This window comes from Mitsuaria sp. CC2, assembly GCF_048957715.1.
In the GTDB taxonomy this organism is placed as follows: domain Bacteria; phylum Pseudomonadota; class Gammaproteobacteria; order Burkholderiales; family Burkholderiaceae_C; genus Roseateles.
Genome location: NZ_JARVXN010000035.1, coordinates 55,398 through 110,346 on the forward strand (window position 1 = coordinate 55,398; position 54,949 = coordinate 110,346).

Consider the following 54,949-nt stretch of genomic DNA (forward strand, 5'->3'; position numbering starts at 1 on the left):
CCAGGGGCCGACGAGGGCGGGCTCCGCCTCGCCGATCAGCGTCATCGCGACGGCCCAACCCTCGTCGTCCTCGTTCTTGATGACCTGCGCGGTCCAGCGCTCGTCCTGCCACGTGCGCGGCTCTTGGATGATGGGGCGTTCTTCGTCGGGGAAATTCGTGCTCATGGCGATGAAGGTACCACGCGGGCCGGAGCGCTGAAGCGTGCCGGGGCGCGCTTCGCGTCGACCGCCGCGGCGCGGCCATGGCCCGGCGCGACCGGCGACAATCCATTCATGACCGAGTCCGCCCCGCCGCCGCAAGAGCAACCGCGCAACCCGTTGCACGGCCTGACGCTGGAAACCATCGTGACCGAGCTGGCCGCCGAGTACGGCTGGGACGGCCTCGACGAGCGCATCCCGCTGCGCTGCTTCGCCTTCGAGCCGAGCGTCAAGTCCAGCCTGAAGTTCCTGCGCAAGACGCCGTGGGCGCGCGAGAAGGTCGAAGGGCTCTACCTGTTCATGCTGCGGGAGCGGCGACGCCAGACGCGCCCCTGACCGACGAGGACTCCCGCGCATCGCCGTCAAGTACGGCCAGACGAGGCAAAGCGCCGACAGGGCCAGCGACCTGTCGGCGTTTTCCATTGAGCCGACCCTGCACCGACCCTGGACCCACCGCTGCACGCTGGCGGCTCATCGACTGCCGATGCAGTTCACGCCGCCGCGCTGCAGGTTCGTCGCCGGGCGCTGGAGGGCAGGGCGGTCGATGACGACACTGCATTCATCGACACAGCAACCCCTTCCGGAGATCGACATGAACGCCACCCACCGCCTCGCCATCACGTCCGCCACCGGCACCACCGTCAAGGCCGTCGCCTTCGGTGCCGTGGCCGCGCTGGCCCTGGGCCTGGGGATCGCTCATGCGCAGGGCCAGCGCGATCTGCGCGCCTCGATCGTGACGCTGGATCCGGTGGTCGTCACCGTGAAGCGCCAGCAACTGCCGACCGTCTACGTCACCGGCCGCCGCGACGCGTCGGCCGACGATCGCCAGCTCGCCCTGGCCGAATGAACCCCGACGGTTGCACGGTGTCGGTGGAGCGATCCACGGACTGACGTCCTCGGTTCGCTTCCCAGCAAGACGCCCGGCTCGTGCCGGGCGTGCCTCCCTCACATCCCACTCGCACGCGTCGGAAGCCAATCCCGATGACGCGATCGCGCTGGATCGACATCCTCCGAAGACGGATAGAACAGATCGGCGCCGCCGTCGTACGGCGCGTAGATGCTGCCGCGGTGCAGGTTGGCGAAAAGCAGCGGCCAGGTGCGGTCGTTCGCGCGATCGGCAATCAATCGATCGAATGCCCCAGGGTGCCAGGTCACGGGCTGCGCCAAGAAAGCCATCTGGTCGCCATCGTCACTTTCCTCCGCGGTCAGTACGAGTTCCGGCATCCCGCCCACTGTTTGGAGCCATGTCTGCTTGCGCGCCAATCGTGCCGCCTCCGGTCCTCCCGACCAGCACGCGAAGAACAACAAGCACAGGGCGCCTTCGCCCAGAAGCTCGCTGGCTACCGCGTTCTGGCGCCGCAGCACCTCGGCGAGTTGTGCGTCGTCATCGGGATAGCGCTTGGATTCCGGCAGGCTGTGGATACGCAGCCAGCGATCCGCCAGGGAGGACTGCCGGCACAGGTGGCCCGCCGGCAGCGCATCACCAAAGCGATTGAGCCAGGCCTGGGCGATCGGATGAAGAGGGCGCTTGCCGGCGGGGCCGCGAGATCGCTGGAGGCTGGTACGGAAAAGGGCTGACGGCATCCGGCGAGTGTAGGGAAGGCCATGACGGCCAGGGCAAGCTGAGCTTCATGGCCTTCGGGGCGGCGTATCCGCAAGGCCCGCATCTCCGCGAGCAATGCTCCTGGCGGCACCCTCGACGCCCTCCGGCATGCTCCGCAGGTGGACGTCCATCTGCGGATACGGAATGTCGATGCCGGCCTGGCGGAGCGCCGCGAGCACGCGGGCCAGCAGTTCGCCGCGAAGGGCCATCCATCCGCCGATGTCCTGCGTCCAGACGCGGACCACGAAGTTGAGCGAGCTGTCCGCGTAGCTGGTCATCAGCACCACGGGCGGCGGAGTCACGGACACGCCGGGCGTCTCGCGCGCCGCCGCGCCCAGCACCGCCAGCACCTGCGCCGGGTCCGAGCCGTAAGCGACATTCACCGCGATCTCGATGCGACGGCTGCGGTCGAACATGGTCCAGTTGGTCAGGTTCCCGCTCAGCAGCAGGCCGTTGGGCACCACCACGTCGGCGCCGTCGAAGGTGCGCAGGATGGTGGCGCGCAGACCGATCTCGCGCACGGTGCCCGACGTGCCCGCGGCGTCGACCATGTCCCCCGGCTGGATCGGACGCTCGAACATCAGCACCAGGCCGGAGACGAAGTTGTTGACGACGCCTTGCAGTCCGAATCCGATGCCCACGCCCAGCGCACCGAACACCAGGGCGAGCTGGCTGACCTTGAAGCCCGCGGCGGACAAGGCCACCAGCAGGCCGAGCAGCAGGACGCCGTAATAGCTCAACGAGGCGATGCTGTTGCCGACACCCCGTGGCAAGGCCGCATGGTGGGGCAGCTCGTCGCGCAGCAGTCGACGGACCGCGCGAGCCACCCACAGGGCCAGCCAGGTGGACAGGAAGAACACCAGGACGTCGCCCAGGTGGATCGAGACCTCGCCCACGTCGACGCCGAGATCGAGCACGTTGGCGCCCACGGCCCGCAGGGGCCGGAGCACGCGGAAACGGTCCATGCTGTAGACGAGCCAGCCCAGCCACGCGGCGAGCACCAGCAGCCGGGTGGCCATCACCTCCAGCGCGGGTGCGTGCTGCCGGACGAGCTTTCTCTGCGCCACCTCGGGTTGTCGCGCGAGTGCGTGCAGGATCCCGCGCACCGCCGCCACGCCCGCGTAGAGCAGCAGGGCCATGTAGCCGCTGTCGATCACGCCGCTGGTCAAGGTTTCCGCCAGGGAGATGTTCCCGCCGATGTTGGACGCAATGGAGACCGTGAGCACGGCCAGCACGGCCCAGCTGATCCGGCGGACCGCCGTCCGGAGACGGCTCTCTCCGGTGGCACGGTCAGCAGGCGCGCGGCGGAGCAGCCACACCGTGAGTCCCATGGCCAGGAGGCTCACGCCCAGCGTGTAGAGCCGGTACAGGCCGACGTCGGCCGGCACGGCCACGCCCAGGCGGTCGACGATGTAGAGCGCCACCGCGACGTAGGGCCAGACGCCCAGCGCGCGCACTGTGCCGGACGGCAACAGGCGCAGCACGGGGATCAGCGCCAGCACCAGGGCGAGTTCCTGGACGAGCAGGGGAGCGTCAGGCTCCAGCACCAGCACCCCCAGCATCGCCAGCAGCAACCACGACGACACGGGGCGACGCAGGGCGTGCGGCACGTGGCTCGGCTCGCTGTCATCGGGCGCGCGTCGGCTGCGCACGGCCAGCCACAGGATGAGCGGCAGCAGCAGGATCTGGATCATGCGCAGCGCCTGCTGGTTCCCGCCGTCCGCCGCGTGATAGTCCAACGCGAACTGGCGCTCGATCTCGAAGCCGCGTTCCATCGCGGCGAGCGCTCCGGCCGTGCCGGTGCTGGGCCAGAACTCGCTCCACAGCGGCGGCACGTCCGTCCGCAACAGCTGGCGGTCGATCTCATCGATGGCCGCGTCGACCTCGTCGTGACCCGCGTTGATGCGGGCCTTCAACTCGCTCGCGCGCTGCGTCAGGTCGAACTGCTTCGCCAGCACGATGCCCAGGGATGCTTCGGACGCATCGAACTGCGCGAGCATCGTGTCCACGCGTGCCGAGAGCGTGGGGGGAAGTCCGTCGAGCAGGCCCGCCGCGCGCGTGGCCGACCACGCGGCGCGACGCTGGGCCAACTGGACCGCGGTGTCCGCGTACGGTGCCAGCGCCCGGGTGGAGCGCTCTTCCCATCGCGCGAAGCGGCGTTCGTCGAAGTCCCAATGTCGCGCCAGGCTCTCCAGGCGCATGACCGTCAGCGTGCGCAAGGCGCTGCCCGCCGCGGCATTGAGCTTGGCGTTGACCGGGCGCGAGATGTCGTCGAGCTCGCTGGCGAGCCGTTCGGACGGGTCCGGCGCCTGGAGCAGCCGTTTGGCCCGATCGACGCGTTGCAGATCCTCGTCGGCGCGCGTCAGGATGTCGGGCGCGGCGACGGGGCTGACCGTGACGGTCCCCGACGCTGTGGCGGGAGGCGGCTCCGGACTGGCCGCCGCGAGCGTCAGCAGTGGGGCCAGCAATCCTGCGACCAGGAGCCGTGGGACGCGTCGAAGGAAGGGGGTGGGCAATCCGCGCATTTGGCAGGGGATTGTGCATGCGCGCCCCGTGTCCCGGCCGATGTCCTCAAGGCGCGTCGGCCCGCGCGCCGCCGTTCATGAACAGCCGGCTTGCCTTCAGCCGCGGCTGGACTGCGGCAGCTTGCTGTCGGGGGAGGGCTGTCGCCCGGAGCGGCGCGACGGGAATTCTTCCGGGTGATGGTCGTTGAGGCGATCGCTGGGTGGCACATCGCTGCCTTCGGGCAATTCTTTTGGCGGCTCGATCTCTTCAACATCGGACGACTGCCGGGTCGGCTTCGCCTTGTCGTTGCCGGTACGAACGGCACCGGAGTTCGACGCGTTCTCTTCCTCGTCATCAGGGACATCGGCGCCGGTCGATTCACCCACGGGGCGGTTGTCCCCGACCGGGTCGTCGTCTTCGTTCTCGGGACGCGACGTTTTCGGGGCTTGCGTGCCGCCAGGCGAGGTACTGCTGTTCATGGTGAGACCTTCGTTGTGCCGAGAGACCGGCTCAACGACTGAAGGCAAGTTAGAGGCCATGACCTGTCCGCCCCGACGTAAAGACAGCATCGCTTGGCGTCACGCGCCAGCGGTGTGGTCCCGCGGCGAAGAGTCCGGACCCGCGCGACGAGGCCGCCCGGTAATCCGGGCCGATAACGAGGAAACGCGGAGAGAACCTGTTGGTCCCGAGGCCGGGTCTGGCGCGGGGCCGTTCAGTGATCGTCCTTCGTGCGGTAGGTGTCGCCGCGCTCGGTGGCGGCCTTGTCGTCGGTCCTCGACTGGGCCTCGTGGCCGCTCTGCCACGCGTCCTTGCGCTCCTTCCACAGGTCGGAGCATTCGCCGGTGCTGGTCGGCAGGTTGGACGTCTCGTCCATCGGATTCCCGGAAGACCCGTCGCCGCGGGCCGCGGCCTTGGCGCCTTGCCGCTGCAGCTCCGCCCGCTCCGCGGTGGGCAGACCGTGTTCGACGCCGGGTTGTGGTCGCTTGTCCGCGTGGGGTTTGGTACTGCGCTTCATCGTCCACTCCAGCCTTGATCGTGAGCCCCATTAGGCGCTTGTCGCGAAGCGCAGGGGGCAATGTGGAATTCTTCAACCCGTGAATCGGTATGACACCAGCGACGCGCTGTCGCTGTCCGCCACCAGCGCCGTGTCCGCGTGTCGGCGACAGGCGTCAGCCGACGAGCGTTCTCATCGCCGAGACCGATGACCCAGCAAGACCAGGAGGGGCAGTCTGATGAGCACATCGAAGGTGTCAAGGTCCCGCATCGCCGCCATTCTGGCGTCGTTCTCGAGCGTGCCGCCGCGCTGCGTGTACTGGCGTCGAGCTTCTTCGATCTCGCTCGACCTCGGCGTTGCCGGGCAAGCGCATTCGCTGCAGCGTTCGCACGCGGGCGCGTTCGAGCGGCCGCAGGACAGGCAGGACCAAGCGTAGGAGGGCATGTGGGGATGTTAGATCGACGCTAGGTGAAGCTGCAGATGAAATACGGTCCGGTCAGGTGCTCGCATCCCACCAGATCGCCGTCGAAGCTGGTCCGATCGCGATCGACCGAAGGATCCTGCCAGGCAGGTGCGTGGATCACGCCGTACCAGTTGTCCAGCATTCCGCCCATGGGAAAGGCCAGATCCGCGTCGCGCCCTGGCTCATGGATACACCGTTTCGTAGCCACACATGACGGCACCTCTCCGTGCGCGGCTTCGCGGACCGCTTGCTCGAAGTAGGCGCGTTCGGTCCAGAACCAAGCCTGCTTGGCGACGACGTTCACGCCGCCGGACATCCAGGCCGCCCACACCGCGAGGGTGACAACACATGCTCGGCGGCAGCGCACGCGATGCTCGCCTCGCCATGCTCCGATGGCGGTGCTGATGAGCGCCACGAGCCCGCTGATGAAGACCATCAGCGTGAGGGGCATGCCGAGAAATGGATTGATCTCGAGCTCGTAGAACGACAGGGCGAAAACGCCGACGATGAAGAGCGCCACTGTGACGAACGAGAGGCACCTGCGGGCGTTTTCAGCAAGACTCATTGGCTGCGCTGGATGAGACATCCGCGCAGCGTAGAGGCCGATGGTGTGGTCAGCGTGAAGTGGTCGACCGAAGCATCCTTCAACCCGTGAACCGATACGACACCAGCGACTCGCTGTCGCTGTCCGCCACCAGCGCCTTGCCCGCAGGCGGGAACGCGCGCTGGACGCAGTGCTCGCGCGGGCAGACGCGGCAGCCGGGGCCGATGGGGATGGCCTGCTTGGACACCGTGCTCTCGTCGAAGTTCAAGCCCTCGGCGTAGACCAGCTCCCGCGCATGCGAGATGTCGCAGCCGAGCCCGATCGCGAAGAGCTTGCGCCGCGCCAAGTAGCCGCCGCCGCCGTGCCGCTCGATGGTCCGCGCGATGCCGAAGAAGCGGCTGCCGTCCGGCATCTCCGCGATCTGCGTGAGGAAACGACCGGGCTGCGCGAAGGCCTCGTGCACGTGCCACAGCGGGCAGGCGCCGCCGTGTCGCGCGAAGTGGAAGCTCGTCGCGCTCTGCCGCTTGGAGATGTTGCCCGCCTGGTCCACGCGCACGAAGTAGAACGGCACGCCGCGGTTGCCGTTGCGCTGCAGCGTCGAGAGGCGATGGCAGATCGTCTCCACGCTGACCTGGAATCGCTGTTGAAGCAGCTCGACGTCGTAGCGCGCGTTGCGCGCCGCGGTGAGGAACTCGCCATACGGCAGCAGCGTCGCGCCGGCGAAGTAGTGGGCGAAGCCCTGCCGGGCCAGCGCGCGCGTCGCTTCGTCGACGAAGGCGCCCGCGCCGAGTTCCGCCTCGATGGCATCGGCCTCGGCGATCAACGCGTACTGCGTGGCGAGCTGGAACGCCTGCTGCGCATCGCTGAGGAAACGCGGCATGCGCAGCAGCCGTCGACGCGCGTCGTAGTGACGCAGGAAGGCGTCGGACATCTCTTCCCGCGTCTGCGGGTCGTCGGCCACTTCGGTCTTGATCCCGTGGCGTTGCAGCAGCAGCTCGCGCAGCGGCTGCGCGCGATGGCCAGGGACCAGGCCGAGCGATTCCGCCAGCTGCTCGCCGCGCAGGTCCAGATCGTCGAGATGGTTGTTGCGGCGATTCAGGTGATCGCGGACGGCCTCGTGCGGCAGCGGCTCGCTGCGGAACGAGGGCGGCGCGCCCGCCGCCTCGCGACCCTGCTCGCCGTAGAAGCGGTCGATCATCTGCGAGTGCTCGTCCTGCAGCCGCAGGTAGCGCTGATGCAGCGCGACGTAGGACTCCGCCAGTTCCGGGGCCTGTTCCACCAGCCGCGCGACCTGTGCCGGCGCCATCGCCGTCGTGGTCAGCGAGCGGTCGCGCAGCGCCGCGTCCAGGTCCGCGAGCAGTTGCTGGTCCTGCTCCTCCGAGAACTGCCCGATGCCGCCGCCGAAAACCTCCGCGAGCTTGATCAGCACGCTCGCCGTGACCGGCCGCTGGTTGGTCTCGATCTGCGACACGTAGCTGAGCGACAGCGCCAGGCGGCTCGCCAGCTCGGCCTGATTCCACTGCAGCTGCTCGCGCAGGCGGCGGATCCGCGGCCCGATGAACAGCTTTCGGGACGAACTCGACGGGGTACCGGTGGGGCTGGCCATGCGTTTCACAGCATTCGCTGATTTCACAGAATTCGTGTGGAGTGTTTTGCCTGGTCACCGCATCACAAGAGGAAGAGCTGGCGTCTTGCAAAGTGTGTGGATAGATTCTCTGTGAAATTCAACCCACCGTCGAGTGCGCCGCAGAACGGCTCGCCACGATGGCATCGAACGCTTGGAGACCGTGCATGAGCCGCGAAGACTTGCCCCGTATTCCGTTGTTGATCAACGGCGAATTCGTCCAGTCGCGCAGCACCGAGTGGCGCGACGTGATCAACCCAGCGACGCAGCAACGTCTGGCCCGCGTGCCGATGGCCACGCCCGATGAAGTCGAGGCCGCCATCGCCGCCGCGCACGACGCCTTCAAGACCTGGCGCAAGGTGCCCATCGGGCAGCGCGCGCGCATCTTCCTGAAGTACCAGCAGCTGATCCGCGACAACATCAAGTCGTTGGCCGCGACGCTGACCGCCGAGCAGGGCAAGACCCTCGCCGATGCCGAGGGCGACGTGTTCCGCGGCCTGGAGGTCGTCGAGCACGCGGCCAACATCGGCTCGCTGCAGATGGGCGAACGCGCCCACAACGTCGCCGGCGGCGTCGACACCTACACCCTGCTGCAGCCGCTGGGCGTGTGCGCCGGCATCACGCCGTTCAACTTCCCCGCGATGATCCCGCTATGGATGTTCCCCATGGCCATCGCCTGCGGCAACACCTTCGTGCTGAAGCCGTCCGAGCAGGACCCGATGGTGACAATGCGGCTCGTGGAACTGGCGCTCGAAGCCGGCATCCCGAAGGGCGTGCTCAACGTCGTGCACGGCGGCGAGGAGGTCGTCAACGCGCTGTGCGATCACGCCGACATCCGCGCCATCTCCTTCGTCGGATCGACGCGCGTGGGGACGCTGGTCCACGACCGCGCGGTGAAGGCAGGCAAGCGCGTGCAATGCATGATGGGGGCGAAGAACCACGCCGTCGTGCTGCCCGACGCGCACAAGGAGCAGACGCTCAACGCGCTCGCCGGCGCCGCGTTCGGCGCGGCGGGGCAGCGCTGCATGGCGGTGTCGGTCGCGGTGCTCGTCGGTGCCGCGCGGGAATGGCTGCCGGACCTGATCGCCAAGGCGAAGGGCCTGAGCGTGGGCGCCGGCGATTCGGCCACGACCGACGTCGGCCCGCTGATCTCCTGCGCCGCGCGTGACCGCGTGGAGAGCCTGATCGCCCGCGGCATCGAGGACGGCGCGACGCTGGCGCTCGACGGCCGGCTGCCGCCGCTCAGCGGCCAGTTGAAGGAAGGCAATTTCGTCGGGCCGACGATCTTCAGCGGCGTGAAGCCCGGCATGACGATCTACGACCAGGAGGTCTTCGGTCCGGTGCTGTGCGTCGCCGAAGCCGCGACGCTCGACGAGGCGATCGCGATGATCAATGCGAATCCGAACGGCAACGGGACCGCGCTGTTCACGCAGTCGGGCGCGGCCGCGCGCCGCTTCGAGGATGAGATCGACATCGGCCAGGTCGGCATCAACGTGCCCATCCCGGTGCCGGTGCCGCTGTTCTCGTTCACCGGCTCGCGCGCGTCCAAGCTCGGCGACCTCGGACCGTACGGCAAGCAGGTCGTCCTTTTCTACACGCAGACCAAGACCGTCACCGCGCGCTGGTTCGACGACGCCGCCACCGGCGGCGTCAACACGACGATCAGCCTCCAGTGAGCCGGTGAGCCGCTGATGGACTTCGAACTCGACGAGCAGCAGCGCGCCTTCCAGCAGGCGGCGCGCGACTTCGCCCGCGACGGGATGGCGCCGCACGCGGCGGCATGGGACGCGCAGTCGTTCTTCCCGCGCGAGACCTTGCGCCATGCGGGCGAACTGGGCTTCTGCGGGCTGTATGCGCCGGCGGAGCGCGGCGGGCTGGGCCTGCCCCGGCTGGACGCGACCATCGTGCTGGAAGAGCTGGCCGCCGCCTGCCCGTCGACCACCGCGTTCCTGAGCATCCACAACATGGCGGCGTGGATGGTGAGCACGTATGCGACGCCGGAGACCGCGCATCGATTCGGACCCGCGTTGTGCAGCGGGACGCAGCTCGCGTCGTACTGCCTGACCGAGCCCGGCGCGGGATCGGATGCCGCCTCGCTGCGCACGACCGCGCGCCGCGACGGCGACGGCTACGTGATCGACGGCAGCAAGGCCTTCATCTCCGGCGCGGGCGCGACCGACCTGCTGGTCGTCATGGCGCGCACCGGCGGCGCGGGCCCGGACGGAATCTCCGCGTTCCTGGTCGAGGGCGACTCGCCCGGCATCCAGTACGGCCGCAAGGAAGAGAAGATGGGCTGGAACAGCCAGCCCACCCGAGCCGTCGCCTTCGACGGCGTACGCGTGCCGGCGGCGCATCGGCTCGGCGAGGAGGGGCAGGGCTTCCGCATCGCGATGCAGGGGCTGGACGGCGGGCGCATCAACATCGCGACCTGCTCGGTCGGCGCGGCGCAGGGCGCGCTGGCCGCGGCGCAGCGCTACATGCACGAGCGGCACCAGTTCGGCCGCGCGCTCGCGGACATGCAGGTGCTGCAGTTCAAGCTCGCGGACATGGCGACGGAGCTGGTGGCGGCGCGGCAGATGGTGCGGCTGGCGGCGGCCAAGCTCGATGCGAAGTCGCCCGACGCGCAGGTGTACTGCGCGATGGCCAAGCGGTTGGCCACCGACATCGGCTTCAGCGTCTGCAACGAGGCGCTGCAGATCCACGGCGGCTACGGCTACATCCGCGAGTACCCGCTGGAACGCTTCCTGCGCGACGCGCGCGTGCATCAGATCCTCGAAGGCACCAACGAAATCATGCGCGTCATCGTCGCGAGACGGATGTTGCAGGACCAGGCGCCCGAAACCATTCGTTGACGTCGTCCTCCGACGTCTTCCATTCATCACTCTCATGCCAACACCCATGACTGACACCCACGACACGGCCGCGTCCTACGCCGGCCTGCGCCTGGAGCGCCGCGGCCACACGGCCGTCGTCACGCTGACGAATCCTCCCGCCCACACGTGGACCGCCGACAGCCTCGCGGCCTTGACGCGGCTGGTCGGCGATCTCAACCGCGATCGCGAGATCTACGCGCTGGTCATCACCGGCGACGGCGAGAAGTTCTTCAGCGCCGGCGCCGATCTGAAGCTGTTCGCCGACGGCGACAAGGGCGTCGCCGCGACGATGGCACGCCGCTTCGGCGAGGCCTTCGAAGCGCTCGCCGGATTCCGCGGCGTCAGCATCGCCGCGATCAACGGCTACGCGATGGGCGGCGGACTGGAATGCGCTCTCGCCTGCGACCTGCGCATCGCGGAGTCGCACGCGGTCATGGCGCTGCCCGAAGCGACCGTCGGCCTGCTGCCCTGCGCCGGCGGCACGCAATGGCTGAGCTGGACCATCGGCGAAAGCTGGGCCAAGCGCATGGTCCTGCTCGGCGAGCGCGTCGATGCCGAAACGGCCCTGCGCATCGGACTCGCCGACGAGCTGATGCCCAAGGGCGGCGCGCTGGCGAAGGCGCTGCAGTGGGCTGAGCGCGTGCAGGCGCAAAGCCCCACCAGCGTGACCGCGTGCAAGCGTCTCATCCAGGGCGCGCGCGCTGCGCCGCCGCAATCGCTGCTGGCGGCAGAACGCGAGGCCTTCATCGGCCTCTTCGAGACCGAAGACCAGCGCGAAGGCGTGCAGGCCTTCCTCGGCAAACGCAGCCCGCAGTGGCGCAACGCCTGAGGAGGTCCGATGACAGTCATCCAGAACACCACGCCGCAGTCGATCCGCGAGACGGGCCGAGATTCGCCGGTGAGCAGCGGCGACCACATCGACGCACCCGTGCTGTTCCGCACCGTGGTGACCGCCTCGGGCCACCGCTTCGGCCACGCCACGCTGAACGCGCCGGCCAGCCTGAATGCGCTGACCTTGACCATGGTCGATCTGCTCCAGTCGCAGCTGAGCGCCTGGGCCGACGATCCGCAGGTCGCGGGCGTGGTGCTCGACGGCAGCAGCGAGAAAGCCTTCTGCGCGGGCGGCGACGTGGTCGGTCTCTACCGCGCGATGCGCGCGGCCGGCCCTGGCAAGGTGCCGCACGAAGCCGCCGAATTCTTCGAGCGCGAGTATCGCCTCGACCACACCCTCCATCGGTTCCCCAAGCCGCTGCTCGTCTGGGGCCACGGCATCGTCATGGGCGGCGGCATCGGCCTGATGGCGGGCGCGTCGCACCGCGTCGTCACGCCGCGCAGCAGGCTGGCGATGCCGGAGATCACGCTGGGCCTCTACCCGGATGTCGGTGGGAGCTGGTTCCTCTCGCGGCTGCCGGGCCGGACGGGGCTGTTCCTCGCGCTCACCGGAGCGCCGCTGAATGCGGCGGACGCGCTCTGGGCCGGGCTGGCCGATCGCGCCGCGCGCGCCGAGGACCGCGGCGCCTTGCTCGAAGCCATCGCGCATGCGCGCTGGGACGGCGAACGCTCGGCCGATGCCGAGCGGCTCGACGACCTGCTGCGCGCATTGCCGTCCGCCGACCTCGCACCGAGTCAACTCGCGCCGCATCGCGATCGCATCGACGCCTTGATCGGACCGCACGACACGCTGGCGACGATGGCGCCTCGCCTGCGCTCGCTGGCCTGCGAGGGAGATGCGTGGCTGTCGACGGCGGGGGCGACGTTCCAGAAGGGCTCGCCGACGTCGGCTGCGCTCGCCATCGCCCTGCAGCGCCGCCTGCGACAGGCGTCGCTCGCCGAGGTGTTCCGCATGGAGTACCAGGCCTCCGTCGGCTGCTGCGTGTTCCCCGATTTCGCCGAGGGCGTGCGCGCGCTGCTGATCGACAAGGACAGGACGCCGCGCTGGCAGGGCGCCGCGCAGGACGAAGGCGGCGACGCGCATCTGGACGCGCTGCTCGCGCCGCGCTTCGCCGGCGCGCATCCGCTGGCCGATCTGCGCTGACCACGCCGGACATGCAACGACACGGAGACAAGACCATGAGCAACGCGACGAACGCAAGCGCGACGAACGCAAGCGCGACGAACGGAAATGCAATGGACGGAAATGCAACGGACGGAAACGCGACGGACGGGCACGCATCGGCCGCTGAACGCATCGCCTTCATCGGCCTCGGCCACATGGGCGGACCGATGGCGGCCAACCTCGTGAGGAACGGCTACGCGGTGGCTGCGTTCGATCTGAGCGAGGCGGCCCTCGCCGCCGCGCGCTCGGCGGGCGTCACCGTGGTGCCGTCCGCCGCGGCGGCCGTGGAGGGCGCTTCGGTGGTGATCGCCATGCTCCCCGCCAGCCGGCACGTCGAGTCGCTGTTCCTCGGCGAGGACGGCCTGCTTGCGCGCATCGCCGCCGGGGCGCTGGTGATCGACTGCAGCACCATCGCCCCGGCGAGCGCGCAGCGCGTCGCTGAAGCGGCGCAGGCGCGCGGGCTCGCGATGATCGATGCGCCGGTGTCCGGCGGCACGGCCGGCGCGGCCGCGGGGACCTTGACCTTCATCGTCGGCGGCGAGGCGGCCGCGCTGGAACGCGCCCGCCCCGTGCTCTCGGCGATGGGCAGGAACATCTTCCACATGGGCACCTCCGGCTCCGGCCAGGTCGCCAAGCTGTGCAACAACATGGCGCTCGGCGTGATCATGGCCGTCACCGGCGAGGCGCTGGCGCTCGGCGTGTCGCACGGACTCGATCCGCAGGCGCTGTCCGCGATGATGGCCGTCAGTACCGGCCGCAGCTGGGCCACCGAGGTCTGCAACCCCTGGCCTGGCGTGAAGCCGGAAGCGCCCGCGTCGCGCGGCTACACCGGCGGCTTCGGCAGCGACCTGATGCTCAAGGACCTCGGTCTGGCGGTCGAGGCCGCGCTGCAGGTCGGCGCGGCCGTGCCCCTCGGCGAGCTCGCGCGCAACCTCTACGCGCTCAACAGCCGCGCCGGCAGGGGCGGCCTGGACTTCTCGAGCGTGCAGCAATTGCTGATGAATCCCTGAGCGCGGGAGCCGCGTGAATCCGACGGTGTTCCGTCAGGCCGGGCGCGTCACCTGGCCTTGAGCGCGTCGGCGTTCGGCGACCGCGTCGAGACCGATGCCTGCGATGCCTGCGATGCGCTTGACGCCTCGAAGGCGCCGGAGGCGATCCGCATCAGGCTCGCCAGGTCCACCGGCTTCGTGAGGTGCGCGTCGAAGCCGGCCGCCTTCGCGCGCCGCTGGTCGTCTTCCTGACCCCAACCCGTCAACGCCACGATGTGCACGTCGTGGCCGATCTCCTCGCGCACGTGCCGGCACGCCTGGTAGCCGTCGATGCCCGGCAGGCCGATGTCGAGCAGCACCAGGCCGGGCGCGAAGGTCCGCACCTCGTCCACGATGCGCGTCGCGTCGTAGGCCACCCGGACCTCGCCGCCGCACATCGTCAGCAGCATGGCGACGCCGTCGGCGGCATCCTGGTTGTCGTCGACCACCAGCACCCGCAGGCCCGCCAGATCCGCGTCGCCGCCGCCGTCGTCACGGGCGGGCGCCGTCGCGACCGCGGAGGGCGTGCCCACCGGCAATCGGATGAGGAATTCGCTGCCGAGGCCGGCGCCGGGGCTGCTGGCCTCGATCGAGCCGCCGTGCAGCGCCATCAGGCTGCGCGAGAGCGCCAGGCCGATCCCCATGCCGCCATGCCGGGAGCTGTCGGATCGCACCTGCGTGAACAGGTCGAAGATGTTGGGCAGCATCTCCGCGGCGATGCCGACGCCGGAGTCGGCGATGCGCAGCCGCAGTTCCAGGCCTTGTCCGGAAGCGTCCGCCTCCACCCGCGAGCGGATCGTGATGCGGCCGCCGACCGCAGTGAATTTCACCGCGTTGTGAAGCACGTTCGAGATGACCTGCGACAGGCGCGTCGGATCGACGTCGAGCCGCCGCTCCGGATCGTCGAGCTCGACCAGCAGCTCGATCCCGCCCGTGGCGATCGGGCCGCGGTGCGCCTCGAGCGCGCTCTCCACCAGCGACTGCAGGCTGACCCATTCGCGCTTCAGCTGCACCTTGCCGGAGCTGATCCGCGACACGTCCAGCAGGTCGTCGATCAGATGGACCACCTGCGCGATCTGCCGCTCCATCATGGGCCGGACGCGCTCGATCAGCCTGACGTCGCCGGCGGCGCGCTTGATGACCTCGATGCCGCTGCGGATGGGCGCCAGCGGATTGCGCAGCTCGTGGGCCAGCACGGCGATGAACTCGTCCTTGCGCCGCGCTTCCTCGCGCAGGGCGCGTTCGCTGGTCATCAGCGCCTCCTGCACCTGGTGACGCTCGATCAGGTCGGCGGCCTGCCGGCCCAGCAGGTCGAGGAAACGGAGCTCGCGTTCGCTGAGATCCCGCGGCTCGGCCCAGTGCGTGGAGAGCATGCCGATCGGTCGGCCCGACCGGCTGAGCAGCGGCGTGGACTGCGCGCAGCGCACGCCGGCGTCCAGGTGCAGCCGGTTGGAACCGTCCGGATCGGGCGCGTCGGGATCGTCGAAGCGGAGGAACGACCGCCGCCCGCTCGACAGGGCGACGCTGCAGGGGGAGCCCGACGACGCCTCGACGGCGGAGAAGTGCGCCACCATCTCGGGGCTGAAGCCGCTGGTGGCGAGGAAGGTCAGGGTCTGGGAGGCGGGGTCCAGCAGCTGGAGGGTGCCCGCGTCGCCGTCCAGGATCTCGATCGCGGCGTCGAGGATCTCGCCGTAGAGGGCGGAGCCGCCGTCGCTGCCGATGAGCCGCGCGGCCACGTCGCGCAGCCGGCGGGTGTCGTTGAGCTCGCGGGTGATCACGCGTTCCACCTGGTCGCGCTCGCTCAGCAGCGCGGTGATGCGCTGGTTCTCCCATTCCAGCAGCTCGCGGGTGTCGGCGGCGGCGGCCAGCGCCGCCATCCGCTGCTCATCCAGATCCTGGGCGTCGAGCTGCGTGCCGATGAGCTTGGCGAAAAGCTCCAGCGTCTGCTGCAGCGCCGGGTCGCCGAGCTTCGCCGGCCGCGGATCGATCGCGCACAGCGTGCCGAAGAACATCCCGTCGGCGCGGAAGATCGGGATGGAGACGTAGCTCTCGAAGCCGTACTGCTTGGGCGTGGGATGGTCCCGGAACACCTCGTGGGCGCTTGCGCTGCCGAAGATCACGGGGCGGCCGTGCTGGCGGATCTCGTTGCAGATCGTCGAGACGAGCTCGAGCTCGTCGCCGGGCTTGAGCCCGAAGGCGATCTCGTCGCGGACGGCGCAGGCGGTCCAGCTCGTGTCGGTCACCCGGGCGACGGCGGTGAAACGCATCCCGGTGAGACGCGCCGTGGCGTCCAGGATGGTCGGCACGACGGCGATCCGGCCGATCGCGTCGATGTGCTGCTGTTGCGGACCCATAGGGAGCGAATGGTAGCGCTGACGCCGACACCATTCCCGCCGCCGGCGGCGATGGTCACCGATCAGCGCGTCGCCGACAGGTGGTCGACGAAGGCCTTCACCTTCGGCGGCACCCGTGCCCCGGCGGCCGCGGCGCGAGTCCCGTGCGCAGGAGCCGGGCGAAGCGCCTTCCGATGCCGATGGCGGCGCAGGGGAGGCGAAGCGCGAACCCATCTGGACGACGGAACGCCAGGGCGTCGACACCTTCATCCTCTACGCCCGCCGCGCCGGGCAGGCGGAAGACCGGCGCACCGGATTGGTTTTCCAGCGACGGGGCTTCGCCTCGTGGGTGCTGACGGAGATCCGGTTGCCGGAGCTCTGATGCCGAAGTTCTGATGTCAACGGGGACTTCCGCTCCTCAGACACCGCTTCGGATCGGCTGACGTCTCGCGCGCGAAGTCTGGACGTCGTGCCCAACCGCGGCCACCTGTTGCGCGGCGTGGGCGCGACCGTGGTCGGGACGGAACACTGCTTCTCCGGCGGCTTGGCAGACCCGCTGACGCGCCACGTGAAGAGCGATCAGCTCATCCGCGCGCAGTTGGCGCGGCAGGACGACGCGGTCCGCTGAAGACTCGGTCGAATCATATTTATCAGTTGAAGCGCTGACCGCAGCCGTCCCGGCTGCCGGATCGGAAATCCAAAAAAAATGGCCCGGCCACTCTCGTGGTCGGGCGCAATCGACTGATCGTCGACCCCGCTCAGGGAGGAAAAGCGGGGACGTGGACATCGCTGCAAAGCGGCATCAACGTGATACGAATTATGCATTTTTATCACTTCGAGTAAAGCAGGTGAAAGCAGCAAGGCGGTGTAGGCAAACGACCTACAGGCGCCGACCCCGGCGGGCGCGGCACGAGATCGCCGGTCACCACGGGACAGGGCGGCGAGGCAGGAGCGTCAAGCGGTTCAGGGACAGATACTCACGCCATGCACACCTACGACCCGAGCGCCCCCAACCTTCCGCACAACCCGTTCAACGCCATCGTCGGACCTCGCCCCATCGGATGGATGTCGACGAAGAGCCAGGCCGGCGTCGTGAATCTGGCGCCGTACAGCTTCTTCACGGCGTTGAACTACACGCCGCCCATCATCGGGTTCTCCAGCATCGGCCGGAAGGACTCGCTGAGGAACGTCGAGGAGACCGGCGAGTTCGTCTGGAATCTCGCCACGCGCGAGCTCGCGGAAGCCATGAACGCGACCTGTGCGCGGGTCCCTCACGGCGTCAACGAATTCGAGCTCGCGAAGCTGACCGAGGTCGCGTCCGTCAGGGTGGCGCCGCCACGCGTCGGCGAGAGCCCCGTCGCCTTCGAATGCAAGGTGTCCCAGATCGTCCGGTTGACGTCCAAGGACGATGAGCCCGTCGACACCTGGATGATCCTGGGTCAGGTCTTGCTCATGCACATCTCGCCGGCCTTGTTGAAGGACGGCGTGTTCGACACCGCCGCCGCCGGGTTGATCCTGCGGGGCGGCGGCGCCGGCGACTACTTCGAGCTGGGTCACAGGTTCTTCATGGCCCGGCCGGACTGAGCGGCGCATCGCCGCCGCAGTCTCCGACGGAAGGGCCGGCCTCCCGGCCGGCCTCCTCGCTTCCGTCCGCGCTCAGGGCAGGGCGTTGAGCGACGCCCTCACGCCGGTCGAGAAGCCCTTGCCGTCATGGCTGTCCCAGTTGATCGACCACGTCATCACGCCGCGGAAGGTCGGATAGGCCTGCGCCGGCTTGATCGCGCCGCATTGCGACAGCTTCGTCAGGCAGTTGAGCGCCGCCGTGATCGTCGCCACGCTGGCCTGGCCGCTGTTGGCCGACGACGGGCCCGACGGCAGTCCGAACGCCACCTGGTCCGGCCGCAGCCCGCGGAACACGAAGGGCCCGGTGCCGTTGTTGGTCGTGAAGCCCTCGATCAGCATCCGGCTGGTGGCCACCAGCATGTCGACGCTGCCCTCGGCCAGGCCTTGCGTCGCGTACGGCGTGTAGACGGCGCCGTTGTTGTAGTACTGGACGTGCAGCACGTTCAGCTCGTCGCGCAGGCCGTCGATGATGGGCAGATAGGCGCCCCAGATGCCGCTGTAGGCGACGAAACCGCCCTGCACGTACGGATGCTCCGGCGCCATCGACAGGTAGAAGCCGCTGCCGATGCGCTGCTTGAGCTGCTTCACCGCGCTGACCAGGTTGGCCTGCACCGGCGCGCCCGAGGTGACGCCGGCGCCGCTCTCCAGGTCGATGTCGATGCCGTCGAAGCCGTAGCGCTTCATGATGGCCTCGACGCTGTTGACGAAGTTGGTCACCTGCGACGCGTTGTTCAGCGTCACCGTACCGTTCTGGCCGCCGAAGGACAGCACGACCTTCTTGCCCTTGGACCGCGCGGCCGCGACGTCCGCGATGAAGCGGGCCTCGCCGCCGGCGCTCGGATCCAGGTTGAAGGCGATGCTGCCGTTGCCGGCGTCATCCGCGAAGGCGACGACGATCACGTCGTAGTCGGCGGAGACCTGGCTGATCGGGAAGGTCGGGCCGGCCGGGTTGGTGAAGTTGTGCCAGTAGCCGATCAACTGGTGCTTGCCGGGCGCCGGTGCCGGACCGGGCGACGGGGCCGGCGTGGGCGCGGGGCCGGGGGCCGGTGATGGTGTCGGTGCGGGCGCGGGCGTCGGTGTCGGCGCAGGAGACGGCGCGGGCGGCGTCGTGCCGCCGTAGACCGTCCACGGCTTGCCGGTGCCGACGGGGCCGCTCTGCGTGGCCGGGTTGTCACCCTGCGTCCACCAGTTGGCGCGGTAGATCACGCCCTGGTAGCTGACGATCGCGCCGCCCGAGTAGGCGGTGGCGGCATTCCAGGCGCCCTGCGGCGCGGGGGCCGGGGACGGTGCCGGCGTGGGGGCCGGTGCGGGACTGGGCGACGGGCTCGGCGTGGGCGCTGGCGACGGTGCGGGCGAGGGCGCCGGGCCGTTGGCGGGGCCGACCAGCGTCCACAGGGACGCGTTGGTCGGGTTCCAGCCGGTGCTGGCGTAGTCGGTCTGGTTGACGGTCGCGCGGTAGAGCTGGCCGTTGTAGCTCACGACCGTGCCGGCCGTGTAGTAGACGTCGGGCTTCCAGGCCGCGGCGGTCTGCGCGACCGCCTGGAAGGTGAGCGCGGCGGCGCCGAGGGCGACGATCAGTCGCAGCGGCGCGGACGTCGCGGAAGTGGGGCGTCGAACGGAAAGGGTCATGGCAGGGTTCCCAGATGTGAGGCCGTAGCGGGTCCCGTGCCCGCACCAAAGCCGCCGAGGGTCCATGCGTGGGATCCTCCGGCGGGCCGCGGGGTCAATGGATCTGAATTGGTATTAATCCAGTCTGAAATTGTTACCACCGCTTGGATACCACTTTCCGAAATCTGGTCGATGCGGCGCAGCGGGAAAACCCGCATCGTGGTGACAAGGCGTGTGGCCGGAAGCCTGGACACCGGGGCCTGGACCGACCTCGTCACAAATAGGGCATCCGCGAGCCAAGCCGCCCGCTCCTATCCTGTCGATGCGGCCCTGTCTCAGCCGTCGTGCAAGGGGGCGGCCGCGAGCCGCGCCGACAACCGGAGAACCGCAATGGACTACGTGGATGGATTCGTGATCGCCGTGCCGACCGCCAAGCGCGAGGCCTATCGCCAGCTGGCGCAGGACGCCTCGGCGGTGTTCAAGGACCACGGCGCGCTCAGCGTCGTCGAGTGCTGAAGCGACGACGTGCCCGAGGGCAAGGTGACCTCGTTCCCGATGGCCGTGCAGCGCAAGCCGGACGAGACGGTGGTCTTCTCGTGGATCGTCTGGCCGTCGCGCCAGGTGCGCGACGAAGGGATGAAGAAGGCGATGGAAGACCCGCGCATGAACCACGATCCGAAGAACATGCCCTTCGACGGTCAGCGCATGATCTTCGGCGGCTTCGAGGTCATCGTCGACGCCTGAGCGTCGGCCGCCCGGCCGATCATTTCCTCGCCGCGGCCTCTGCGGCCGCCGCGCGCAGCTTGTCCTTCTTGCTTGGCCGGCGGCCCTTGACGCCGCCGGTCGCGGCCTCGGGCGAGGCCGTCTCGGTCGGCTCGAAGCCGGCGATCCGCTCGCGCTCGACCCGCCGCCCCTGGCGCTTCTCGATCAGGCGGAAGTGCGACTCCGTGGCCGCGCTGATGAAGCTCACCGCGAGCCCGCTCGCGCCGGCGCGCGCGGTGCGGCCGATGCGGTGCGTGTAGTCGTCCGCGGCGCGCGGCAGGTCATAGTTCACCACCACCGGCAGCCGCGCGATGTCGATGCCGCGCGCGCCCAGGTCGGTGGCGACCAGCACCCGGATCCGGCCCGCCTTGAAGTCCGCCAGCGTGCGCGTGCGCGCGCCCTGGCTGGCGTCGCCGTGGAAGGCCGCGGCCTCCAGGCCGTTGCGACGCAGCTTGTCGGCCACGTGATCGCAGGCGTAGCGCGTCGCCACGAAGACCAGCACGCGCGACCACTCGCCCTGCTCGATCATGTGACGCAGCAGCGGCGTGCGCTTCGCGGCGTCGACCTCGACCGCGTGCTCCTCGATCTGGCCCTCGGTCGCCGGCTCGCCGGTGACGTCGATGCGCACCGGATCGTGCAGCAGTTGCGCGGTCAGGGATTGCACCGCCTCCGGGAAGGTGGCGGAGAACAGCAGGTTCTGCCGGCGGCGCGGCAGCAGCGCCAGCACCCGCGTCACCTCGTCGGCGAAGCCGCCGTCGAGCAGGCGATCGGCCTCGTCCAGCACCAGACAGTCGATGGCGGAGAGCTTCAGCGCGTTGTGCTCGACGATGTCGAGCAGCCGGCCCGGCGTCGCGACGACCACGTCCGCGCCGCCGCGCAGGGCCATCATCTGCGGGTTGATCGACACGCCGCCGTAGAGGACCGAGACCTTCAGCGGGTCGTTGAGGAAACGGCCGACCTGGATCATGGCCTCGCCCACCTGGGCGGCCAGCTCACGGGTCGGCACGAGCACCAGCACGTGCGTGCGGCGCAGCGCCGGCCGGATGGCGGCGTCGATGCGCTGCAGCAGCGGGAAGACGTAAGCGGCCGTCTTGCCGGAACCGGTCGCGGCCGAGCCCAGCACGTCGCGTCCCGCCAGCACGGGCGGGATGGCGGCGGCCTGGATGGGCGTGGGCACGTCGTAGCCGAGTTCATCGGCGGCACGGAGGATCCGGGTCGACAGGCCCAGCGCCGCGAAGCCGTCCGCGGCGCTCATAGCAGGCGCACCTTCACCGACTTGCCCTTGACCTTGCCGGCGTTGAGCTTGCGCAGCGCCTGCTCGGCGATGCCGCGCTCGACGGCGACGTAGGTCGAGAACTCGTTGACGTTGATCTTGCCGATCTGCGCGCCCTCGAAGCCGAGGTCCTTGGTCAGCGCGCCCATCACGTCGCCCGGTCGGATCTTCTCCTTGCGGCCGCCGAGGATCTGCAGCGTGGCCATCGGCGGATGCAGCGGCTCGGCGCCGGGTTCGGTGGTGAGCTCGGTCAGCGGATGCCACGGCGTCACCGTGCCCTGCATCTGGTCGATGCGGCCGACGCGGCCCATCTCGTCGAGACTGGCGAGGCTGAACGCCCAGCCTTCCTCGTCCGCGCGGCCGGTCCGGCCGACGCGGTGCACGTGCACTTCGGGGTCAGGCGTGATGTCGACGTTGATCACGGCTTCCAGCTGCGCGATGTCCAGCCCGCGCGCCGCGACGTCGGTCGCCACCAGCACGCTGCAGCTGCGGTTGGCGAACTGCACCAGCACCTGATCGCGGTCGCGCTGGTCGAGGTCGCCGTGCAATTCCAGCGCGACGATGCCCTCGGCCTGCAGCACGGCGACGAGGTCGCGGCACTGCTGCTTGGTGTTGCAGAACGCCAGCGTGCTGGCCGGCCGGAAGTGGTTGAGCAGCAGGCCCACGGCATGCAGGCGCTCGTGCTCCTTGACCTCGTAGAAGCGCTGGCGGATCTTGCCGGCCGCGTGCTTCTCCTTGAGCGTCACTTCCTGCGGCGCGCGCATGAAGCGCGTCGCGATGGACTTCACGCCGTCCGGGTAGGTGGCCGAGAACATCAGGGTCTGGCGCGTCTTCGGGCAATGGGCGATCACCTGCGCGATGTCTTCCGCGAAGCCCATGTCGAGCATGCGGTCGGCCTCGTCCAGCACCAGCGTGTTCAGCGCCTCCAGCGTGAGCGTCTCGCGCTGCAGGTGGTCCAGGATGCGGCCCGGCGTGCCCACCACGATGTGCGCGCCGTGGGACAGGCTCGCCAGCTGGTTGCGGATCGGGGCGCCGCCGCACAGCGTCAGGATCTTGATGTTGTCCTCGGCGCGCGCCAGGCGGCGGATCTCCTGCGTGACCTGTTCGGCGAGCTCGCGCGTCGGGCACAGCACCAGCGCCTGCACGGCGAAGCGGCGCGGATTCAGGTTGGTCAGCAGCGGCAGCGAGAACGCGGCCGTCTTGCCGCTGCCGGTCTTGGCCTGCGCGATCAGGTCCTTGCCGGCCAGGGCGAGCGGCAGGCTGGCGGCCTGGATGGGCGTCATCGAGAGGTAGCCCAGCTGCTGCAGATTCGCCCGCATCTGGGGCGGCAGGGGCAGGGTGTCGAAGGAGGTGGCGCTAGGCGCCGCCGGCGGCTGCGAGGCAGCAGGTGCCGCGGGCGCGGCGCCGGTGGGATCGGTGCGGGTCATGCACGATTGTCGCCCAGCGGGTGTGCCATGAAGAAACACAGCATCTGATCGCTGGCATCGGGCCCCAGCCAGTCGGTGTACGAGCCGGTCTGTTCGCCGCCGGACCAGCCGTGTCCGCCGCCTTCGATCAGCCAGAGCTCGGCGTGCACGCGCCCCTGCGGCGTCACGTGCGCGCGGCGTGTGTAGGCCCGGGTGCCCTCGCGACCGTTCTCGACGCGCTGGACCCCGGCCACGCCGGCGGTGGCGTCGGCGTAGACGCGCTCGCCGTTGAGCGGATGCACCGTCATGTCGCGCGTGCCGTGGAAGACGATGGTCGGCGTGGGGCGGACGGCGTCGGCCGCCGAATCGGCCGTCGCGGCGCTTGTCGTGCTCGCCGCGGACGGACGCGCGGACTGTCCGCTGCGCATCATCGCCATCGCGCCGTTCGCGTCGTCGACGGCGCCATGTGGCAGGCCGGAATGCACGCCGACGGCGGCGAAGAGTTCCGGATAGGCGCGTCCGACGATGACCGCCATCGCGCCGCCCGCCGAGAGGCCCGCGATGTAGACGCGCTGGGTGTCGACGCGGTGGCTGGCCATGATTTCCTGCGTCAGCGCGGCGATCAGCGCGGGCTCGCCGCGGCCGCGCTCCTGGTGGTTCGTCTTGAACCAGTTCCAGCAGCCCTGCGGATTCGCCTGCGTCGACTGCGCCGGATAGAGCACCAGCCAGCCGTTGCGGCGGGCCATCTCGTTCATGCGGGTGCCGGCGGCGAAGTCGTCGGGATCCTGGCCGCAGCCGTGCAGCATCACCAGCAGCGGACGCGGTTCGTCGTCGTCGCCGGGCGGGACGTAGAGCTGATAGTCGATGGAAACGCGGCCTTGCACGGACGTGCTGCGGAGGAACCGTTCTGCGAGCGTGCCGCTCTCAGGGTCGAGCGGGAGGTCGATGAGCATTCGGAGGCCGATGGCGCCGGCGGCGCGTGTGTCAGTGCGGCGATTGAAGCACGGATCCCCGTTCGGCTGCATGAAGGTTTGCGATACCCGTGCGGGTGGGGTCGCAACTGCACCGCGCGGGTGCGGCCCGAGGCGGTTCGATGCGGTGCAATGCGGTGCAATGCGAGTCAAGGCGCCTCGGAGCGGCTCTCGGTATCGCGATCGCGTTCGTAACGCCGGCTGGACGGGAAGGGGGGCAACCAGTGCTCGCGGCGGACGGTCCACAGCTCGTAGGTCGGCTGGAACCGATCCGGCGCATCCAGCGCGCCGAGGTGCACCTCGATCTCGTCGCCGCTGCGCGAGAACACGGACGAGCCGCAGCGCGGGCAGAAGTGCCGGCCACGGAACTCGTTCGTCGCGCCCGTGACGGTTACTGCGTCCTGCGGAAAGATCGCCGACGCATGAAAGAGCGCGCCGTGATGCTTGCGGCAGTCGAGGCAATGACAGACGCCGACCCGGTCGGGACGGCCGGTCGCTACGAGGCGGATGTCGCCGCAGAGGCAGCCGCCGGTGACTCGGTCCATGGGATCGCCTCCTCGTGCCGTGGCAGCGGAACAACCCTCTCGCTCGGAGGACACGTCGCACCTCAGTCCTTGCGCTTCTCCACCAAGGCCTTGAGCGTGGTCAGATCGCGGGCGACATGCGCCGCGTCGCTCTCGAAGGCTTCGTCGGGCACGTCAGGCATGCGCAGCAGCACGAAGGCGACCACGCAGCCGTCGCCCGACGGCGTCACCCGCATCGCGTTGTGGAAGCGCTGGCCGTCGGGCAGCGTCACGTCGTGGTCGAGCACGCGGAATGCATTGCGCGGCGCCAGCTCGACGCGGATGCGGCCCATCGGCGATTCGGCGAACCAGCCGTCGGCCTCCTGCCGGATGCCCGTGGCGAGTCCCGACGCCCACAGCGGCAGCCGCTCCGGCGCACAGGCGAAGTCGTAGACCGTGTCGGCGTCGACATCGATCGTCTCGGAAATCACACGGGCGGGATGAGTGGTCATGGAAGTCTCCTTTGAGGACGAGCCGGACGAGGGCCATGGTTTCCCGTCGAAAGGAGCAAGGCAAGTGCCAGCCCCCGTCACCGTGGGCGGCACCCCTCACAATGCTCGTCCGGCATCTCCCCATCCTCGGACCTCATGGATCGATTCGACGCGCTGCAGGCCTTCGCCCGCGTGGTGGAAGCGGGCAGCTTCACCAAGGCGGCGCAGACGCTGCACATGAGCAAGACCACCGTGACGCAGCTGGTGCAGCAGCTGGAGGCGCGCCTGCGCGTGAAGCTGCTGCACCGGACGACGCGCCAGGTCCGTGTGACGCCCGACGGCGCGGCTTACTACGAGCGCGTCGTGCGGGTGCTGGCGGAGCTCGACGACGCGGACACCGCGCTGTCGGATGCCACCAGCACGCCGCGCGGCCGGCTGCGCGTGGACGTGCCGAGCCCCTTCGCGCGCATGGTGCTGATGCCGGCGCTGCCCGACTTTCATGCGCGGCATCCGGAGATCCAGCTCGACATGGGCGTCAGCGATCGCATGGTCGATGTGATCGGCGACAACGTCGACGCCGTGCTGCGCGGCGGCGAGGTCACCGTGCCCTCGCTGATCGCGCGGCGGGTCGGCGACCTTCAGCTCGGCGTCTTCGCGTCGCCGCATTACCTGGCGGCGGCGGGCACTCCGACGCATCCGGCCGACATCGAGGAGCCGAACCACCGCATCGTCGGTTTCCTGCGCGCCAGCAAGGGCACGGTGATGTCCATCGAGATGCGCCGCGGCGAGGAAGCCATCGAGGTGCGCGGTCGCTACGTCGTCGCGGCCGACGACGGCAACGCCTATCTGGCCGCGGGGCTCGCCGGGATGGGCGTGCTCTGGCTGCCGCGCTACATGGCCGATCCGCATGTGGCGAGCGGCGAGCTCGTTCCGCTGTTCACCGAGTGGGCGATGGATCCGATGCCGATGTACCTCGCGTATCCACCCAACCGGCACGTCAGCGCGAAGTTGCGCGTGTTCATGGACTGGATCGAGGAACTGATGGCCCGCCACGCCCCGATGGTCGCGCGGCGGGCGTGAGGACTCAGGGCGCGGCGGTGGCCGATCCCGAACCCGCGCCGCGGCGGCTGTCGATCCACGTGTCGACCACCTCTTCCAGCACGGTCAGCGGCACGTCCCCGGTCAGCAGCACGACGTTGTGGAACTGCTTGATCTCGAAGCGCTCGCCCAGCTGCTGGCGCGCCTTCTCGCGCAGCGCCTCGATGCGCAGACGACCGAGCATGTACGCGCAGGCCTGGCCCGGCCAGGTGACGTAGCGGTCGACCTCCTGCGGCGAGATGCCGTAGTCGATCGCCTGCTGTCGCGTCCACTTCATCGCATGCAGGCCGGTGTCGACGACGAGGCGACGGGCCCGGAACAGGGCCCCGTAGAGCTGGCCGAGGTGGCCGACCGGGTCGCCGTCGTACCAGCCGTTCTCGACCGCCAGCTGCTCCGAGTAAAGCGCCCAGCCCTCCACGTAGGCCGAACCGGCGGAGAACGCCTGGCGGCGGCGGAAGTAGGGCAGGTCCTTCGCCTCCATCTGGATCGCGAGCTGGAAGTGATGGCCCGGGATCGCCTCGTGGTGCACCAGCGTCCGCATGTCGGCGATCTCGTAGGTCGGTCCGGCGAGCGGTGCCCAGAACACGCCCGGCTGCGAACCGTCCGGCGCAGGTGTCGTGTAGTGCGCGGCGGCGGTGGGCTCGGTCAGCGCGGGCTCGCGGCGGACCTCGACGGGCGCCTTCGGCATCACGTCGAAGATCAGGCGTGCGCGCTTCTCGGCGTCACGCAGGTAAGTGGTGTAGCGATCCAGCAGCTCGGTCTGCGGCGCGGCGCCCGTGGGCTGCCGGTCGGCATCCATCTTGCGGAAGCGCTGCTCGATCGTGCCCTCGGCATACCCGAGCGGCCGCAGCAGGCCGTCCATCTCTGCTTCGATGCGGGCGACCTGCTTCAGGCCGATCGCGTGGATCTCGGCCGGCGTGAGCTCGGTCGTGGTGTTGGCCCGCAGGCGCGCGGCGTAGAACTTGTCGCCGTCGGGCAGGCGCCAGACGCCGGCGTCGTCGGTGGTCAGCGGCAACTGGGCGCGCATCAGCGCCAGGCCGCGTTTCCACGCGGGGACGATGGACTTCGCGACGAGGGTCTCGGCCCGCGCGCGAGCCCGCTTGCGGGCGCCCTCGTTCATGTCGGCCAGGCCGGCCATGCGCTCGGTCAGCGAGAGCACCAGCGGGTTGCTGGCGGGCGGCGCACCCACGAACTGCTCGATCTGTCCGATCGTGGTTGCCGTGATGAAGCGCGGCATCAGCACGCCCTTGGCCTGCGCGGCGCGGGCGCGGACGATGCCCTGGTCCATCAGCGCCGCGAGGCCTTCCATCCGCTTCAGGAAGCTGCGCACGTCGCGCGCGCCGCGCATCGGGTGCTCCTGGACGAGGAAGGTGATCGGACCGACGTGCACGCCGGCCATGTGCTCGAAGACGTAGTGGTGGTCGAGGAAGGCCGCCTCCGCCACGTCCTGCTGCAGCGACCACGCCACCAGCGCGGCGGAGGTGCGCTGCGTCGGCGTCAGCGCCTCGTGCGGGAATCGGGCGAGCTCGATCAGCGCCTGACGGTCGCGGGCGAGGTCGGCGAGCGCGGAGGCGCGCGAGAAGTCGTCCCATTGGCCGTCGAGCCGGTCCTGCGTCGGGCCCTCGAAGTACTGCATGCGCGTCGCATGCTCGGGCTGGCTCTTCATGCGCGCGGCGGCGACGCGCTCTGCCCAGGTGTCGAAGTCGGCGGCGGTGGTCGGCGCTTTTGCAGTTTCCGCGGTCGCGGCAGCGACCGGCGTGGCGCTCAGCGCCGGCACGGTGGCGACCAGGCCACCGAGTCCAGCCGCAAGGAGTGTCCGACGCCGCAAGGTCGGCGCGGATTTGGAAAGGGTCGTCTTCGTCATGTGCTCTCCCGGGTCGACGAGGGGTCGACGAGGGGTCGATTGGAACGGGAGGCAGGGTAACCGGCTATTCGTCACTCCCCGGGGAGCACGGTGCGGCGTTACTCGCCGCTGAACTCGTGATCGGCGAACTCGGCGCGATTCCACTTGATCAGGGTCTTGAGCTTCGCGTCGGCGGCGACGGTGGGTGCCGGCGACGGAATCAGCCGTTCACACGAACTGCGCCGCCGCGTTGGCCGACGCCCATGCCCATTGGAAGTTGAAGCCCCCCAGATGGCCGGTGACGTCCAGCACTTCGCCGATGAAGTACAGCCCGGGGGACTTCAGCGATTCCATCGTCTTTGACGACACCTCCTTGGTGTCGACGCCGCCCAGCGTGACCTCCGCCGTGCGGTAGCCCTCGGTGCCCGCAGGCACGACCTGCCACGCCGACAGGCGCTCGGCGATCTGCTGCAGCTCCGCATGCGTGTACTGCTTGACCGGCTTGGACACGAACCACTGCTCGCCGATCAGCGTCGCCATCTTCTTCGTGAACAGCTCAGCCAGCAGCGTCTTGAGCTCCGCATTGGGGCGGTCGTTCCGCTGCTGCGCGAGCCAATCCGGGACGTCGAGGTCGGGCAGCAGGTTGATCTCCACCGCCTGGCCCGGTTGCCAGTACGACGAGATCTGCAGGATCGCCGGCCCGCTCAGGCCGCGATGCGTGAACAGGATGTTCTCGCGGAAGCTCTTGCCGTTGCAGCTGACCAGGCAGTCGACCGAGGTCCCGCTGAGCTCGTTGCACAGGTCCTTGAGCTGGTCCGTGATCGTGAACGGCACCAGCCCGGCGCGCGTCGGCAGCAGCGTGTGGCCGAACTGCTTCGCGACCTGGTAGCCGAATCCGGTCGCGCCCATCGTCGGGATGGACAGCCCGCCGGTGGCGATCACCAGCGACTGGCAGCGCATCGGTCCCGCGGTGGTCGCGAGCGCATATCCGCTCTCGGTCTTCTCGATGGACTCGACGGTGGTGTCCAGCATCGGTACCACGCCGACCTCCGCGCACTCGGCGAGCAGCATGCGCAGGATGTCGATGGACTTGTTGTCACAGAACAGCTGGCCGAGCTTCTTCTCGTGGTGCGGGATCTGATGCTTGTTGACCAGCGCGATGAAATCCCACTGCGTGTAGCGCGCCAGCGCCGACTTGCAGAAGTGCTTGTTCTCCGAGAGGAAGTTGGCCGGCTCGGTGTACAGGTTGGTGAAGTTGCAGTTGCCGCCGCCGGACATGAGGATCTTCTTGCCGGCCTTGTTGGCGTGGTCCACGAGCAGCACGCGGCGGCCGCGCTGGCCGGCCAGCGCGGCGCACATCAGGCCCGCGGCCCCCGCGCCTATGATCACGACATCGGTGTCCTGCACGTCCACAACTGCTTCCCTTCGACCCTTGACTTCCACGCTTGGCGCCCGCTCGCACCGAGCGGAGCGCTGCGGGCGATGGGCGCGGGACTTTAACGCATCACACTCCCCCGCACTGCCACCGCGGCCAGCACCGCCGGCCCTCACCCCCCGCCCGCTCCCGCAGTGCGGGAGCGGGAGCAAGAGGCGCTCAGCGTTGTCGACGCCATGCCGGAACTGAATAGCAGCTAGTCCAGGCCATAACTTGGACGACTGGCGGCGGCTCTCCACAATCCGCCGGAGTCGGCCTGGCAGGGCAGCGCCCTGCCGCGGTCGTTCCCAGCGAACCAGAGAGCCTCATGATCATCGACGTCCACGGTCACTACACCACCGCTCCCGCCGCGCTCGGCGCCTGGCGCGACCTGCAGATCGCGGGCCTGAAGGACCCGGCGCGGGCGCCCAGGGCCAGCGACCTGAAGATCTCCGACGACGAGCTGCGCGAGTCGATCGAGACCAACCAGCTCAAGAAGATGAAGGAGCGCGGCTCCGATCTGACGATCTTCAGCCCGCGCGCCAGCTTCATGGCGCATCACATCGGCGATTTCCAGACGTCGGCGACCTGGGCCGCGATCTGCAACGAGCTCTGCGCGCGCGTCGCGGAACTCTTCCCCGAGCACTTCGTCGGCGCGGCCATGCTCCCGCAGAGCCCCGGCGTCGACCCGGCGAGCTGCATCCCCGAGCTGGAGAAGTGCGTCAACGACTACGGCTTCGTCGGCATCAACCTGAACCCGGACCCGTCCGGCGGCCATTGGACGAGCCCGCCGCTGACCGACCGCCACTGGTACCCGCTCTACGAGAAGATGGTCGAGCTGGACATCCCCGCGATGGTCCACGTCAGCACCAGCTGCAACGCGTGTTTCCACACCACCGGCGCGCATTACCTGAACGCGGACACCACCGCCTTCATGCAGTGCCTGACCGGCGACCTGTTCAAGGACTTCCCGACGCTGAAGTTCCTGATCCCGCACGGCGGCGGCGCGGTGCCCTACCACTGGGGCCGTTTCCGCGGACTGGCGCAGGAGCTCAAGAAGCCGTTGCTGGACGAGCATCTGCTCAACAACATCTTCTTCGACACCTGCGTCTATCACCAGCCGGGCATCGACCTGCTGACGAAGGTGATCCCGGTGAAGAACGTGCTGTTCGCGTCCGAGATGATCGGCGCGGTGCGCGGCATCGATCCCGAGACGGGCCACTACTTCGACGACACCAAGCGCTACATCGCCGCCACGCCGCACCTCAGCGACGAGGAGCGCCACCTGGTCTATGAGGGCAACGCGCGGCGCGTGTTCTCGCGGCTGGACGCGCGGCTGAAGGCACAGGGCCGCTGAGCGTCGAGGCGTGCGGCGGCGCGACGTGCAGAGGGATTCGCGCTGACGCCGCACGCCGGTGCTGCGACACTCCTGGGCATGCTTTCTGCTTCGTGCCCGGGATGAGCGCCACACCTGACGACCCCACACCGCCGCTGCCGCCCTCAGGCACGATCGCCGCCGAGCCGATCACCGAGCCGCTCGCCGATCTGGCGATCCGCTCCCACACGGCCTTCGAGGACGCGCAGGCGATCTTCACCGGGACGCTGTTCGTCTCGCTGGCGCTGATCCTGTTCGCGCAGGTCGGGCTGCTGACGGGCGGCACGGCCGGCGCAGCCTTCGTGCTGCACTACGCGACCGGCATCAGCCTGGGCAAGTTGTTCTTCGTCATCAACCTGCCGTTCTACTGGTTCGCCTGGACGCGCATGGGCCGCGAGTTCACGATCAAGACCTTCGTCTCGATCGCGCTGCTGTCGGTGCTCACCGAGTTCTCGCCGAAGCTCTTCGCCATCGACCGCATCCACCCGGCCTACGCGGCGGTCCTCGGCGGCGCGCTGCTGGGTTCGGGCTGCCTGTTCCTGGCGCGGCACCGCGCCAGTCTCGGCGGCGCGACCATCGTCTCGCTCTACCTGCAGAAGGCCAAGGGCTGGCGCGCCGGCAAGGTGCAGATGGCCATGGACTGCGTCATCGTGCTGCTCGCGCTCACCGTGGTGGACGTGGAGCGGGTGGCGTACTCGGTGCTCGCGGCCGTGGTGATGAATCTCTTCATCGCCGTCAACCACAAGCCGGGCCGTTACGCGGTGCTGTGAGGGAGCGCTTCCGATCTAGGGGGAGATCGTCGACCTAGGGATGTGCCCTTTCCCCGGGACTGCCTAGTCTGGCCTCACGGCTTCTTCACGGCTCGATCCCGGGCACGGCAACGAAGCGGTATTCGCAGGGGATGCGCCATGCCCACACGCCAGCTGATGCTCACCCAGCTCAAGTGCGTCGACGACACGAGCGAGGGCGGCGACGACTCGCCCTACGTGCTGGTCTTCATGGCGCATCGCAACGTGCCCGGCGGCAAGCTGCACCGGCTTCGCGACTCCGACTGGGATGACAACTTCAACGTCAATTCCGTCGACAACACGCGGCGCATCATCGATGAAGCCGAAGCCGGCGGCGCCTTCGTCTTCGTGTTCATGCTGGAGGAGGACTGGGATCCGGACCTCGGCGGCGGCGGGATCCTCCAGGTGATGATGCAGAGCATCTGGAACGCGTACGGACAGAGCGGCTGGAGCAATCTCACGCCGGCCCAGTTGCGCTCGGTCGTCGGCCCCAAGCTGTCGAACATCGTGTCGGGTTCGCTGGCCAACGACGAGTACCTCGGCTGGCACAGCTTCGTCGTGCCGACGGTGACGACGGAAACGCCGCTCACGCCGCTGAACTTCAGCGGCGACGGCGGCACCTACAAGCTCACGTTCACAGTGAGGATCAAGGGCGGATGACGCGGCGTCAGACGCTCGATCCCCAGCGTGGAGGGAACCGGTCTCCAGGGCCTCCCTAGCCCGGCGTCCCGGCCTGCCGGCGGCGGAATTCCGTCGTCGGCAGGCCGCCGACGCCCCAGTTCTCGAGCTCGACCTCGTCGATGACGACGAAGGTCGTGTGGTGCGGCTTGCCCATCACCTCGAACAGCAGGTCGCTGACGCCCCGGATCAGGGCTGCCTTCTGCTCGGGCGTGGTGGCGCTGGCGCCGGGGGCGGTGCCCTCGCGGGTCACCTTGATGTTGACGTAGGGCATGAGGGCTCCTCAGCGGCCGGCGTGCTGGCCGCCGTCGACGTTGAGCAGCTCGCCGGTGACGAAGCCGGCGCGCTCCAGATACAGCACGGCCTCGACGATCTCGCTGATCTCGCCCATGCGGCCCATCGGGTGCAGTGCGGCGAGGAACTCGTGCGTCTCCGGCGCGTGCATCGGCGTCTTGATCACGCCGGGGCGCACCGCGTTCACGCGCACGCCGGTCTTGGCGTACTCGATTGCGAGCGAGCGCGTCACCGCGTCCAGACCGCCTTTGGTCAGGTTGGCCATCGCGGCCGGCACGCCGGTGATCGGTTGATCGACCAGCGTGGTCGTGATCTGCACGACGTGGCCGCTTTTCTGCAGCAGCATCTGCGGCAGCGCCAGCTGCGTGACGTGGAAGAAGCCGGCGACGTTGACCGCGAACGCGTCCTGGAAGTCCTGCGGCGTGTACTCGGTGAAGGGCTTGGCGATGAAGATGCCGGCGTTGTTGATCAGCGTGTCGATGCGGCCGAAGCGGTCGAGCGCGGCCTGCACGACGCGTTGCGCGACCAGGCGGTCGCCGATGTGGCCGGGGACGGCGACGACGTCGGCGTCGTCGGCCTGCTGGATGTGGCGCGAGTTGGCCACGACGGCATAGCCCTGCGCGCGATACGCGGCGACAAGCGCCGCGCCGATGCCTTGCGAGGCGCCGGTCACGATGGCGACCTTGCGGGCGGCGGTGTTGGTGCTGGCGGTGTTGGAGGTGGAGGCGGTGGACATGGAAAGGCTCCTGTTCATGCGGGATCCGGAGGATCCGGGTGGATGGGGACGCCGCGTGGATCGATGAGACGTTCGGCGTTGGACAGCAGGTTAGGAGCCGGCCCTCCCGGGCGGTAGCCGCTATCCTGTCTCAATGGCTGATCAAAAACGCACAGGGCTCCGAGGGGGTGTGGACTGGGAGGATCTGCGGGTCTTCCTCGCGCTCGGGCGGCACGGCAGTCTGTCCGCGGCGGCCCGCGCGCTGACGGTCAATCACGCGACGATCTCGCGGCGCATCCAGGCGCTCGAGGACAGCCTCGGCGAGAAGCTCGTCGACCGGCGGCCGGACGGCTATGTGTTGACGGCGGCGGGGAGGCGCGCGCTCGCGGCGGCGGGCGAGATGGAGGCCGCGGCGCAGTCGCTGGCGCGCGAGGGCGTCGGCGGCGACGGTGTCGCGGTGCGCGGGCTGGTGCGGGTGAACGCGCCGCCGGCCCTGTCGCAGGGCTTCCTGATCGATCGGCTGGCGCCGCTCGCGGTGCTGCATCCGGGACTGGACATCGATCTCGCGACGGACCTGCGGGCGGTGAGCCTGGACCGGCACAAGGCGGACATCGCGGTGCGTCTCACGCGGCCCAAGGATGGCGACTTCATCGTGAAGCCGCTGGGCACGATGGGCTTTGGTCTCTACGGCACGCCGTCCGTCTGCGAGACCGTCGAGACCGGCTCCGATCCAGTATTCGTCGGCTTCGACGAGGAAAGCGCCGACATGCCCGACGCGCTGTGGCTGGCGCAGCGCTTTCCGCGCGCGCGAGTGGCGTTCCGCGCGAACAACCACATGTCGCAGGCCATCGCGGCGAGGACCGGCGCGGGCCTGGCGGTGCTGCCGCATTACATCGGGCGGCAGGTGCCGGGGCTGCGCGCGTGCGCGCTGGAACCGGTGCGCGAGCCGCGGGAGATGTGGCTGCTGATCCGCGGGCAGGACCGGAAGGACCGGGTGATCCGCACCGTGGCGGATCATCTGCAGCGGGTGTTCGAGGAAGAACGCGAGCTCTTCCTGACCTGAGCGTTCAGGCCGTTCCGGGCTCCTGAAGATTCAACAGGCGGCTCACCTTGTCCTCGTCATCGCGCGTCGCCGGCTGATAGACGACCATCCCGAGGTCCGGTCGCTGATCGACGGCGAACGCCGAGTACTCGAACGCGATCAGTCCGACGACGGGGTGCCGCAGACGCTTCACACCTTCGCCGAAGGCCTTCACGTCGTGCTCTCGCCAGAAGCGCTCGAACTCGGGGCTGAGCGCGCTGACCTCGCGCACGAGTGCTTCGACCTTGGACGTATCCGTGACACGTGCCGAGTCCGCGCGGAAAGCCGCGACGACGAAACGCGCGACACTTTCCCAGTCGTCCTGCGCCGCTCTCACGCGCGGGTTGCAGAAGATCAGCTTCACGATGTTGCGCTGCTCGGGCGGCAGCGCGCTGTAGTCGGTGAGCACCGCGCTGGCCGCGCGGTTCCAGCCGACCACGTCCCACAGCGGCGTCTTCACGATCGCGGGACTCAGCGTGAGCGCGTCCAGCACGCGCTGCAGCCGCGGCGTGATGCCGGTCGCTTCCGGGGCGCGGGTCTCGGGCGCGCGGCCGAAGGCGAGCAGAAAGAGATGCTCGCGCTCCACGTCCGTGAGCAGCAGTGCGGCGGCGATGCGTTCGAGGACCACTTCCGACGGCGCGCCGCCGCGCCCCTGCTCCAGCCACGTGTACCAGGTCGGGCTCACGTGCGCGCGCTGCGCGACTTCCTCGCGGCGCAGACCGGGCGTGCGCCGGCGCGTCATCGGCAATCCGAACGCGGCGGGGTCCAACCGCTCGCGGCGATCGCGCAGGTAGGCGCCGAGCACGTTGTCCCTGGGCACCTGGGCCGACGCGACGGGTTGCCCGGAAGAAGGCGTCGAGGCGCGATCAGAAGGAGAAGGCAGGGAGGGAAGGGGGAAGACGTTGTTCATCCTGTTAGCCGCCATACCTGGATAAGGTCACTACTACACCGGGATGGATTCTGCGCGGACGATGCGTCGCATCAACTTTCGAGGGCTTCTCTCATGCGCGTTTTCGTCACTGGAGCCACGGGCTTCGTCGGGTCGGCGGTGGTCGATGAATTGATCGAGGCCGGCCATCAGGTGCTGGGTCTGGCGCGGTCGGACGCATCCGCGGAAGCGCTGGTCCGAGCCGGCGCCGAGGTGCATCGCGGCACGATCGACGATCTGGACAGCCTGCGCTCGGGCGTGCAGGCAACCGATGCGGTCATCCACACGGCGTTCGATCACGACTTCTCGCGTTTCGCCGAGAGCTGCCGTCGCGACGCAGTCGCCATCGAGGCTCTGGGCGAGGCGATCGCCGGATCGACGCGGCCGCTGCTGGTGACCTCGGGACTGGCGATGCCGGTGTCGGGCCGTCTGGGTCACGAAGGCGATCCGTGCCTGCCGGTATCGGACGGCTATCCGCGAGCGTCGGAACCGACCGCGTTGGCGCTTGCAGCGCGGGGCATCAACGCGGCCACCGTGCGGCTCTCGCCGACGGTGCACGGCGCGGGCGATCACGGTTTCGTGCCCATCCTCATCGACCTCGCGCGCCGGACGGGGCGATCGGCCTACGTCGGCGACGGACAGAACGCGTGGAGCGCGGTGCATCGGCGCGATGCGGCGGTGGTGTTCCGCCGGGCGATCGAAGTGCCGAAGGCAGGTGCGCGCTGGCACGCGATCGCGGAGGAGCGGATCCCGTTCAAGGACATCGCGACGGCGATCGGCGAGCGGCTCGGCGTGCCGGTGGTGAGTCTGTCGCACGAGGAGGCGCCGGCGCACTTCGGCTGGTTCACGAAGTTCGCCGGCTTGAGCCTCGCGGCGACGAGCACCGTCACGCGCGAGACGCTCGGCTGGGCGCCGCGGCATCCGACGCTGGCGGAGGACCTGGAGGACGCGGGCTACTTCGACCTGAAGGTTTAACGCCCCGTCAGGGCGCGCGCCTTTGCGGCGCACGCAGCGACTTCAGGTCGTGAACACGAACTTGAGCCCCTTGCGGTTCGGACCGATGAAGCTCATGTCGGGATAGATGCGGCGCTGGATCCAGAAGACGTATCCGATGATCCCGACCGAGATCGCAAAGCCGGCGATGCTGCCGGCCGTCATCGGGAACATGCCGGCGAAGTTGCGGCCCAACGTGATGATCGAGAGGAAGAGATAGCCGGCGTAGGCGCCGGCCCGGGGTTGGCGGAAGCCCCAGGCGAAGAGCAGTGGAATGAGCATCAGCGACAGTCCGAGGAAGACGGAGACGGACACCGTGATCGCGAAAATGATCAGCGCCTGCAGGATCATGAAGGCAGTGAGGATGTTGACGTGCAGCTTCATCTCGCCGAAGGCCTGGAGGTCGGGCTTGCTGGCCAGCCAGACGGCCAGATGGCGATCCTTGACGCCTTGCCCCGACAGCTGCCGGAATATCTCTGTCTTGCCCTTTCCCTCGGCGAGCATCGCGTCCATCTGTCGGCGGATGGTTTTCATGTCGCTCATGGATCCTCCCTGGATCGGTGTTGTCGTGAAGGGCGGGATTCTGGCTCAGCCCACTTTGGATCGCGGGCAAGGGCGTCAATGCGGCGAGCGCTCCGGCTTCTTGACGCGGCGCAGCCACGCCTGCGCGAGCAGATCGGCCTGCTTCTGCTCGTCGTCGCTGTACGGCGGCGTCGGAGCGTCGAACTCGAAAGGTGTGCGGGGGCGCTTCGAACGGCTCGTACGCGTGCTGTCGAGCGCCTCGAACGAGATCTCGTAGGCGCGAGTCTCGATGCGGGAAAGTCCGAACACTTCGGGGTGGCGCGCGAGCACCAAGGGAGCGATGTCGTCGCCGCTGAAGAAGTCCGCCCGCAGCGCATCGCGTAATGGCGCCTTCATCGCCGCGGGCGGATCGAAGCCGACGAGTTCGCCGTAGATCGCAGCGACCTTCCGCGAGCCCGCGAGCAGCGCCCGTTCGGCGAGCTCCTTCTGGCGAGACATGAGATCCGGGGGAATGGATTGGCAGCGCCGACCGCGCTCGTTGAACGCGTTGATCGCGACATCGCCCGCTTCTCCGGCAAGGCGGCCATCCGTTCTCATCCGCTCGATGTGTTGCACGAGGTCTGGATTGAAGCGGCAGACCGACATGATGTTCACCGCTTCGCTGAGTTGCTCGGGCGTGCCGTCATTGAAGGCGGAAATCACGATCTGGCCGAAGTCGCGCATCGCGGCGGATGCGCCGATGGCGAGCGGAGGGACAAGGGGATCGTCATTGGCTTCGGCTTGGCCTTGACGTACCGGGGCGGCCTGTCTTGTTATCGAGGCCGGGAGCGCGGCCTCATTGGCGATTTGTTCGGGCGTGGTGGTGGCCACTGGCTCAAAGGCCGGTGCAGCGGAGGGCCGCACCAGAGGCTCAACGGGCGTGGGCGTGATCGAGAAATACGCCAGCGCCGCGATCGTGCCAAGCGTGGCCAATGCGGCGCCCGCGAAGGCTGCTCCCCGATCCTTCACCGCACTCATCCCTTCGGCCTGCCCGGAGACTTGCGTTCCTGCTTCAGGCGTTCGGCGATCGATTCGGACTCGCGGACCGCGTCCTCGGGCATGTCGCGGAAAGGACCCTCCCGCAGCAGCGTTTCATGGAGCGGCTTGTCCTCCTCCCGCGCCTCGGACATGGCCACCAGGAAGTAGGCCCGCGCCTCGGCCTTGGAAAGCCCCAGTCGCGCGCCGTTGAAGGCGAACTCCTGGACGATTTCCCGATCGCCGTCTCGGAAAGCGGCGTTCATCGCGTTGAGCAAGGGCTGACGCATCGCCTCGGGCGGTCGGTAGCCGACAGAGCGTCCATAGATCAGGGCCACGTCGGCGGCGTCGGGCCCGCCCGCCTCGACGGCGCGTGCCGCAAGCGCGCCGCGCTGGGCCTGCATCTCCGGCGTGATCGACTTGCATTGACCTTCCAGCCACGCCGCTGCGGCGATCCTCCTGTTGCGCTTCGGATCCTGCGCGCTCACGCGCCTGGCCGTGTCCGACCAGTCGTACAGCGACGCCCGCAGACAGGTCTGAAGCACGAAAGCGGCTTCACCGGCCTCTTTCGGCGTACCGCCGTGCATGCCGATCAACACGACCTGGCCGAAGTCCTGCATCGTGGGCGGCTTGAACTCAACGGCGGCTTTGGCCGTGGCGCCGCTTGCCGCGGCTGAGGCCGGCATGACAGCTGGCGCGGGCTTGTCGATCTGCCCGGTCGTCCCGGCGGTCGCGACGTCGGGTTCAGCAGCGCGTTGCGGCACGGACGCCGGCGCCTGAGTGACGGCGGACGCGCGGGCCAAAACGACGCGCTCGTCTTTCGGCGATTCAGGCCAGAACGGGACTGCGATCGCCGCGGCGGCCAAGAGCAGCCCGCCCGCCACGATCCAGCGGCGTGGATGATCCATCTTCGACTCCCTGCGATGCGGTCGTTCGCCGCTTTGACGCCGCGGATGTTATCGACGCAGGAAGCGAAAAGGCCGGGGCCCCCATCGGAGGGGGGCGCCGGCCTCATCGACTGCGACTGCCGAGGGCATTGGCCCTCACGCCGTCCTCACTTCGGCTGCTTGACGATGCGCAGGTAAGGCTTCGGCGCCTTCCAGCCTTCCGGATAGATCGTCTTGGCTTCGTCGTCGGACACAGAGCCCGCGATGATCACGTCGTCGCCGTGCTTCCAGTTCACCGGCGTCGCGACGCGGTGCTTGGCGGTCAGCTGGATGGAGTCCAGCACGCGCAGGATCTCGTCGAAGTTGCGACCCGTGGTCATCGGGTAGGTCAGCGTCAGCTTGATCTTCTTGTCCGGACCGACGATGAACACCGAACGCACCGTCGCGTTCGTCGCCGCCGTGCGGCCGTCCGACGTGCCCGGCTCTTCGGCCGGCAGCATGTTGTAGAGCTTGGCCACGTTCAGGTCGGTGTCGCCGATCATCGGGTAGTTCACCGCGGCGCCTTGCGTCTCCTCGATGTCCGCCGCCCACTTCGAGTGGTTCTCGACCGGGTCGATCGACAGGCCGATCAGCTTGGCGTTGCGCTTGGTGAACTCCGGCTCGATCCTCGCCATGTAGCCCAGCTCGGTCGTGCACACCGGCGTGAAGTCTTTCGGATGCGAGAACAGAATGGCGTAGCTGTCGCCGATCCAGTTGTGGAAGTCGATCTCCCCCTTCGTCGTCTTGGCGGTGAAGTTCGGGGCGATGTCGTTGATGCGCAGGGACATGGTGGGCTCCAAGGTTGAAAGTGCCGTCGCCTTCGAACGGCGAAGCGGCAAGCCGGGCGATTCTCGTCGTCAATCGCGCGGCCGGGGCACCCGGCAGGGGGGAGCGACATTCTTGTCCTCCAGATTGACGACGGACGGAGTCTGCCCAATGGCCTTACTCGACCTGCGACTTTACTCATGCGCGAATGGCATGCTCACTGGCCGAAAGTCCAGTTCGCGCCGATCGTCCACCAGCCCTCCTTCGGCGTCCGCACGGCGCCGGCTCTCGCGTAGCTCACGTCCACCGTCAACTGGTCGCTCAGCGTGCGACGCAAGCCGAGCCGGGACAACGGCCGTTCGCCATCGTGGAAATACTCGGCGAGCGTCTGCCAGCCGGGGCTCATCTGCCACTCGGCGGCGATGCCGCGCTGAGTGCGGGCGTCACCGCCTTTCAATCGGGAACGTCCCAGGTTCAGGTGGAACGCCAGGTCCTCGCGCGGGGTCCAGGTCACCGGCACCAGCAGCGACTGCTGCGAACGCGGGGTCTGGTCTTGCCACCCCAGCCCGGCGACCACGCCGATCGCGAGCTGGGGCTGCAAGGCGGTCGCCCACTTGAGCTGCACGCCGTGCAGATGGAGCGACGACGCCGACCGGGACGTCTCCCGATCGGCGTTGATGCCGGCTTCCGCACCCAGCAGGTTGCAGCCGAGACCGGCGTGCTGGCGCTGGCGACGATCGAGGTTCGAGTGTTCGGCCCAGAGTTCGAGGTTGCATTGACCGGGGTCGACGGTAGCGGCGTCGTCGACGGCGTGATGCCCGCCGGCGGCGAGGCAGGCAGCGGATAGCAGCGGGCCGGTCAGCAGGACCAGCAGGAAAAAGCGCATGAAGGACTCCTGGGCGCACTGTCATGCACCCCCATTGGCGGGTGATGACGAGGCGCTTCACGATGGATCGGATCGGGTGAGTCGTCGCACAAGGGCGACGGTTGCCTCGGGAAGGCGATCGATGCGACAGGAGAAGGAAGGGCCGCGCGGCGGCGCGCGCGACCGGAGCCGGTCAGCGCGTCAGTCGTGCGGCGGCCGTTCCGGCTCGCGTCGCGAAAGGACTGGGGGCACTGTCCACGGGGGGCTCCAAAGGGGGAAAGGCGCGGATTGTGGCACCGGGGTGACCGCCGGCGCAATCTCGAACGGATCGTCGCGCACAAGAAAACTATCGCCCCGATAAACCCCGACTGTTGCTGTCCCGACTGAGCGAGTCCTAGACTCGTCCGCGCTCGCACGCCGCAAGGCAGAACAGTGGACCGAACCCCAGGCTCAACTCAGGAGGAAGACATGTCAGGTGAATCCGAATCGAAGTGCCCGTTCTCGGGCGGCACCCACCACCACGCGGTGGCCGGCACCAAGGGCAACCGCGACTGGTGGCCCGAGCAGCTCAACCTCTCCATCCTCTCGCTGCACTCGTCCAAGACCAACCCGATGGGCGAGGACTTCAAGTACGCGCATGAGTTCCAGACCCTCGACCTCGACGCCGTCGTCAAGGATCTGAACGCGCTGATGACCGACTCCCAGGACTGGTGGCCCGCCGACTACGGGCACTATGGTCCGTTCTTCATCCGCATGGCCTGGCACTCGGCCGGCACCTACCGCGTGCAGGACGGTCGAGGCGGCGCCGGCACCGGCGCGCAGCGCTTCGCGCCGCTCAACAGCTGGCCCGACAACGGCAACCTCGACAAGGCCCGCCGCCTGCTCTGGCCGATCAAGCAGAAGTACGGCCGCAAGCTGTCCTGGGCCGACCTGATGATCCTGGCCGGCAACGTCGCGCTGGAATCCATGGGCTTCAAGACCTTCGGTTTCGCCGGCGGTCGCACCGACGTCTGGGAGCCCGAGACGGACGTCTTCTGGGGCCCGGAGACCACGTGGCTCGGCGACGAGCGCTACGCCGGCGATCGTGACCTCGCGAACCCGCTGGCCGCCGTGCAGATGGGCCTGATCTACGTGAACCCGGAAGGTCCGAACGGCAACCCCGATCCGGCCAAGTCGGCGCGCGACATCCGCGAGACCTTCAAGCGCATGGCGATGAACGACGAGGAGACCGTCGCGCTGGTCGCGGGCGGCCACACCTTCGGCAAGGCGCACGGCGCGGGCGAAGCCCATCACGTCGGCGCGATGCCCGAGGGCGGGGACATCGAGGACCAGGGCCTGGGCTGGAAGAACAAGTTCGGCGAGGGCATGGGCGTCTACACCATCACCAGCGGCATCGAGGGCGCCTGGACGCCGACGCCGATCACCTGGGACAACAGCTACTTCGAGACGCTGTTCGGCTTCGAGTGGGAACTGACCAAGAGCCCCGCCGGCGCGCACCAGTGGACGCCCAAGGGCGGCGCGGGTGCGGGTACCGTGCCCGACGCGCACGACAAGAACCGCAGGCACGCGCCGATGATGACGACGGCCGACCTCGCACTGCGCGTCGACCCGGCCTACGAGAAGATTTCCCGCCGCTTCAAGGACAACCCGGCCGAGCTGGCCGATGCGTTCGCGCGCGCCTGGTACAAGCTGACGCACCGCGACATGGGCCCGCTGTCGCGCTACCTCGGCAAGCTGGTGCCCAAGGAAGAGCTGATCTGGCAAGACCCGGTACCGAAGGTCGATCACCCGCTGGTGGACGACAAGGACGTGACGGACCTGAAGGCCAAGCTGCTGGCCAGCGGCCTGACCGTGTCGCAGCTGGTGACGACGGCCTGGGCGTCGGCCTCGACCTTCCGCAGCGGCGACAAGCGCGGCGGCGCCAACGGCGCGCGGATCCGCCTCGCCCCGCAGAAGGAATGGCCGGTGAACCAGCCCAGCGAGCTCGAGAAGGTCTTGAGCAAGCTGGAAACGGTGCGCAAGGAGTTCAACGCGTCCGCGGCCGGCGGCAAGAAGATCTCGCTGGCCGACCTGATCGTGCTGGGCGGCTCCGCGGGCATCGAGGCGGCGGCGAAGCAGGGCGGGCATGACGTCGTCGTGCCGTTCACGGCGGGCCGCACGGACGCGTCGCAGGACCAGACGGACGTCGATTCGATGGGCTACCTGGAGCCCGCGGCCGACGGCTTCCGGAACTACGTCCGCAAGGACCTCGTCAAGCACACGGCCGAACTGCTGATCGACAAGGCACAACTGCTGTCGCTGAGCGCGCCCGAACTGACGGCGCTCGTCGGCGGGATGCGGGTGCTCGACACCAACGTCGGCCACACCAAGCATGGGGTACTCACCACGCGGCCCGGGACCTTGAGCAACGACTTCTTCGTCAACCTGCTGGACATGCGGACCAAGTGGCAGAAGTCGACGGGCGACGAAGCCGTGCTCGAAGGCCGGGATCGCACCTCGGGCGCCGCGAAGTGGACGGCGACGACGGCTGACCTGGTCTTCGGATCGAACTCGCAGCTGCGGGCGCTGTCCGAGGTGTACGCGTCCAAGGACGGCGAGAAGGTGTTCGTGAACGACTTCGTCAAGGCCTGGACCCGGGTGATGAACCTGGACCGCTACGACCTGATCTGAGCGGACGCGGGGCCGCCGCCCGGGAGGGTGGGCGGCCCCGCAAGCCATCTGCCCGCCGTAGGCAGATTGGCTACGGTGTAGGCAATTTGGCTACGCGGCCAGGGTCGGCAGCCTCTCCCGCTGACCCTCTGCTACGTTTGGTTCCAGAAATTTCTCCAATCGTTTCCTAAGATTGGGGGATGGACGTCCCCTCCAACAAGCCGGCCCACCGGCGTTTCGCCACTTCGATGATCGTCGCCGCCCTCCTGGCGCTGGGTCTGGGTGCGTGCGGCGGCGGGGGCGGCGATGCCCCGACGACGCCCGACCCGGTCACGCCCACTTCCCCCACGGATCCCACCAATCCGACGAACCCCACCAACCCGACCAATCCCGGGCCGACGGATCCGCCGCTCGTCGCCGGGACCTGCGACCTGCCCAACTTCAAGCAGGACCTGCTGACCCGCATCAACGCGCTGCGCGCGTCGGGCGCCAGCTGCGGCACGGCAGGGAACTTCCCCGCCGTGGCGCCGGTGGTCTGGAACGACAAGCTGACCGCGGCCGCCGACGGCCATGCGACCGACATGGCCGCGAAGAACTACTTCAGCCACGACAGCCAGGACGGCCGCAGCTTCTCCACCCGCATCACCAATGCGGGCTACACCTGGGCCGCCGTGGGCGAGAACATCGCCGCCGGGCAGGGCACCGTCGAGTCGGCCATGACCTCGTGGCGCAACAGCGCCGGCCATTGCGCCAACCTGATGTCGGCCAGCTTCGTCGATGTCGGCGTTGCCTGCCGACCTGCGGCCTCGGCGTCCAACACCTACAGCAAGTACTGGGTGATGGATCTGGGCAAGGCGCGCTGAGCCCTCGCAAAACCACGGGCCGTCTTGCCCCCTCTCCCGCACTGCGGGAGAGGCTAGGGGTGAGGGTGGTGACAGTACGACGACCTTCACGCATGCTTCGGTCGCCGCACCGCCCGCACCTTGCCGCTGTTCCCGCCGCCGCAATAGAACAGTCCTGCGCCATCGGACTCCAACCCGCTGACGCCGACGTTCGCCGGCATGGCCAGCCGTTCGATCACGGCGCCGTTGGCCGGATCCACGCGACGCAGTTCGCTCTCATCGCCTTCCCAGGTGCCGTGCCAGAGCTCGCCGTCCACCCAGGTCACGCCGGTGACGAAGCGGTTGGACTCGATGGTGCGTCGCACTGCGCCGGTCTCCGGATCGATCTGGACGATCTTGCGATCGCGGTACTGCCCGACCCACAGACTCCCTTCCGCCCAGGTGAGTCCCGAATCGCTGCCCTGGCCCGACGGCGCCGGAATGGTGCCGACGACGCGACCGCTCTGCGGATCGATCTTCTGGATCTGCGAATCGCCGATCTGATAGAGGTGCCGGCCGTCGAAGGCCGTGCCGGCGTCCGCGGCGCACGGGAGCGTGCGCTGGACCTCTCCGCTGGTGGGATCGATCGCCAGCAGGCCCGCCGCCGTGGCGGCCCAGACGCGGTCGCCGTCATGGCTCACGCCGTGGACGGCGGGCGCGCCCGGGTAGGGACCGAATTCGCGCACGACCTCCGCCATGCGGGCCGCGGGCAGATGCGCGTTGGAGGCCATGCGCGCCTCGGCCTGGGGATCGCAGGCGTCAGGGCTTGCGTCGGTACGGGAAGCAGTCATCGTCATCTCCTGTACGGCGAAACCGTCGCCGCATGGACCTCAATCTATCCAGCCGTCGGCGGAGCGGGGAGTAACAAGATCGTCGCGATTCCCGTCATCGGCGGCGCGAGCCAGCGCTTCGCGCGCGCCTGACCGATCGCGCGCACCCGGCCCGCCGCTTCGAGTTCCGAGAGCGCGCGTTGCACCGTCCGCTGGCTGGCGACGAGCGCCATCGCGAGCGCCGACGTCGACCACGCCGCGCCGTCGGCCAGCAAGGCCTCCAGCGACGCGGTCTCGCCTTCCAGCGGCGGCACGAGCAGGCAGACCGCGCGCCCGTCCGCCACGCGCAGCGCGAAGCCCTCGCGTGTCGCGTCGATGCGGGCGACGGACTCGATCAATGCGCGCAGGCGGCCCAGTTCGACGCGCAGCCGCGCGCGATGCGTCTCGTCGGGATGCCGGGTCCTGAACGCGCGGAGGATGAGCGTCGCCCGATCCGCGTCGCCCGGCCAGGATTCGGCGAGCACCCGTGCGAGGGCGAACAGCACCGGTCGACGCGCGAGATCGACATGGATCCCGTCGCCGCGAATGGTGCGCCGGCAGGCGTCCACGACGAGCATCGGCGAGGACAGCAGGGCCTCGACCTCCTCCAGCCGCAAGCTCCTCGCCTGGCCGCCGTCGACGCGGCGCGCGGCGGGATGATCGAGCGAGGCGCGAAGATCGTCCGCCTCCGCCACCAGGGCCGCCACGCCCGCTCGTTGCGCGGCGACCAGCGCCCGGTCGACGGCGGCCCGGGCGGCGCTGATGCGCAAGGCACGCATCGCGAGTTCCGCCGAGGCCAGCGCGACCATCGCGGCCAGCAAGGGCGGCGTACCGGCGACGTCTTCCGCCGGCAGCGCGTCGGCGGCCTGATCCAGGCGACCCAGCAGGATCAGGCGCCTCGCGGCGACCAGCCGAGCCTGCAGCGCGTTGGCGCGATCCTCGTGGGCGTCCAGCGTCGCGGCGGCCTGCAGCAATGGGCGCGTCGGATCGCCGAGATCGCGCATCGCCAGCGCCACCTCCGCTTCGGCGACGACGCAGCGCGCGCGGGCGACGGCTTCTTTCGGTCCGAACACCTTGGCGGCCTGACGCAGCAGTTCGCGAGCGCGCGCGTGCTCGCCGAGCTGCGCCATCGCGATGCCGCGCAGCGCGAGCGCGGCCGGGTCGTCGCGCAAGGCGACCCGTTGCAGCGCGCTCAACGCATCCCCGGCGGCGAGGAAGCGGGCGGCGGCGGTGATCAGGGCGTCCATGAGGTCGGAGCTTAAGCGCCGACGCTGCCGTCACGGGCGGCGAGGACCCCGCGGCCCCGGAGGTCAGGGAGACCCCGGGTCGGCAGGTGGGAAGGGCCCCGAATACACTCCTGCCCATGGAACTGAAGATCGTCGTCTATTCGAAGTCCGCCTGCCCGCAATGCGACACGGCGAAGAGTCTGCTCAAGGCCCGCGGGATCGAGTATCAGGAGATCCTGATCGACGACGAGGCCGAGCGCCTGGCCTTCTACGAGAAGTGCGGCCCGTCCGTGCGCCAGATGCCGCAGGTCTTCATCAACGACCAGCGCGTCGGCGGCGTCACCGGTCTGCAGGCCGCGCTGAAGCAGATCGGCCGCTGATCCGATCGGCGGAAGGTCGATTGCCGCCGTCCTCGCGACGTCCTACGCATCGACGGCCTGAACGCCTACAGGCGTCCGACGCCGCGCATCCCAGACTGGACCCTTGAGCCGCCGATTTCCGTCGGCCTGGGAGTCCTCTCATGGCGCAGCCGTCCACCGCCTCCTCGCAGGCGTCGTCCTCCACGCCCGCGTTGAAGGACGCGAAGTCCCTGGCCAAGGCGAACGCGAAGCCGTATCCAGGCGACAGCCCAGAATACCGAGCCGCGCGCGAGGCGCTGCTCGCCGAAGAGGTGGAGCTTCGCCGGCATCTCTGGCGCGTCGCGGAACAACGTCGCGCGCTGCCGCTCGGCGGCGAAGCCGAGCCCTATCGCTTCCTCGACGAGAACGGAAAGGACGTCGGCCTGGCCGATCTCTTCGGCCGGCACGACACGCTGGTCACCTATTTCTGGATGTACGGCCCGCAGCGGGAGCGGCCGTGCCCGATGTGCACGTCCTTCCTGGGCTCGCTGGACATCCCGATGCGCGATCTCGATCAACGCGTCGCCGTCGCGGTGCTGGGTCGCTCGCCGGTATCGCGGCAGCTCGCCTTCGCACGCGAACGCGGATGGCGCAACCTGCGCTTCTTCCAGCTCGTCGGCGATCAGTTCACGACCACCTTCAAGCTGATCGACGACAAGGGATTCGAGTACCCCGCGCTGACCGTGTGGGTGCGGCGCGGCGACAAGGTCTTCCACTTCTGGAGCGCCGAGAGCGGCGGCACCGAGGACCCCGGCCAGGACGCGCACGGCGCGCCGGAGATCGCGCCGCTGTGGAACGTGCTCGACCTGACCCCCGGCGGGCGCGGGACGAGCTGGTATCCGAAGCTGGACTACTGAGCGCTGACGGCGCTGAAAGCGCTCAGGCCGCCCCTCCTGTGTCCGGCGATCACTTCGGCGGCGCGATCCCCAGCAGGCCGTCGCGCGTGCTGCCGCGGACCTTGGGGCCGATCCAGACCTTCATCATCATCGGGAAGAAGCTCTCGCCCTGGATGGTGTCGCCCACCTTCGCCCCGTTGACGCTGAACTCGGTCGTCTGCTTCGCGGGGTCGTAGTCGATGGTGACCAGCTCGCCCTTGAGCAGCTTCGCGCGGTTGCCGAAGACCACGCCCAGTTGCGCGGTCTGGATGATGTTCTTGGAGAACTCCTCCGCCGCGTTCTGGCGGATGCGGTCCAGCATCGCGTTGGCCAGGTCGCGCGAGGACACGTCGCGCATCATGTAGAAGGTGATGCGTTTCGCGCCCTTCTCGGCGACCGCGGCTTCCATCGTCGTCTGCTTCTTCGGCAGGTAGAAGGCGACGGCCGTCGAGCGCGTCGACAGGATGCTCGATGTCGCGGCGCCGTTCAGCACCAGCGTCTGGTTGTGCAGCAGCGCGGTGTCCTGGAACTTGAAGCCCTCGAGCTCCACCTCCGCCGCGAAGGCGAAGGAGGACATCGCGGCGATGCCGATGAACAGGGCGTTCCGCACGGAGCGGATGAAGGTGGAACGTTGCATGGGGAAGTCTCCTCGCAGGGGCGCGTCGTGTTGTGGGATTGAGCCGCGAGCCGACCGGGCGCGGTGGCGAAGAAGTGGCGTGGCTCGTGGCGTCGCGAGTTCGAGCCGATGGTGACGGCAATCGCGGGACGCGGTGCGGACCGGATTAAAGCGCGGCGGTATGTGGCGCGTCAGCCCCGGAATCTGGGGCCGTGCCTCTAATCCGAGGCCCGATGTGACGAATGGCACAAGCCCCGGCCCCTTCCGCTGGCACGATGCGCCCCGATTCGAAAATCCAGAACTCCCCGGAGGCATCCCCGTGTCCATCGACCTTCTCCGCGATCGCAAGTCCGCGACCGCCGCCGCCCTCGTCACCCTGACCGCCCTCGTCGGCACCGCGCACGCCACCGAGAACAGCCAGGTGCGCGCGCTGCTCGGCGCGCCGTCCTATGAGATCTCGACGCCGCAGTTCCCCGGCGTCTACCTTCAGACCTGGTACCAGCACTACGAGGCCGACAAGCTGCGCGACGCCGACGGCAACACGCCCACGCGCTCGCTGACCATCCCGGGCGTCGGCACGCTGCCGCTGACGGTGAACGGCTCGATCAAGGCCGACGTCTTCGTGCCGCGCATCACCTGGGTCACCGAGAAGATCGTGATGGACGGCCGTCTGGGCTTCTCCGCCGCGTTGCCGCTGGTCAAGCAGACCAACGACTTCACGCTGACGACGGTGCTGCCGGCCGGCCTGCCGCCGACCGCCGTGGCGCAGATCAACCAGCAGCTGTCCGCCGCCGGCGGCGCGCTGTCGGGCACGCGCAGCGGACTGGCCGATCCGGAAATCGCCGCCTACATCGACTGGCAGCAGGACGAATCGCGCGTCGCGCTCGGCGTCGCCTTCAACCCGCCGATGGGCTCGTACGACGCGAGCCGCGCGGTCAATCCGGGCGCGGGCAAGTACTGGACCTTCAAGCCGCTGCTGGTGGCTTCGCGCGTGTGGGAGAACGGCTTCGCCGTCGGCCTGCGCGCGACCTACTCCTTCAACACGCGCAACGACGACACCGGCGTGCGCTCCGGCCAGTACCTGCATGCGGACTGGTCCGGCACCTACAACGTCAACGACCAGTGGAAGGTCGGCGTGCAGGGCTACGTGCTCAAGCAGTTCACCGCCGACAGCGGCGGCGCAGCCGGCGCCAACAAGGTGCAGGCGCTGTCGGCCGGCCCGCTGATCGCCTACCTGGCGGAGAGCGGCGAGTGGGGCGTCGACTTCAAGGTGATGAAGGAGTTCTCGGTGCGCAACCGCCCCGAAGGCACCGTCACCTGGCTGCGCCTGAACTACCGGTTGAACTGATCCCGGTTCTCAGCGCTCGTACAGCTCCAGCGGCAGCCCGTCCGGATCCGCGAAGAAGGTGAAGCGCTTGCCGGTGAGCTCGTCGACGCGCACCGGCTCCACGGCGACGCCCTGGGCTTCGAGCTCGCGCTTGCCGACCTCGACGTCGTCGACCTCGAAGGCCAGATGGCGCAGGCCCTGCGCCTCCGGGTACGAGGGCCGCGGCGGCGCGTCGGGAAAGCTGAAGAGCTCGATCTGCCCGCCGTCGGGCAGCGCCAGGTCCAGCTTGTAGGAGCGTCGCGCCTCGCGATAGGTCTCCGCGATCACGCGCAGGCCGAGGACCTCGGTGTAGAAGCGCCGCGAGCGCGCGTAGTCGGCGCAGATGATCGCGGTGTGATGGATGCGCAGCAGCATGGTCATTCCGTTCGGTTCGTCGTCGTCGCCGTCGTCGTCTTTGTTGTCGTCCTCGACGACGGCCGACCGGCCATCAACGCGGCCTTCAGTTCGTCGACATCGACCGGCTTGACCATGTGGTCGTCGAAGCCGGCCTCGCGCGTCTTCTCCCGGTCCTGCTCCTGGCCCCAGCCGGTCAGCGCGATCAGGCGCGGACGGCCGATGTCGTCGGCCATCGCGCGCAGGCGGCGGGCGACCTCGTGGCCGTCCATGTCGGGCATGCCGATGTCCAGGAGGATCGCGTCGGGCCGCAGCTGGCGCACCGCGCCCAGCGCCGACGGCCCGTCGTAGGCCACCGCCACCTCCGCGCCCATCAGCCGCAGCAGTTCCGCCGTCGTGTCGGCGGCGTCGCGGTTGTCGTCGACCAGCAGCAGGCGCGCGTTCAGCGGCGCGTCCTCCTGGACGGGAGCCGGCACACCCGCCACCGCGGCGGCGATCTCCGGCAGCCGCAGCTGGAAGCTGCTGCCCCGTCCCGGTCCGTCGCTGGTCGCGGTGAGTTGTCCGCCGTGCAGGCGGGCCAGCGTCTGCGACAGGCTCAGTCCGATGCCGAGCCCGCCCTGCGAGCGGCTGTGGGAGCGATCCAGCTGCGAGAACAGTTCGAACAACTGCGGCAGCTGTTCGGCCGAGATGCCGATGCCGTTGTCGGTCACGGTCAGGACGGCGTCGCCGGCATCGCGCGCGATGTGCACGTCGATGCGGCCGCCCGCGTCGGTGTAGCGCGCCGCGTTGTTCAGCAGGTTCACCAGCAGCTGCGTGAGCCGCACCGGGTCGCCCTGCACCCACGGCGCGGGGCCGTCGAAGCGCAGCGTGAGCCGGTGTCCCTCGCGATCGATCAGCGGGCGGCTGCTCTCCACCGCCGCGTCGACGACGCCGCTCAGATTCACCGGCTCATGCCGCAGCGTGATCAGGCCGCGGCTGATGCGCGAGACCTCCAGCAGGTCGTCGACCAGCCGCACCATGTGGTTCACCTGACGCTCCAGCAGTTCGCGGATGCCGGTGAAGCGGTCCTCGCGATCGGCGGCGGCGAGCAGGTGCACCGCGTTGCGGATCGGCGCCAGCGGATTGCGCAGCTCGTGCGCCAGCGTCGCGAGGAACTCGTCCTTGCGACGGTCCGAACGCAGCAACCGCTCCTCCCGCTCCTGGGCCAACGCCTGGTGACGGGCCCGTTCGACCGCGACGCGCGTGCGGTGCGCCGTCTCGCGGATCAGCCCGACCTCGTCGGCGGTCCAGGTGCGCGGCGTTTCATCGTGCACGAACAGCAGCGCGACGAGCCGGCCCTGCTCCAGCACCGGCACGTTGACGATGGATCGCACGTGCATCGCATCGAACCGGTCGCGATGGTCGCGCGTGCGCGCATCCGCGTGGACATCGACGATCTCGACCACCTCTTCGCGCTTGAGCTGGTCCACGAAGCTGCCGTAATCGCGGAAGCGGCGCTGGCCGGTGAGGCTGTCGAGGCCGCCGCGGCGCCAGTCGCGTTCGATGCGCACCGTCTCCGTCTCATGATCGACGGTGCAGTAGCCGGCCCGTGTCGCGGTCAGCATCATCCCCAGCATCTGCGCCGAGGCGAAACCGATGCTTGCCGGCGAGCCGAGCTCGCGCAGCCGCTCGCTCAGTCCGGCGAGCGCGGCGCCCCGCCGCTCGGCGCGCACGCGCGCGGTGACGTCGACGCCCTCGACGAAGATGTGCGTGACGGCGCCGCTGTCGTCGCGGATCGGCTGGTACACGAAGTCCAGGAAGTGTTCTTCGGACTGGCCGTCGGCGGTGTCGGCGATGAACTGGGCCGCATGTGCCGTGTAGGCCCGTCCGGTGGCGTACACGTCGTCCAGCAGCGTCACGTAGCCCTGCGCCGCCGCGTCGGGCAGCGCCTCTGCGACGCTGCGGCCGACCACGTCGCGGCCGCCGATCAGGCGCAGGTAGGCGGGATTGACGGTCTCGAAGCGATGCTCGGGACCGGCCAGCACGGCCATGAAGCTGGGGGCCTGCTCGAAGAGCTGGCTGAGCCGTTCGCGTTCGCCGCGCACGCGGCGCTCGGCCATCACCTTGCCGGTGGTCTCGACGACGATGGCCATCACCCCCGCCGGTCGACCCTCGTCGTCCAGCAGCGGCGAATAGTCGAGGTTCAGCCATGCGCGCGCCGGCAGTCCCGGGCGGTGCAGGACCAGCTCCTGGTCTTCGTAGTGCAGCGTGCCGCCCGCCAGGCCGACGCGCATGACGTTGTCGTTGAAGTCGGCCACCTCGGGCCAACCCTCGCGCACGTTGCTGCCGAGCAGACGCGGATGCCGCGCGCCGGCGAACACGCCGTAGGCATCGTTGTAGATCATCACGCCGGGCTCGTGCCACAGCATCACGATCGGCGTGCGCGCGCGCAGCATCAGCGCCGTCGCATGACGGACGTGGTCGGGCCACGCGTCCAGCGGGCCCAGCGCGGTCGCGCCCCAGTCGAAAGCGGCGATCAGCGACGCGATCTCGCCGCCGCCCGACAGGAACGGCGGCAGCTCGGGGCCCATGGAAGGCTCCGGGGCATCCGGGGCATCTGCGGAATCCGGGGCATCTGCGGAATCCGGGGGCTCTGGGAAAACCGGGGGATCGGAAGGGGCAGCCAAGCGCGCTCCCGCGAGTCGAGGGATCCGGCAGTATCCGCTGAACCGGCGCGTCGGCCGGCGCGCGGGCCGCCGATCGCTGCCGTCAGTGCGCGCCGGCGGCCATCATCGCGCCGCGCGGACCGGCGACGTAGCGGTATTGGGGGGCCGGCGCCTGCTCGGCCTCGTCGTCCAGCGCGTAGACATGCAGATGCACGGCCTCGCCGCCGGCCTCGAACTGGCAATGACCGCCCAGCTTCGTGCCCTTGGCGAGTCGACGGTCCAGGTCGTCGTCGTCGTCATGGACCTCGGCGTTCACCCAGACGTAATCGAGGCCCTGCGCACCGTGCTCGACGGCCGTCGAACGCACCGGCTGGCCGTGCAGCATCGGACGCAGCAGCGCGACGCAGCGGTCGTGCTGCGCGGTTTCATGGGCGGTCATCTCGGGCTTGCGCCCGGTCGAGTCCGACCCGCAGGCGCTCAGCAGCGCGCACAGGACCGCCACCGCGACCACGGCGCGGGCCGCGGTCGCAGGGCGCTGGATCGAACGAAGGTCAGTCACGGCAACTCCTGGATCGCCCCGCTGGACCGCAGGACGAGACGCGCAGCGTAGCGGTCCTTCGTCAAGCGCGTGTGAACGGGGGTAATGCGCGACATGCGCACGGCCCCTGATCGAAGGGACATCCTGAGGAGAGTGCTCGTGTCGTCGAGACGGTTCCCGCCCTCGTCCTCCGGTGCATCGCACCCCCGTGCCGTTCATCCCGTCCGCATGACGGACTGTCGCAGCGACATCCGCCGTGCGCGTGGCTGCCTAGACTGCGCCTCGATCTCAACTTCCGAGGGAACTCACCATGACCATCCGCTCCACCGCTGTTGCCCGCTCGATGACCACGCTGCTTGCCGGGGCCGCGGCCGTCCTGTCCACCGGCTGCGTCATCGCGCCCAACAGCACCGAGGCCAACACCCAGCGCATGGAAGACGTCCGCAAGATGAGCGAGCAGGCCACCGCCACCTGCGGCGCGGGCAACGTCAAGGAAGTGAACGCGAAGAGCTTCACCTGCAAGTGAGGTGTGAGCCCACGGCCTGACAGGGACATCGACCTTGCGCGATCATCGGGACCCGTCTGTTCGAGTCCAGGATCCGCCGCCATGTCCCTCTCCAGCGCGCCGTTCGCTCCCTTCTTCCTCGGCACCCGGCTGCCGCTGATCCAGGCGCCGATGGCCGGCGTGCAGGACGCGCGGCTGGCGCTCGCGGTGAGCAATGCCGGCGGGCTCGGCTCGCTGCCCGCGGCGATGCTGACGCCGGAAACGCTCCAGCAGGAGCTGAAGGCGTTGCGCGACGGGACGGACAAGCCGTTCAACGTCAACTTCTTCGCCCATGCCTCGCCGACGCCGGACGAGGCGCGCGAGTCGCGCTGGCGCGACCGGCTCGGCCCGTACTACGCCGAGTTCGGCATCGATCCCGCGCAGATCAAGGCCGGTCCCGGGCGAGCGCCGTTCACGGTGGAGATCGCCGATCTGGTCGAGCCGTTCAAGCCGCCGGTGATGAGCTTCCATTTCGGACTGCCGTCGCCGGCGTTGGTCGCCCGTGTGAAGGGCTGGGGCAGTCTGGTGCTGGGCAGCGCGACCACGGTCGACGAGGCCCGCTGGCTGGAGGCGCACGGCGCCGACGGCGTGATCGCGCAGGGCTGGGAGGCGGGGGGGCATCGGGGCCATTTCCTCAGCGACGACCTGACGCGGCAGCCGGGCACGATGGCCTTGCTGCCGCAGATCGTGCGCGCGGTGAGGGTGCCGGTGATCGCGGCGGGCGGCATCGCCGATGTGCGCGGCATCCGCGCGGCGCTGGCGCTGGGAGCGTCGGCGGTTCAACTGGGCACGGCCTTCCTGCTGTGCGATGAAGCGACGACGAGCGCGCCGCATCGGGCGGCGCTGCGCGATCCGGCGAATCACCACACGGCGGTGACGAATCTCTTCACGGGTCGTCCGGCGCGCGGCATCGTCAATCGCTACATGCGCGAGGTCGGCCCGTTGAACGAGGCGGCGCCGCAGTTCCCGCTGGCGACGTCCAGCGTCGCGCCGCTGCGCGCGAAGGCCGAGGCGCAGGGCAGCGGTGACTTCTCGCCGCTGTGGTCGGGCCAGAACTTCGCCGCCGTGCGCGAGATCGGCGCGGCGGCGCTCGTGACCGAGCTCAGCGTCGCGTTCTGATCCTCAGGGCAAGGGCGCACCACGCGCCGCCACGTACAGCGCATACCACTCGTTGCGGCTGAGCTGGACCTTCAACGCATCGCCGCAGGCGCGGATGCGGTCGGGGCTGGCCGAGCCGATGACGGGCTGGATGCGGGCGGGATGCTTCATCAGCCACGCCAGCAGGATGCCTTCGCTGCTCACGCCGTGTTCCTGCGCCAGCTTCTGGACCAGGACGCGGGCGGCTTCGTCGGCGGGGTCCTGGGCGGTTTCCCCGCTGAAGCGGCCGCGAGCCAGCGCGGCCCAGGCCTGCAGCTGGATGCCGTGCTGCTGGCAATGTTCGAGCGTGCCGGTCCACGCCAGCGCGCCGGGGCGTGCCGCGGCCTGGCGGTCGTTGAAGCAGGTGCCCGCGTCCAGTGGCTCCAGATGGCCGAGGCCGAGTTCCAGCTGGTTCACGACCAGCGGCTGGTCCAGCGCGCGCCCCAGCCACGCCATCTGGCCGACGTTCATGTTGGACACGCCGAAGTGGCTGACCTTGCGCGCCGCGCGCAGTCGCTGGAAGGCTTCGGCGATCTCGGCCGGCTGCATCAGCGGATCCGGGCGATGCAGCAGCAGGATGTCCAGACGTTCGGTGCCCAGGCGCTTCAAGCTGGCTTCGACTGCCTGGACGATGTAATCGCCGGACAGGTCGTAGCGGCCCGGGCCTTCATCGTCGGCGAAGCGGATGCCGCACTTGCTCTGCAGCACGATGCGGTCGCGCAGCGAGGGTTGGCGGCGGAACAGTTCGCCGAAG

At 69.2% G+C, this 54,949-nt stretch carries 55 protein-coding genes and 1 pseudogene (2 of these 56 only partly in view); 25 read left to right on the forward strand and 31 right to left on the reverse strand.

The features are described from left to right. On the reverse strand, nucleotides 1-165 hold the start of the coding sequence (locus PV762_RS23600) for a hypothetical protein (RefSeq protein WP_421037436.1). Its footprint begins 321 nt before the window's first position; 165 of the gene's 486 nt are visible here — the first part of the coding sequence; it begins with the start codon at nucleotides 163-165; the stop codon falls past the left edge of the window. 108 nt (nucleotides 166-273) lie between these two features. On the opposite strand from PV762_RS23600, the gene PV762_RS23605 reads away from it, so the two are divergent. Further along, the gene (locus PV762_RS23605) at nucleotides 274-534 is read left to right on the forward strand and encodes a VF530 family DNA-binding protein (protein WP_421037437.1); all 261 of its coding nucleotides are present in this window, start codon (nucleotides 274-276) and stop codon (nucleotides 532-534) included. A 256-nt stretch (nucleotides 535-790) separates the two neighbouring features. Next, complete coding sequence (locus tag PV762_RS23610) at nucleotides 791-1,045, forward strand: hypothetical protein (protein WP_421037438.1); 255 nt, start codon at nucleotides 791-793, stop codon at nucleotides 1,043-1,045. 98 nt (nucleotides 1,046-1,143) lie between these two features. Here PV762_RS23610 and PV762_RS23615 read toward each other — a convergent pair whose 3' ends face one another. The 4 genes from PV762_RS23615 to PV762_RS23630 all read right to left on the reverse strand — a co-directional run bounded on the left by PV762_RS23615 (nucleotide 1,144) and on the right by PV762_RS23630 (nucleotide 5,321). Continuing rightward, a complete protein-coding gene (locus PV762_RS23615; RefSeq protein WP_421037439.1) occupies nucleotides 1,144-1,782 on the reverse strand; it encodes a DUF3885 domain-containing protein in 639 nt (212 codons plus the stop codon). A 45-nt stretch (nucleotides 1,783-1,827) separates the two neighbouring features. Continuing rightward, nucleotides 1,828-4,269, reverse strand: a complete 2,442-nt coding sequence (locus PV762_RS23620) for a mechanosensitive ion channel family protein (RefSeq protein WP_421037440.1) — start codon at nucleotides 4,267-4,269, stop codon at nucleotides 1,828-1,830. A gap of 153 nt (nucleotides 4,270-4,422) precedes the next feature. Next, the gene (locus tag PV762_RS23625; protein ID WP_421037441.1) at nucleotides 4,423-4,785 is read right to left on the reverse strand and encodes a hypothetical protein; all 363 of its coding nucleotides are present in this window, start codon (nucleotides 4,783-4,785) and stop codon (nucleotides 4,423-4,425) included. 233 nt (nucleotides 4,786-5,018) lie between these two features. Further along, on the reverse strand, nucleotides 5,019-5,321 hold the full coding sequence (locus PV762_RS23630; RefSeq protein WP_421037442.1) for a CrpP-related protein: 303 nt from the start codon (nucleotides 5,319-5,321) through the stop codon (nucleotides 5,019-5,021). A 217-nt stretch (nucleotides 5,322-5,538) separates the two neighbouring features. On the opposite strand from PV762_RS23630, the gene PV762_RS23635 reads away from it, so the two are divergent. Then, nucleotides 5,539-5,736, forward strand: a complete 198-nt coding sequence (locus PV762_RS23635; protein WP_421037443.1) for a hypothetical protein — start codon at nucleotides 5,539-5,541, stop codon at nucleotides 5,734-5,736. Between the two features lie 28 nt (nucleotides 5,737-5,764). Here the strand turns inward: PV762_RS23635 and PV762_RS23640 are convergent, their stop codons facing one another. Together PV762_RS23640 and PV762_RS23645 are read right to left on the reverse strand one after the other, a co-directional pair. Next, complete coding sequence (locus PV762_RS23640) at nucleotides 5,765-6,328, reverse strand: hypothetical protein (protein WP_421037444.1); 564 nt, start codon at nucleotides 6,326-6,328, stop codon at nucleotides 5,765-5,767. A gap of 79 nt (nucleotides 6,329-6,407) precedes the next feature. After that, on the reverse strand, nucleotides 6,408-7,913 hold the full coding sequence (locus PV762_RS23645; protein ID WP_421037445.1) for a helix-turn-helix domain-containing protein: 1,506 nt from the start codon (nucleotides 7,911-7,913) through the stop codon (nucleotides 6,408-6,410). A 185-nt stretch (nucleotides 7,914-8,098) separates the two neighbouring features. On the opposite strand from PV762_RS23645, the gene PV762_RS23650 reads away from it, so the two are divergent. The 5 genes from PV762_RS23650 (at nucleotide 8,099) to mmsB (ending at nucleotide 13,870) form a co-directional block, all read left to right on the forward strand. Continuing rightward, the gene (locus PV762_RS23650) at nucleotides 8,099-9,607 is read left to right on the forward strand and encodes a CoA-acylating methylmalonate-semialdehyde dehydrogenase (RefSeq protein ID WP_421037446.1); all 1,509 of its coding nucleotides are present in this window, start codon (nucleotides 8,099-8,101) and stop codon (nucleotides 9,605-9,607) included. A 15-nt stretch (nucleotides 9,608-9,622) separates the two neighbouring features. Further along, nucleotides 9,623-10,783 carry an acyl-CoA dehydrogenase family protein gene (locus tag PV762_RS23655; RefSeq protein WP_421037447.1) on the forward strand — a complete coding sequence of 387 codons (1,161 nt, stop codon included), beginning with the start codon at nucleotides 9,623-9,625 and terminating at the stop codon, nucleotides 10,781-10,783. Nucleotides 10,784-10,829: 46 nt separating this feature from the next. Beyond that, on the forward strand, nucleotides 10,830-11,633 hold the full coding sequence (locus PV762_RS23660) for an enoyl-CoA hydratase (RefSeq protein ID WP_421037448.1): 804 nt from the start codon (nucleotides 10,830-10,832) through the stop codon (nucleotides 11,631-11,633). 9 nt (nucleotides 11,634-11,642) lie between these two features. Beyond that, the gene (locus tag PV762_RS23665; RefSeq protein WP_421037449.1) at nucleotides 11,643-12,839 is read left to right on the forward strand and encodes an enoyl-CoA hydratase/isomerase family protein; all 1,197 of its coding nucleotides are present in this window, start codon (nucleotides 11,643-11,645) and stop codon (nucleotides 12,837-12,839) included. Nucleotides 12,840-12,931: 92 nt separating this feature from the next. Next, the gene (mmsB, locus tag PV762_RS23670; protein WP_421037450.1) at nucleotides 12,932-13,870 is read left to right on the forward strand and encodes a 3-hydroxyisobutyrate dehydrogenase; all 939 of its coding nucleotides are present in this window, start codon (nucleotides 12,932-12,934) and stop codon (nucleotides 13,868-13,870) included. Nucleotides 13,871-13,917: 47 nt separating this feature from the next. Here mmsB and PV762_RS23675 read toward each other — a convergent pair whose 3' ends face one another. Continuing rightward, nucleotides 13,918-16,242: a GAF domain-containing protein gene (locus tag PV762_RS23675; RefSeq protein WP_421037451.1), complete on the reverse strand. Its 2,325-nt coding sequence runs from the start codon at nucleotides 16,240-16,242 to the stop codon at nucleotides 13,918-13,920. A gap of 115 nt (nucleotides 16,243-16,357) precedes the next feature. On the opposite strand from PV762_RS23675, the gene PV762_RS23680 reads away from it, so the two are divergent. The 3 genes from PV762_RS23680 to PV762_RS23690 all read left to right on the forward strand — a co-directional run bounded on the left by PV762_RS23680 (nucleotide 16,358) and on the right by PV762_RS23690 (nucleotide 17,805). Then, nucleotides 16,358-16,603: a hypothetical protein gene (locus PV762_RS23680; protein WP_421037452.1), complete on the forward strand. Its 246-nt coding sequence runs from the start codon at nucleotides 16,358-16,360 to the stop codon at nucleotides 16,601-16,603. Between the two features lie 87 nt (nucleotides 16,604-16,690). Next, entirely contained in the window at nucleotides 16,691-16,849 is a 159-nt protein-coding gene (locus tag PV762_RS23685; protein ID WP_421037453.1) for a hypothetical protein, read from the forward strand. A 356-nt stretch (nucleotides 16,850-17,205) separates the two neighbouring features. After that, entirely contained in the window at nucleotides 17,206-17,805 is a 600-nt protein-coding gene (locus PV762_RS23690) for a flavin reductase family protein (protein ID WP_421037454.1), read from the forward strand. A 72-nt stretch (nucleotides 17,806-17,877) separates the two neighbouring features. Here PV762_RS23690 and PV762_RS23695 read toward each other — a convergent pair whose 3' ends face one another. After that, a complete protein-coding gene (locus tag PV762_RS23695; protein WP_421037455.1) occupies nucleotides 17,878-19,473 on the reverse strand; it encodes a chitinase in 1,596 nt (531 codons plus the stop codon). Nucleotides 19,474-19,842: 369 nt separating this feature from the next. Between PV762_RS23695 and PV762_RS23700 the strand changes: the two are divergent. Next, nucleotides 19,843-20,196 (forward strand): annotated as a pseudogene (locus tag PV762_RS23700) (DUF1428 domain-containing protein). Nucleotides 20,197-20,215: 19 nt separating this feature from the next. On the opposite strand, the gene PV762_RS23705 reads toward PV762_RS23700, so the two are convergent. The 5 genes from PV762_RS23705 to PV762_RS23725 form a co-directional block, all read right to left on the reverse strand. Then, nucleotides 20,216-21,469: a DEAD/DEAH box helicase gene (locus PV762_RS23705; RefSeq protein WP_421037456.1), complete on the reverse strand. Its 1,254-nt coding sequence runs from the start codon at nucleotides 21,467-21,469 to the stop codon at nucleotides 20,216-20,218. Next, nucleotides 21,466-22,806 (reverse strand): ATP-dependent RNA helicase DbpA, encoded by a 1,341-nt coding sequence (gene dbpA / locus PV762_RS23710; protein WP_421037502.1) that lies wholly within the window; start codon nucleotides 22,804-22,806, stop codon nucleotides 21,466-21,468. Before dbpA ends, PV762_RS23705 begins: the two co-directional genes overlap by 4 nt. Before the next feature lie 104 nt (nucleotides 22,807-22,910). After that, a complete protein-coding gene (locus PV762_RS23715; protein ID WP_421037457.1) occupies nucleotides 22,911-23,846 on the reverse strand; it encodes an alpha/beta hydrolase family esterase in 936 nt (311 codons plus the stop codon). A gap of 167 nt (nucleotides 23,847-24,013) precedes the next feature. Next, entirely contained in the window at nucleotides 24,014-24,409 is a 396-nt protein-coding gene (locus PV762_RS23720; RefSeq protein WP_421037458.1) for a GFA family protein, read from the reverse strand. A 62-nt stretch (nucleotides 24,410-24,471) separates the two neighbouring features. Further along, nucleotides 24,472-24,879 (reverse strand): SRPBCC family protein, encoded by a 408-nt coding sequence (locus PV762_RS23725; RefSeq protein ID WP_421037459.1) that lies wholly within the window; start codon nucleotides 24,877-24,879, stop codon nucleotides 24,472-24,474. A 135-nt stretch (nucleotides 24,880-25,014) separates the two neighbouring features. Here PV762_RS23725 and PV762_RS23730 point away from each other — a divergent pair, with 135 nt between their 5' ends. Beyond that, entirely contained in the window at nucleotides 25,015-25,938 is a 924-nt protein-coding gene (locus PV762_RS23730) for a LysR substrate-binding domain-containing protein (protein WP_421037460.1), read from the forward strand. A 4-nt stretch (nucleotides 25,939-25,942) separates the two neighbouring features. On the opposite strand, the gene PV762_RS23735 is transcribed toward PV762_RS23730, so the two are convergent. Both PV762_RS23735 and PV762_RS23740 read right to left on the reverse strand, forming a co-directional pair. Then, entirely contained in the window at nucleotides 25,943-27,820 is a 1,878-nt protein-coding gene (locus PV762_RS23735) for a DUF885 domain-containing protein (protein ID WP_421037461.1), read from the reverse strand. 207 nt (nucleotides 27,821-28,027) lie between these two features. After that, complete coding sequence (locus PV762_RS23740) at nucleotides 28,028-29,206, reverse strand: NAD(P)/FAD-dependent oxidoreductase (RefSeq protein WP_421037462.1); 1,179 nt, start codon at nucleotides 29,204-29,206, stop codon at nucleotides 28,028-28,030. A 335-nt stretch (nucleotides 29,207-29,541) separates the two neighbouring features. Between PV762_RS23740 and PV762_RS23745 the strand changes: the two genes are divergently transcribed. The 3 genes from PV762_RS23745 to PV762_RS23755 all read left to right on the forward strand — a co-directional run bounded on the left by PV762_RS23745 (nucleotide 29,542) and on the right by PV762_RS23755 (nucleotide 32,036). Next, nucleotides 29,542-30,570: an amidohydrolase family protein gene (locus PV762_RS23745; RefSeq protein ID WP_421037463.1), complete on the forward strand. Its 1,029-nt coding sequence runs from the start codon at nucleotides 29,542-29,544 to the stop codon at nucleotides 30,568-30,570. A 101-nt stretch (nucleotides 30,571-30,671) separates the two neighbouring features. Beyond that, nucleotides 30,672-31,358, forward strand: coding sequence for a YitT family protein (locus tag PV762_RS23750; RefSeq protein WP_421037464.1), 687 nt, complete (start codon nucleotides 30,672-30,674; stop codon nucleotides 31,356-31,358). 138 nt (nucleotides 31,359-31,496) lie between these two features. Then, the gene (locus tag PV762_RS23755; RefSeq protein WP_421037465.1) at nucleotides 31,497-32,036 is read left to right on the forward strand and encodes a hypothetical protein; all 540 of its coding nucleotides are present in this window, start codon (nucleotides 31,497-31,499) and stop codon (nucleotides 32,034-32,036) included. 55 nt (nucleotides 32,037-32,091) lie between these two features. Here PV762_RS23755 and PV762_RS23760 read toward each other — a convergent pair whose 3' ends face one another. Next, complete coding sequence (locus tag PV762_RS23760) at nucleotides 32,092-32,328, reverse strand: tautomerase family protein (RefSeq protein WP_421037466.1); 237 nt, start codon at nucleotides 32,326-32,328, stop codon at nucleotides 32,092-32,094. Nucleotides 32,329-32,337: 9 nt separating this feature from the next. Beyond that, the gene (locus PV762_RS23765; protein WP_421037467.1) at nucleotides 32,338-33,084 is read right to left on the reverse strand and encodes an SDR family NAD(P)-dependent oxidoreductase; all 747 of its coding nucleotides are present in this window, start codon (nucleotides 33,082-33,084) and stop codon (nucleotides 32,338-32,340) included. A 169-nt stretch (nucleotides 33,085-33,253) separates the two neighbouring features. On the opposite strand from PV762_RS23765, the gene PV762_RS23770 reads away from it, so the two are divergent. Continuing rightward, nucleotides 33,254-34,126 carry a LysR family transcriptional regulator gene (locus PV762_RS23770; RefSeq protein WP_421037468.1) on the forward strand — a complete coding sequence of 291 codons (873 nt, stop codon included), beginning with the start codon at nucleotides 33,254-33,256 and terminating at the stop codon, nucleotides 34,124-34,126. A gap of 4 nt (nucleotides 34,127-34,130) precedes the next feature. Here PV762_RS23770 and PV762_RS23775 read toward each other — a convergent pair whose 3' ends face one another. Further along, nucleotides 34,131-35,054: a helix-turn-helix transcriptional regulator gene (locus PV762_RS23775; protein ID WP_421037469.1), complete on the reverse strand. Its 924-nt coding sequence runs from the start codon at nucleotides 35,052-35,054 to the stop codon at nucleotides 34,131-34,133. 93 nt (nucleotides 35,055-35,147) lie between these two features. On the opposite strand from PV762_RS23775, the gene PV762_RS23780 reads away from it, so the two are divergent. Further along, a complete protein-coding gene (locus PV762_RS23780) occupies nucleotides 35,148-36,047 on the forward strand; it encodes an SDR family oxidoreductase (protein ID WP_421037470.1) in 900 nt (299 codons plus the stop codon). A gap of 42 nt (nucleotides 36,048-36,089) precedes the next feature. On the opposite strand, the gene PV762_RS23785 is transcribed toward PV762_RS23780, so the two are convergent. From PV762_RS23785 to PV762_RS23805, 5 genes are all read right to left on the reverse strand, one after another. Beyond that, the gene (locus tag PV762_RS23785; protein WP_421037471.1) at nucleotides 36,090-36,608 is read right to left on the reverse strand and encodes a hypothetical protein; all 519 of its coding nucleotides are present in this window, start codon (nucleotides 36,606-36,608) and stop codon (nucleotides 36,090-36,092) included. 75 nt (nucleotides 36,609-36,683) lie between these two features. Beyond that, a complete protein-coding gene (locus PV762_RS23790; RefSeq protein WP_421037472.1) occupies nucleotides 36,684-37,604 on the reverse strand; it encodes a hypothetical protein in 921 nt (306 codons plus the stop codon). Next, the gene (locus PV762_RS23795; RefSeq protein ID WP_421037473.1) at nucleotides 37,601-38,467 is read right to left on the reverse strand and encodes a hypothetical protein; all 867 of its coding nucleotides are present in this window, start codon (nucleotides 38,465-38,467) and stop codon (nucleotides 37,601-37,603) included. The genes PV762_RS23790 and PV762_RS23795 overlap by 4 nt, the downstream gene beginning before the upstream one ends. Nucleotides 38,468-38,655: 188 nt before the next feature. Next, nucleotides 38,656-39,315: a peroxiredoxin gene (locus tag PV762_RS23800; RefSeq protein WP_421037474.1), complete on the reverse strand. Its 660-nt coding sequence runs from the start codon at nucleotides 39,313-39,315 to the stop codon at nucleotides 38,656-38,658. Between the two features lie 194 nt (nucleotides 39,316-39,509). Continuing rightward, entirely contained in the window at nucleotides 39,510-40,178 is a 669-nt protein-coding gene (locus tag PV762_RS23805) for a hypothetical protein (protein ID WP_421037475.1), read from the reverse strand. A 447-nt stretch (nucleotides 40,179-40,625) separates the two neighbouring features. Between PV762_RS23805 and katG the strand changes: the two genes are divergently transcribed. Beyond that, nucleotides 40,626-42,827 (forward strand): catalase/peroxidase HPI, encoded by a 2,202-nt coding sequence (gene katG, locus PV762_RS23810; protein WP_421037476.1) that lies wholly within the window; start codon nucleotides 40,626-40,628, stop codon nucleotides 42,825-42,827. 179 nt (nucleotides 42,828-43,006) lie between these two features. After that, complete coding sequence (locus tag PV762_RS23815; protein ID WP_421037477.1) at nucleotides 43,007-43,669, forward strand: CAP domain-containing protein; 663 nt, start codon at nucleotides 43,007-43,009, stop codon at nucleotides 43,667-43,669. Nucleotides 43,670-43,755: 86 nt separating this feature from the next. Here PV762_RS23815 and PV762_RS23820 read toward each other — a convergent pair whose 3' ends face one another. Next, entirely contained in the window at nucleotides 43,756-44,418 is a 663-nt protein-coding gene (locus tag PV762_RS23820; protein ID WP_421037503.1) for a hypothetical protein, read from the reverse strand. 104 nt (nucleotides 44,419-44,522) lie between these two features. Further along, entirely contained in the window at nucleotides 44,523-45,743 is a 1,221-nt protein-coding gene (locus tag PV762_RS23825; RefSeq protein ID WP_421037478.1) for a helix-turn-helix domain-containing protein, read from the reverse strand. Between the two features lie 116 nt (nucleotides 45,744-45,859). Here PV762_RS23825 and PV762_RS23830 point away from each other — a divergent pair, with 116 nt between their 5' ends. Together PV762_RS23830 and PV762_RS23835 are read left to right on the forward strand one after the other, a co-directional pair. Continuing rightward, the gene (locus PV762_RS23830) at nucleotides 45,860-46,102 is read left to right on the forward strand and encodes a glutaredoxin family protein (protein WP_421037480.1); all 243 of its coding nucleotides are present in this window, start codon (nucleotides 45,860-45,862) and stop codon (nucleotides 46,100-46,102) included. Between the two features lie 140 nt (nucleotides 46,103-46,242). Further along, entirely contained in the window at nucleotides 46,243-46,977 is a 735-nt protein-coding gene (locus PV762_RS23835) for a DUF899 family protein (protein WP_421037481.1), read from the forward strand. 49 nt (nucleotides 46,978-47,026) lie between these two features. On the opposite strand, the gene PV762_RS23840 is transcribed toward PV762_RS23835, so the two are convergent. Next, nucleotides 47,027-47,632: a chalcone isomerase family protein gene (locus PV762_RS23840; protein WP_421037482.1), complete on the reverse strand. Its 606-nt coding sequence runs from the start codon at nucleotides 47,630-47,632 to the stop codon at nucleotides 47,027-47,029. A gap of 298 nt (nucleotides 47,633-47,930) precedes the next feature. On the opposite strand from PV762_RS23840, the gene PV762_RS23845 reads away from it, so the two are divergent. Continuing rightward, nucleotides 47,931-48,959 (forward strand): SphA family protein, encoded by a 1,029-nt coding sequence (locus PV762_RS23845; protein WP_421037483.1) that lies wholly within the window; start codon nucleotides 47,931-47,933, stop codon nucleotides 48,957-48,959. A 9-nt stretch (nucleotides 48,960-48,968) separates the two neighbouring features. On the opposite strand, the gene PV762_RS23850 is transcribed toward PV762_RS23845, so the two are convergent. The 3 genes from PV762_RS23850 to PV762_RS23860 form a co-directional block, all read right to left on the reverse strand. Continuing rightward, nucleotides 48,969-49,352, reverse strand: a complete 384-nt coding sequence (locus PV762_RS23850) for a VOC family protein (protein ID WP_421037504.1) — start codon at nucleotides 49,350-49,352, stop codon at nucleotides 48,969-48,971. A 2-nt stretch (nucleotides 49,353-49,354) separates the two neighbouring features. After that, nucleotides 49,355-51,901, reverse strand: a complete 2,547-nt coding sequence (locus PV762_RS23855; protein ID WP_421037484.1) for an ATP-binding protein — start codon at nucleotides 51,899-51,901, stop codon at nucleotides 49,355-49,357. 178 nt (nucleotides 51,902-52,079) lie between these two features. After that, nucleotides 52,080-52,535 carry a hypothetical protein gene (locus PV762_RS23860; protein ID WP_421037485.1) on the reverse strand — a complete coding sequence of 152 codons (456 nt, stop codon included), beginning with the start codon at nucleotides 52,533-52,535 and terminating at the stop codon, nucleotides 52,080-52,082. A gap of 289 nt (nucleotides 52,536-52,824) precedes the next feature. Between PV762_RS23860 and PV762_RS23865 the strand changes: the two genes are divergently transcribed. Then, nucleotides 52,825-53,040 carry a hypothetical protein gene (locus PV762_RS23865; protein WP_421037486.1) on the forward strand — a complete coding sequence of 72 codons (216 nt, stop codon included), beginning with the start codon at nucleotides 52,825-52,827 and terminating at the stop codon, nucleotides 53,038-53,040. 81 nt (nucleotides 53,041-53,121) lie between these two features. Then, a complete protein-coding gene (locus PV762_RS23870; protein WP_421037487.1) occupies nucleotides 53,122-54,177 on the forward strand; it encodes an NAD(P)H-dependent flavin oxidoreductase in 1,056 nt (351 codons plus the stop codon). Nucleotides 54,178-54,180: 3 nt separating this feature from the next. On the opposite strand, the gene PV762_RS23875 is transcribed toward PV762_RS23870, so the two are convergent. Continuing rightward, a protein-coding gene (locus tag PV762_RS23875; RefSeq protein WP_421037489.1) for an aldo/keto reductase crosses the window boundary here: on the reverse strand, nucleotides 54,181-54,949 show its 3' portion. 209 nt of this gene lie beyond the right edge of the window; the window shows 769 of its 978 coding nt (coding positions 210-978); its start codon lies off the right edge, out of view — the gene reads right to left on this strand; the stop codon is at nucleotides 54,181-54,183.

Bases quoted from the DNA above. Each gene is read 5' to 3' on its own strand.
- PV762_RS23835 (WP_421037481.1), top strand. From the start codon at position 46,243: ATGGCGCAGCCGTCCACCGCCTCCTCGCAGGCGTCGTCCTCCACGCCC.
- PV762_RS23815 (WP_421037477.1), top strand. From the start codon at position 43,007: ATGGACGTCCCCTCCAACAAGCCGGCCCACCGGCGTTTCGCCACTTCG.
- PV762_RS23655 (WP_421037447.1), top strand. From the start codon at position 9,623: ATGGACTTCGAACTCGACGAGCAGCAGCGCGCCTTCCAGCAGGCGGCG.
- dbpA (WP_421037502.1), bottom strand. From the start codon at position 22,806: ATGCGGGCGAATCTGCAGCAGCTGGGCTACCTCTCGATGACGCCCATC.
- PV762_RS23850 (WP_421037504.1), bottom strand. From the start codon at position 49,352: ATGCTGCTGCGCATCCATCACACCGCGATCATCTGCGCCGACTACGCG.
- PV762_RS23650 (WP_421037446.1), top strand. From the start codon at position 8,099: ATGAGCCGCGAAGACTTGCCCCGTATTCCGTTGTTGATCAACGGCGAA.
- PV762_RS23755 (WP_421037465.1), top strand. From the start codon at position 31,497: ATGCCCACACGCCAGCTGATGCTCACCCAGCTCAAGTGCGTCGACGAC.
- PV762_RS23840 (WP_421037482.1), bottom strand. From the start codon at position 47,632: ATGCAACGTTCCACCTTCATCCGCTCCGTGCGGAACGCCCTGTTCATC.
- PV762_RS23605 (WP_421037437.1), top strand. From the start codon at position 274: ATGACCGAGTCCGCCCCGCCGCCGCAAGAGCAACCGCGCAACCCGTTG.
- PV762_RS23870 (WP_421037487.1), top strand. From the start codon at position 53,122: ATGTCCCTCTCCAGCGCGCCGTTCGCTCCCTTCTTCCTCGGCACCCGG.
- PV762_RS23785 (WP_421037471.1), bottom strand. From the start codon at position 36,608: ATGAGCGACATGAAAACCATCCGCCGACAGATGGACGCGATGCTCGCC.
- PV762_RS23640 (WP_421037444.1), bottom strand. From the start codon at position 6,328: ATGAGTCTTGCTGAAAACGCCCGCAGGTGCCTCTCGTTCGTCACAGTG.
- PV762_RS23745 (WP_421037463.1), top strand. From the start codon at position 29,542: ATGATCATCGACGTCCACGGTCACTACACCACCGCTCCCGCCGCGCTC.
- PV762_RS23825 (WP_421037478.1), bottom strand. From the start codon at position 45,743: ATGGACGCCCTGATCACCGCCGCCGCCCGCTTCCTCGCCGCCGGGGAT.
- PV762_RS23610 (WP_421037438.1), top strand. From the start codon at position 791: ATGAACGCCACCCACCGCCTCGCCATCACGTCCGCCACCGGCACCACC.
- PV762_RS23855 (WP_421037484.1), bottom strand. From the start codon at position 51,901: ATGGGCCCCGAGCTGCCGCCGTTCCTGTCGGGCGGCGGCGAGATCGCG.
- PV762_RS23675 (WP_421037451.1), bottom strand. From the start codon at position 16,242: ATGGGTCCGCAACAGCAGCACATCGACGCGATCGGCCGGATCGCCGTC.
- PV762_RS23645 (WP_421037445.1), bottom strand. From the start codon at position 7,913: ATGGCCAGCCCCACCGGTACCCCGTCGAGTTCGTCCCGAAAGCTGTTC.
- PV762_RS23820 (WP_421037503.1), bottom strand. From the start codon at position 44,418: ATGGCCTCCAACGCGCATCTGCCCGCGGCCCGCATGGCGGAGGTCGTG.
- PV762_RS23725 (WP_421037459.1), bottom strand. From the start codon at position 24,879: ATGACCACTCATCCCGCCCGTGTGATTTCCGAGACGATCGATGTCGAC.
- PV762_RS23750 (WP_421037464.1), top strand. From the start codon at position 30,672: ATGAGCGCCACACCTGACGACCCCACACCGCCGCTGCCGCCCTCAGGC.
- katG (WP_421037476.1), top strand. From the start codon at position 40,626: ATGTCAGGTGAATCCGAATCGAAGTGCCCGTTCTCGGGCGGCACCCAC.
- PV762_RS23735 (WP_421037461.1), bottom strand. From the start codon at position 27,820: ATGACGAAGACGACCCTTTCCAAATCCGCGCCGACCTTGCGGCGTCGG.
- PV762_RS23665 (WP_421037449.1), top strand. From the start codon at position 11,643: ATGACAGTCATCCAGAACACCACGCCGCAGTCGATCCGCGAGACGGGC.
- PV762_RS23615 (WP_421037439.1), bottom strand. From the start codon at position 1,782: ATGCCGTCAGCCCTTTTCCGTACCAGCCTCCAGCGATCTCGCGGCCCC.
- PV762_RS23695 (WP_421037455.1), bottom strand. From the start codon at position 19,473: ATGACCCTTTCCGTTCGACGCCCCACTTCCGCGACGTCCGCGCCGCTG.
- PV762_RS23865 (WP_421037486.1), top strand. From the start codon at position 52,825: ATGACCATCCGCTCCACCGCTGTTGCCCGCTCGATGACCACGCTGCTT.
- PV762_RS23730 (WP_421037460.1), top strand. From the start codon at position 25,015: ATGGATCGATTCGACGCGCTGCAGGCCTTCGCCCGCGTGGTGGAAGCG.
- PV762_RS23830 (WP_421037480.1), top strand. From the start codon at position 45,860: ATGGAACTGAAGATCGTCGTCTATTCGAAGTCCGCCTGCCCGCAATGC.
- PV762_RS23760 (WP_421037466.1), bottom strand. From the start codon at position 32,328: ATGCCCTACGTCAACATCAAGGTGACCCGCGAGGGCACCGCCCCCGGC.
- PV762_RS23775 (WP_421037469.1), bottom strand. From the start codon at position 35,054: ATGAACAACGTCTTCCCCCTTCCCTCCCTGCCTTCTCCTTCTGATCGC.
- PV762_RS23800 (WP_421037474.1), bottom strand. From the start codon at position 39,315: ATGTCCCTGCGCATCAACGACATCGCCCCGAACTTCACCGCCAAGACG.
- PV762_RS23660 (WP_421037448.1), top strand. From the start codon at position 10,830: ATGACTGACACCCACGACACGGCCGCGTCCTACGCCGGCCTGCGCCTG.
- PV762_RS23630 (WP_421037442.1), bottom strand. From the start codon at position 5,321: ATGAAGCGCAGTACCAAACCCCACGCGGACAAGCGACCACAACCCGGC.
- PV762_RS23625 (WP_421037441.1), bottom strand. From the start codon at position 4,785: ATGAACAGCAGTACCTCGCCTGGCGGCACGCAAGCCCCGAAAACGTCG.
- PV762_RS23780 (WP_421037470.1), top strand. From the start codon at position 35,148: ATGCGCGTTTTCGTCACTGGAGCCACGGGCTTCGTCGGGTCGGCGGTG.
- PV762_RS23635 (WP_421037443.1), top strand. From the start codon at position 5,539: ATGAGCACATCGAAGGTGTCAAGGTCCCGCATCGCCGCCATTCTGGCG.
- PV762_RS23690 (WP_421037454.1), top strand. From the start codon at position 17,206: ATGCACACCTACGACCCGAGCGCCCCCAACCTTCCGCACAACCCGTTC.
- PV762_RS23765 (WP_421037467.1), bottom strand. From the start codon at position 33,084: ATGTCCACCGCCTCCACCTCCAACACCGCCAGCACCAACACCGCCGCC.
- PV762_RS23715 (WP_421037457.1), bottom strand. From the start codon at position 23,846: ATGCTCATCGACCTCCCGCTCGACCCTGAGAGCGGCACGCTCGCAGAA.
- PV762_RS23790 (WP_421037472.1), bottom strand. From the start codon at position 37,604: ATGAGTGCGGTGAAGGATCGGGGAGCAGCCTTCGCGGGCGCCGCATTG.
- PV762_RS23720 (WP_421037458.1), bottom strand. From the start codon at position 24,409: ATGGACCGAGTCACCGGCGGCTGCCTCTGCGGCGACATCCGCCTCGTA.
- PV762_RS23705 (WP_421037456.1), bottom strand. From the start codon at position 21,469: ATGAGCGCCGCGGACGGCTTCGCGGCGCTGGGCCTGTCGACCCGGATC.
- mmsB (WP_421037450.1), top strand. From the start codon at position 12,932: ATGGACGGAAATGCAACGGACGGAAACGCGACGGACGGGCACGCATCG.
- PV762_RS23805 (WP_421037475.1), bottom strand. From the start codon at position 40,178: ATGCGCTTTTTCCTGCTGGTCCTGCTGACCGGCCCGCTGCTATCCGCT.